54 protein-coding genes and 1 riboswitch (2 of these 55 running past the window's edge) are annotated in these 57,671 nt (G+C 53.7%); of the genes, 34 read left to right on the top strand and 20 right to left on the bottom strand.

The annotated features are described in order from the left end of the window. A protein-coding gene (locus N5923_RS14400; RefSeq protein WP_267142036.1) for a Na/Pi cotransporter family protein crosses the window boundary here: on the top strand, positions 1-444 show its final stretch. It extends 1,182 nt beyond the left edge of the window; the window shows 444 of its 1,626 coding nt (coding positions 1,183-1,626); its start codon lies off the left edge, out of view; it ends in the stop codon at positions 442-444. Positions 445-535: 91 nt separating this feature from the next. Here N5923_RS14400 and panS read toward each other — a convergent pair whose 3' ends face one another. Further along, a complete protein-coding gene (gene panS, locus N5923_RS14395; RefSeq protein WP_267142035.1) occupies positions 536-1,453 on the bottom strand; it encodes a ketopantoate/pantoate/pantothenate transporter PanS in 918 nt (305 codons plus the stop codon). Between the two features lie 76 nt (positions 1,454-1,529). Continuing rightward, positions 1,530-2,885, bottom strand: coding sequence for a lysine-sensitive aspartokinase 3 (gene lysC, locus N5923_RS14390; protein WP_267142034.1), 1,356 nt, complete (start codon positions 2,883-2,885; stop codon positions 1,530-1,532). Positions 2,886-2,977: 92 nt separating this feature from the next. Then, a riboswitch (Lysine riboswitch) is annotated at positions 2,978-3,172 on the bottom strand. 314 nt (positions 3,173-3,486) lie between these two features. Here lysC and pgi point away from each other — a divergent pair. The 6 genes from pgi to psiE all read left to right on the top strand — a co-directional run bounded on the left by pgi (position 3,487) and on the right by psiE (position 10,099). Next, a complete protein-coding gene (gene pgi / locus N5923_RS14385) occupies positions 3,487-5,133 on the top strand; it encodes a glucose-6-phosphate isomerase (protein WP_267142033.1) in 1,647 nt (548 codons plus the stop codon). A 540-nt stretch (positions 5,134-5,673) separates the two neighbouring features. After that, positions 5,674-5,922: an exopolysaccharide production protein YjbE gene (gene yjbE / locus N5923_RS14380; RefSeq protein ID WP_267142032.1), complete on the top strand. Its 249-nt coding sequence runs from the start codon at positions 5,674-5,676 to the stop codon at positions 5,920-5,922. Between the two features lie 77 nt (positions 5,923-5,999). Next, positions 6,000-6,647, top strand: a complete 648-nt coding sequence (locus N5923_RS14375) for a YjbF family lipoprotein (protein WP_267142031.1) — start codon at positions 6,000-6,002, stop codon at positions 6,645-6,647. Next, on the top strand, positions 6,644-7,387 hold the full coding sequence (locus N5923_RS14370) for a capsule biosynthesis GfcC D2 domain-containing protein (RefSeq protein ID WP_267142030.1): 744 nt from the start codon (positions 6,644-6,646) through the stop codon (positions 7,385-7,387). The genes N5923_RS14375 and N5923_RS14370 overlap by 4 nt, the downstream gene beginning before the upstream one ends. Further along, positions 7,387-9,477 carry a YjbH domain-containing protein gene (locus tag N5923_RS14365; RefSeq protein WP_267142029.1) on the top strand — a complete coding sequence of 697 codons (2,091 nt, stop codon included), beginning with the start codon at positions 7,387-7,389 and terminating at the stop codon, positions 9,475-9,477. Before N5923_RS14370 ends, N5923_RS14365 begins: the two co-directional genes overlap by 1 nt. Before the next feature lie 223 nt (positions 9,478-9,700). Next, the gene (gene psiE, locus N5923_RS14360; protein ID WP_267142028.1) at positions 9,701-10,099 is read left to right on the top strand and encodes a phosphate-starvation-inducible protein PsiE; all 399 of its coding nucleotides are present in this window, start codon (positions 9,701-9,703) and stop codon (positions 10,097-10,099) included. A gap of 68 nt (positions 10,100-10,167) precedes the next feature. Here the strand turns inward: psiE and malG are convergent, their stop codons facing one another. From malG to malE, 3 genes are all read right to left on the bottom strand, one after another. Then, positions 10,168-11,058, bottom strand: coding sequence for a maltose ABC transporter permease MalG (gene malG, locus N5923_RS14355; RefSeq protein WP_267142027.1), 891 nt, complete (start codon positions 11,056-11,058; stop codon positions 10,168-10,170). A 12-nt stretch (positions 11,059-11,070) separates the two neighbouring features. Continuing rightward, positions 11,071-12,609 (bottom strand): maltose ABC transporter permease MalF, encoded by a 1,539-nt coding sequence (gene malF / locus N5923_RS14350; RefSeq protein ID WP_267142026.1) that lies wholly within the window; start codon positions 12,607-12,609, stop codon positions 11,071-11,073. 144 nt (positions 12,610-12,753) lie between these two features. Continuing rightward, a complete protein-coding gene (gene malE, locus N5923_RS14345) occupies positions 12,754-13,950 on the bottom strand; it encodes a maltose/maltodextrin ABC transporter substrate-binding protein MalE (RefSeq protein ID WP_267142025.1) in 1,197 nt (398 codons plus the stop codon). Between the two features lie 341 nt (positions 13,951-14,291). Between malE and malK the strand changes: the two genes are divergently transcribed. The 5 genes from malK to ubiA all read left to right on the top strand — a co-directional run bounded on the left by malK (position 14,292) and on the right by ubiA (position 19,372). Beyond that, positions 14,292-15,416 (top strand): maltose/maltodextrin ABC transporter ATP-binding protein MalK, encoded by a 1,125-nt coding sequence (gene malK, locus N5923_RS14340; RefSeq protein WP_267142024.1) that lies wholly within the window; start codon positions 14,292-14,294, stop codon positions 15,414-15,416. Between the two features lie 22 nt (positions 15,417-15,438). Then, positions 15,439-16,752 (top strand): maltoporin, encoded by a 1,314-nt coding sequence (locus N5923_RS14335; protein ID WP_267142023.1) that lies wholly within the window; start codon positions 15,439-15,441, stop codon positions 16,750-16,752. Positions 16,753-16,878: 126 nt separating this feature from the next. Further along, positions 16,879-17,814: a maltose operon protein MalM gene (gene malM, locus N5923_RS14330; RefSeq protein WP_267142022.1), complete on the top strand. Its 936-nt coding sequence runs from the start codon at positions 16,879-16,881 to the stop codon at positions 17,812-17,814. A 166-nt stretch (positions 17,815-17,980) separates the two neighbouring features. Next, complete coding sequence (gene ubiC, locus N5923_RS14325) at positions 17,981-18,508, top strand: chorismate lyase (RefSeq protein ID WP_267142021.1); 528 nt, start codon at positions 17,981-17,983, stop codon at positions 18,506-18,508. Between the two features lie 18 nt (positions 18,509-18,526). Continuing rightward, positions 18,527-19,372, top strand: a complete 846-nt coding sequence (ubiA, locus tag N5923_RS14320) for a 4-hydroxybenzoate octaprenyltransferase (protein WP_407704464.1) — start codon at positions 18,527-18,529, stop codon at positions 19,370-19,372. 74 nt (positions 19,373-19,446) lie between these two features. Here the strand turns inward: ubiA and plsB are convergent, their stop codons facing one another. Continuing rightward, the gene (gene plsB, locus N5923_RS14315; protein ID WP_267142054.1) at positions 19,447-21,909 is read right to left on the bottom strand and encodes a glycerol-3-phosphate 1-O-acyltransferase PlsB; all 2,463 of its coding nucleotides are present in this window, start codon (positions 21,907-21,909) and stop codon (positions 19,447-19,449) included. A gap of 128 nt (positions 21,910-22,037) precedes the next feature. Here plsB and N5923_RS14310 point away from each other — a divergent pair, with 128 nt between their 5' ends. The 3 genes from N5923_RS14310 to N5923_RS14300 all read left to right on the top strand — a co-directional run bounded on the left by N5923_RS14310 (position 22,038) and on the right by N5923_RS14300 (position 23,703). After that, the gene (locus N5923_RS14310) at positions 22,038-22,406 is read left to right on the top strand and encodes a diacylglycerol kinase (RefSeq protein ID WP_267142019.1); all 369 of its coding nucleotides are present in this window, start codon (positions 22,038-22,040) and stop codon (positions 22,404-22,406) included. A 105-nt stretch (positions 22,407-22,511) separates the two neighbouring features. Further along, positions 22,512-23,120, top strand: a complete 609-nt coding sequence (gene lexA / locus N5923_RS14305) for a transcriptional repressor LexA (RefSeq protein ID WP_267142018.1) — start codon at positions 22,512-22,514, stop codon at positions 23,118-23,120. Positions 23,121-23,490: 370 nt separating this feature from the next. Further along, positions 23,491-23,703 carry a CsbD family protein gene (locus tag N5923_RS14300; RefSeq protein ID WP_267142017.1) on the top strand — a complete coding sequence of 71 codons (213 nt, stop codon included), beginning with the start codon at positions 23,491-23,493 and terminating at the stop codon, positions 23,701-23,703. Positions 23,704-23,781: 78 nt separating this feature from the next. Here N5923_RS14300 and zur read toward each other — a convergent pair whose 3' ends face one another. Beyond that, positions 23,782-24,300, bottom strand: a complete 519-nt coding sequence (zur, locus tag N5923_RS14295) for a zinc uptake transcriptional repressor Zur (RefSeq protein ID WP_267142016.1) — start codon at positions 24,298-24,300, stop codon at positions 23,782-23,784. Positions 24,301-24,763: 463 nt separating this feature from the next. On the opposite strand from zur, the gene traF reads away from it, so the two are divergent. From traF to pspG, 3 genes are all read left to right on the top strand, one after another. Then, positions 24,764-26,005, top strand: coding sequence for a conjugal transfer protein TraF (gene traF, locus N5923_RS14290; protein WP_267142015.1), 1,242 nt, complete (start codon positions 24,764-24,766; stop codon positions 26,003-26,005). Positions 26,006-26,106: 101 nt separating this feature from the next. Then, entirely contained in the window at positions 26,107-27,102 is a 996-nt protein-coding gene (gene dusA, locus N5923_RS14285; RefSeq protein WP_267142014.1) for a tRNA dihydrouridine(20/20a) synthase DusA, read from the top strand. 367 nt (positions 27,103-27,469) lie between these two features. Next, positions 27,470-27,700: an envelope stress response protein PspG gene (gene pspG / locus N5923_RS14280; RefSeq protein ID WP_267142013.1), complete on the top strand. Its 231-nt coding sequence runs from the start codon at positions 27,470-27,472 to the stop codon at positions 27,698-27,700. Positions 27,701-27,933: 233 nt separating this feature from the next. On the opposite strand, the gene N5923_RS14275 is transcribed toward pspG, so the two are convergent. After that, the gene (locus N5923_RS14275; protein WP_267142012.1) at positions 27,934-28,917 is read right to left on the bottom strand and encodes a quinone oxidoreductase; all 984 of its coding nucleotides are present in this window, start codon (positions 28,915-28,917) and stop codon (positions 27,934-27,936) included. A 226-nt stretch (positions 28,918-29,143) separates the two neighbouring features. Here N5923_RS14275 and dnaB point away from each other — a divergent pair, with 226 nt between their 5' ends. The 9 genes from dnaB (at position 29,144) to N5923_RS14230 (ending at position 36,818) form a co-directional block, all read left to right on the top strand. Then, entirely contained in the window at positions 29,144-30,565 is a 1,422-nt protein-coding gene (dnaB, locus tag N5923_RS14270; RefSeq protein ID WP_026111768.1) for a replicative DNA helicase, read from the top strand. A 157-nt stretch (positions 30,566-30,722) separates the two neighbouring features. Then, entirely contained in the window at positions 30,723-31,214 is a 492-nt protein-coding gene (locus N5923_RS14265) for an Lrp/AsnC family transcriptional regulator (protein ID WP_267142011.1), read from the top strand. A gap of 228 nt (positions 31,215-31,442) precedes the next feature. Further along, positions 31,443-32,072: a YitT family protein gene (locus N5923_RS14260; RefSeq protein WP_267142010.1), complete on the top strand. Its 630-nt coding sequence runs from the start codon at positions 31,443-31,445 to the stop codon at positions 32,070-32,072. A gap of 62 nt (positions 32,073-32,134) precedes the next feature. Beyond that, positions 32,135-33,328, top strand: a complete 1,194-nt coding sequence (locus N5923_RS14255; protein ID WP_267142009.1) for an amino acid aminotransferase — start codon at positions 32,135-32,137, stop codon at positions 33,326-33,328. Positions 33,329-33,645: 317 nt separating this feature from the next. Then, the gene (locus tag N5923_RS14250) at positions 33,646-35,004 is read left to right on the top strand and encodes an MFS transporter (RefSeq protein ID WP_267142008.1); all 1,359 of its coding nucleotides are present in this window, start codon (positions 33,646-33,648) and stop codon (positions 35,002-35,004) included. Between the two features lie 234 nt (positions 35,005-35,238). Then, positions 35,239-35,733, top strand: a complete 495-nt coding sequence (locus N5923_RS14245; protein WP_267142007.1) for a hypothetical protein — start codon at positions 35,239-35,241, stop codon at positions 35,731-35,733. Next, a complete protein-coding gene (locus N5923_RS14240) occupies positions 35,702-35,845 on the top strand; it encodes a hypothetical protein (protein ID WP_267142006.1) in 144 nt (47 codons plus the stop codon). Before N5923_RS14245 ends, N5923_RS14240 begins: the two co-directional genes overlap by 32 nt. Positions 35,846-36,048: 203 nt before the next feature. Beyond that, positions 36,049-36,465: a secondary thiamine-phosphate synthase enzyme YjbQ gene (locus N5923_RS14235; RefSeq protein WP_267142005.1), complete on the top strand. Its 417-nt coding sequence runs from the start codon at positions 36,049-36,051 to the stop codon at positions 36,463-36,465. Positions 36,466-36,467: 2 nt separating this feature from the next. Then, complete coding sequence (locus N5923_RS14230; RefSeq protein WP_267142004.1) at positions 36,468-36,818, top strand: MmcQ/YjbR family DNA-binding protein; 351 nt, start codon at positions 36,468-36,470, stop codon at positions 36,816-36,818. Position 36,819: 1 nt separating this feature from the next. Here the strand turns inward: N5923_RS14230 and N5923_RS14225 are convergent, their stop codons facing one another. The 6 genes from N5923_RS14225 to N5923_RS14200 form a co-directional block, all read right to left on the bottom strand. Then, the gene (locus tag N5923_RS14225; RefSeq protein ID WP_267142003.1) at positions 36,820-37,932 is read right to left on the bottom strand and encodes a M20 family metallopeptidase; all 1,113 of its coding nucleotides are present in this window, start codon (positions 37,930-37,932) and stop codon (positions 36,820-36,822) included. Next, entirely contained in the window at positions 37,929-38,687 is a 759-nt protein-coding gene (locus tag N5923_RS14220) for a glutamine amidotransferase (RefSeq protein ID WP_267142002.1), read from the bottom strand. Before N5923_RS14220 ends, N5923_RS14225 begins: the two co-directional genes overlap by 4 nt. Before the next feature lie 13 nt (positions 38,688-38,700). Next, positions 38,701-39,780, bottom strand: a complete 1,080-nt coding sequence (locus N5923_RS14215; protein WP_267142001.1) for a phosphotriesterase family protein — start codon at positions 39,778-39,780, stop codon at positions 38,701-38,703. A 3-nt stretch (positions 39,781-39,783) separates the two neighbouring features. Beyond that, on the bottom strand, positions 39,784-40,785 hold the full coding sequence (locus tag N5923_RS14210; protein ID WP_267142053.1) for an ABC transporter permease: 1,002 nt from the start codon (positions 40,783-40,785) through the stop codon (positions 39,784-39,786). A 19-nt stretch (positions 40,786-40,804) separates the two neighbouring features. After that, a complete protein-coding gene (locus N5923_RS14205; protein ID WP_267142052.1) occupies positions 40,805-41,551 on the bottom strand; it encodes an ATP-binding cassette domain-containing protein in 747 nt (248 codons plus the stop codon). A gap of 408 nt (positions 41,552-41,959) precedes the next feature. Further along, the gene (locus tag N5923_RS14200) at positions 41,960-42,973 is read right to left on the bottom strand and encodes a LacI family DNA-binding transcriptional regulator (RefSeq protein ID WP_267142000.1); all 1,014 of its coding nucleotides are present in this window, start codon (positions 42,971-42,973) and stop codon (positions 41,960-41,962) included. 346 nt (positions 42,974-43,319) lie between these two features. Between N5923_RS14200 and N5923_RS14195 the strand changes: the two genes are divergently transcribed. Further along, the gene (locus tag N5923_RS14195; protein WP_267141999.1) at positions 43,320-44,267 is read left to right on the top strand and encodes an ABC transporter substrate-binding protein; all 948 of its coding nucleotides are present in this window, start codon (positions 43,320-43,322) and stop codon (positions 44,265-44,267) included. Between the two features lies 1 nt (position 44,268). Here N5923_RS14195 and N5923_RS14190 read toward each other — a convergent pair whose 3' ends face one another. Then, entirely contained in the window at positions 44,269-45,156 is an 888-nt protein-coding gene (locus N5923_RS14190) for a PfkB family carbohydrate kinase (protein WP_267141998.1), read from the bottom strand. A gap of 28 nt (positions 45,157-45,184) precedes the next feature. Here N5923_RS14190 and N5923_RS14185 point away from each other — a divergent pair, with 28 nt between their 5' ends. Further along, positions 45,185-46,030 carry a BtpA/SgcQ family protein gene (locus N5923_RS14185; protein WP_267141997.1) on the top strand — a complete coding sequence of 282 codons (846 nt, stop codon included), beginning with the start codon at positions 45,185-45,187 and terminating at the stop codon, positions 46,028-46,030. Position 46,031: 1 nt separating this feature from the next. After that, on the top strand, positions 46,032-46,676 hold the full coding sequence (locus tag N5923_RS14180; RefSeq protein ID WP_267141996.1) for a TenA family protein: 645 nt from the start codon (positions 46,032-46,034) through the stop codon (positions 46,674-46,676). A 59-nt stretch (positions 46,677-46,735) separates the two neighbouring features. Here N5923_RS14180 and N5923_RS14175 read toward each other — a convergent pair whose 3' ends face one another. After that, positions 46,736-47,800: an NAD(P)-dependent alcohol dehydrogenase gene (locus N5923_RS14175; RefSeq protein ID WP_267141995.1), complete on the bottom strand. Its 1,065-nt coding sequence runs from the start codon at positions 47,798-47,800 to the stop codon at positions 46,736-46,738. A gap of 223 nt (positions 47,801-48,023) precedes the next feature. Next, positions 48,024-50,852: an excinuclease ABC subunit UvrA gene (uvrA, locus tag N5923_RS14170; RefSeq protein ID WP_267141994.1), complete on the bottom strand. Its 2,829-nt coding sequence runs from the start codon at positions 50,850-50,852 to the stop codon at positions 48,024-48,026. Between the two features lie 241 nt (positions 50,853-51,093). On the opposite strand from uvrA, the gene ssb1 reads away from it, so the two are divergent. Further along, complete coding sequence (ssb1, locus tag N5923_RS14165; RefSeq protein WP_267141993.1) at positions 51,094-51,651, top strand: single-stranded DNA-binding protein SSB1; 558 nt, start codon at positions 51,094-51,096, stop codon at positions 51,649-51,651. A gap of 158 nt (positions 51,652-51,809) precedes the next feature. Here ssb1 and N5923_RS14160 read toward each other — a convergent pair whose 3' ends face one another. Further along, positions 51,810-52,397, bottom strand: a complete 588-nt coding sequence (locus tag N5923_RS14160; RefSeq protein WP_267141992.1) for a CGNR zinc finger domain-containing protein — start codon at positions 52,395-52,397, stop codon at positions 51,810-51,812. 186 nt (positions 52,398-52,583) lie between these two features. On the opposite strand from N5923_RS14160, the gene N5923_RS14155 reads away from it, so the two are divergent. Beyond that, entirely contained in the window at positions 52,584-53,501 is a 918-nt protein-coding gene (locus N5923_RS14155; RefSeq protein ID WP_267142051.1) for an alpha/beta fold hydrolase, read from the top strand. A 43-nt stretch (positions 53,502-53,544) separates the two neighbouring features. On the opposite strand, the gene N5923_RS14150 is transcribed toward N5923_RS14155, so the two are convergent. Together N5923_RS14150 and N5923_RS14145 are read right to left on the bottom strand one after the other, a co-directional pair. Continuing rightward, a complete protein-coding gene (locus tag N5923_RS14150) occupies positions 53,545-54,369 on the bottom strand; it encodes an ABC transporter substrate-binding protein (protein WP_267141991.1) in 825 nt (274 codons plus the stop codon). A gap of 94 nt (positions 54,370-54,463) precedes the next feature. After that, positions 54,464-55,345, bottom strand: a complete 882-nt coding sequence (locus tag N5923_RS14145; protein ID WP_267141990.1) for a polysaccharide deacetylase family protein — start codon at positions 55,343-55,345, stop codon at positions 54,464-54,466. 774 nt (positions 55,346-56,119) lie between these two features. Here N5923_RS14145 and N5923_RS14140 point away from each other — a divergent pair. Further along, entirely contained in the window at positions 56,120-56,761 is a 642-nt protein-coding gene (locus tag N5923_RS14140; RefSeq protein ID WP_017801650.1) for a hydrolase, read from the top strand. 60 nt (positions 56,762-56,821) lie between these two features. Further along, positions 56,822-57,671, top strand: the 5' portion of a protein-coding gene (locus N5923_RS14135; RefSeq protein WP_267141989.1) for an MFS transporter. Its footprint extends 734 nt past the window's final position; only the first 850 of its 1,584 coding nucleotides appear in the window; it begins with the start codon at positions 56,822-56,824; the stop codon falls past the right edge of the window.

The following is a 57,671-nucleotide window of genomic DNA, read 5'->3' as shown; positions in this document are numbered from 1 at the left end:
GAAGAGGATTCGCGGCGCTGGGCGGAAATTATTGAGATGGCGCTCAACCTTGAGCAGGCGGGTGACATTATTGAGCGCATGAGTGGCGATGTGGCGGATAAATCGCTGGCGACAAAACGGCCCTTCTCGGCGGAGGGTTTACAGGAGCTGGAAACGTTGCAGGAACAGTTGCTGAATAATCTGCGGCTGGCGCTGTCGGTCTTTTTATCGCGCGATATCACCAGCGCCAGGCGGTTACGCCGTTCGAAGCATCGGTTCCGCATTACTAACCGGCGTTATTCCCATGCCCATGTTGATCGTCTGCATCAGCAGAATGTGCAGAGTATCGAAACCAGTTCGTTGCATTTAGGTTTACTGGGCGATATGAAGCGTCTGAATTCGCTGTTCTGCGCGGTGGCGTACGGTGTGCTGGAGCAGCCGGATGATGATCGGGATGAGGAGTAGCCGTAGCCATCATCGGCGCGGGCGGCGAGAACGCCGCCCCTGCGGATTTTGTAGGGGAGCCGTTATCGGCTCCCGTTGTATACCACTGATATTACTTCTTCTTTATCGGCTTACCGGACCAGTAACCTGCCAGCAGTGAACCAGAAAGGTTATGCCATACCGAGAACAGCGCGCCAGGCAGTGCCGCCAGCGGCGAGAAGTAGAGTTTGCCGAGCGTCGCGGCGAGGCCGGAGTTCTGCATACCCACTTCCAGCGCCAGCGTACGGCAGGTGGACTCATCAAAGCCAAACAGCTTGCCCCCCCAGTAACCGCCGAGCAGACCAATGGCGTTATGCAGCATCACCGCCGCAATCACCACCAGGCCCACCGAGCCGATAAAGCCCTGACTTCCGGCGACTACCGCACTGATAATCAGCAGAATACAGACCATCGAAAATGCTGGCAGATACGGCTCAACGCGCTTCACCAGACCATTCATTGAGTGATGAATAATCAGGCCGAGGGTAATCGGGATCAGCACGATTTTTACGATACTCAGCAGCATGCCAACCACATCCACCTCGATATGGGTGTCGACGTAGAAACGCGTCAGCAGCGGCGTGGCAACCACCCCCACCAGCGCTGATACCGAAGAGATGGTCACTGATAACGCCACATCGCCTTTCGCCAGGTAGATCATCACGTTAGATGCGGTGCCACTGGCTACGCTGCCCACCAGAATCATACCGGCAGAGAGGTCCGGCGGCATATGGAACAGTTTAGCCAGCGCCCATGCCGCCAGCGGCATCACCAGATAGTGCAGAAAAGTACCGGCAATCACCGGCGCCGGACGAGTCAGTACGCGCTTAAAGTCACCGATATTTAGCGTGACGCCCATACCGAACATAATCAGCATCAGTAGCCAGCTGACCCATGGGCCAATGGCGAGAAAAGTACCAGGGGAGTAGTAAGCAGCAACAGAGAGCAGGACTGCCCACAGCGGGAACAGACGAGTAATTTTGGCAAGCATAGCCAAAGATCCTTTTATTATAATGGCAGGGAATTGTACTGGCGCAGCAGTCAGGCCGCTGCACCAGAGGAAAAATTTATTCGAACAAATTCTGATGCAGCGTGCGCACCACCTGTTCCGCATCGTTGCCCGGCACCAGGAAGCAGAGGTTATAGCTGCTGGCGCCGTAACAGATCAGACGCAGGTTAAACGGCTCCAGCACGCCAAACACCTCTTTACCGACGCCACACGCCTGCGACAGCTTGTTGCCGATAATCGCCACCAGCGCCAGATTCTCTTCCACTTCCACCCGGCACAGCGAAGAGAGTTCGGTCAGCAGCGCCTGGGTGAGCAGCCCGTCACCGGAGGAGGTGGAGCCGGTGGTATCCAGCGTCAGCGCCACGCTCACTTCGGAGGTGGTGATCAAATCCACCGACATATTGTGACGCGCCAGGATATTAAACACTTCGGCGAGAAAACCGCGTGCGTGCAGCATATTCAGGCTGTGCAGCGTCAGCAGGGTCTGCTTACGACGCAGCGCCAGCGCGCGGAACAGCGGTGGGTTGCTGCTCTGGTTGCACACCATGGTGCCACCGGCCGAAGGATCTTTACTGGAGCCGACAAACACCGGAATATCGCTGCGCACCGCGGGCAACAGGGTTGCCGGATGCAGTACTTTCGCGCCGAAGGTGGCCATTTCCGCCGCTTCTTCAAAGGTGATCTCATCGATGCGTTTGGCCGCTGGCACCACGCGTGGATCGGTGGTGTAGATCCCCGGCACATCAGTCCAGATATCAATACGTCCGGCATGCAGAGCTTCACCCAGCAGGGCGGCGGTATAGTCGCTGCCGCCACGGCCGAGCGTGGTGGTGCGGCCCTGGCTTTCACTGCCGATAAAGCCCTGAGTGACAATCAGCGCCTTTTCAATGCGCGGTTGCAGCTGGCTGAGAGTCAGTTCTGACAGCAGGGTGACATTCGGCTCGGCGCGGCCAAAACGGTCGTTAGTGCGCATCACTTTGCGTACGTCAAACCACTCGGCAGCGACATTGCGCTCGCGCAGCACTTCAACAAACAGCAGGCTCGACATCAGCTCGCCATGGCTGACCAGTTCGTCGGTCAGGGCGGTTGAGGTCGCCAGCGCGGCGGCTTCCGACAGCATGGTGATATTCTCGATCATGCGATCGATCTCGTCACGGATCACGGCAGGTTGTTGCAGGTGGTCGATAATGGCGTACTGAATACGGCGAATTTCATCCAGCTGATGCGCGCGCTGTTGCGGTGGCAGACTTTCAGACAGTGAAACCAGCAGGTTAGTGACGCCAGCGGAGGCGGAGAGGACCACCAGACGCACCCTGGCGTCGGACAGCACTACATCGGCGCTGCGGTTCATGGCCGTAAAATCGGCAACGCTGGTGCCGCCAAATTTGGCCACGATAAGATCAGATTGGGACATTACATTCACTGCCTCGTGTCAGGATAAATTTTCAGCCTTGGCACAAGGGAAGAGCGGGAAACGGGGCAGACGTAGAAAAGATTGACTACGATACACCCAGAAGCGCCCCACCTTGCCGATCGTCCGAATGGCGGACAGATCCTGGTGACAACCCAGAGGATTCAGCCCCTGCGGTCGATATAGCGCACTCCGCATGCGTGATACCTCGGCGTCGCACCCCCTTATGTGTCTTCATCGGATACGGTTCCTCCGACACACTACCTGGGCGACGCGCCTCTTCTGGCTTGCGCACGGGTGCGCAAGTAGTGCGTGAAATATCCCGGTTTCTGGCTTCGCTGTCAACGTCTGACGGGTGATCAATTTTCATTTTGGCGCTTTGACGCAGCACAATGCGCATCCGCTTCTGCTGCGGCAAGATAGCGCCACAAATTTTTTTCCTTTCGACGACAAGAGTGTTCATACTGAAACGCTGTGTGCGGATCATCACCGCAAAGCGGGATGATAGCCGTGACCTGTTGCAGGAAAAGGGGAGCCAATCTCCATCAGCAGGTAAGATGGCGTCCGGTCTGAATTACGGTTCTTACATAAAAAGAGTGTTGCTATGAAAAATATCAATCCGACACAAACCGCTGCCTGGCAGGCACTGCAGCAGCATTTTGAACAGATGAAAGATGTTCAAATCGCCGATCTGTTTGCCAGTGATGGCGATCGTTTTGCGAAATTCTCTGCCACCTTTAATGATCAGATGCTGGTGGATTTCTCAAAAAACCGCATTACCAGTGAAACTCTCGACAAGCTGCAGGCATTAGCCACTGAGACCGATCTGCAGGGCGCGATTAAATCGATGTTTGCCGGTGAAAAGATCAACCGCACCGAAGAGCGCGCGGTACTGCATGTTGCGCTGCGCAACCGCAGCAACACCCCAATTCTGGTGGATGGCAAAGATGTGATGCCGGAAGTGAATGCGGTGCTGGCGAAGATGAAAGCCTTCTCTGCACGCATTATCAGCGGCGACTGGAAAGGTTATACCGGCAAACCGATTACGGATGTGGTGAATATCGGTATTGGTGGTTCCGACCTCGGGCCGTTTATGGTCACCGAAGCGTTGCGTCCGTATAAAAACCACCTGAATATGCACTTTGTCTCCAACGTTGACGGCACGCATATTGCTGAAACGCTGAAAAATGTCGATCCGGAAACCACCTTGTTCCTGGTGGCGTCAAAAACCTTTACCACGCAGGAAACCATGACCAACGCCCACAGCGCGCGCGACTGGTTCCTGGCGACTGCGGGCGACAGCGCACATGTGGCGAAGCACTTTGCCGCGCTCTCCACCAACGGTAAAGCCGTCGGTGAGTTCGGCATTGATACCGCCAATATGTTTGAATTCTGGGACTGGGTCGGCGGCCGTTACTCGCTGTGGTCAGCGATTGGTCTGTCGATTATCCTCTCTGTCGGCTATGACAACTTTGAGCAGCTGCTGAGCGGTGCGCATGCGATGGATAAACACTTCGCTGAGACGCCAGCGGAGAAAAACCTGCCGGTGTTGCTGGCATTAATCGGCATCTGGTACAACAACTTCTTCGGCGCCGAAACCGAAGCGATTCTGCCGTACGACCAGTATATGCATCGCTTTGCCGCCTATTTCCAGCAGGGAAATATGGAGTCCAACGGTAAGTATGTTGATCGCAACGGTGCGCCGGTCAGCTACCAGACCGGTCCGATTATCTGGGGCGAGCCGGGCACCAATGGTCAGCACGCGTTTTATCAGCTGATTCACCAGGGCACCAAGCTGATCCCGTGTGACTTTATCGCTCCGGCGAGTAGCCACAATCCACTTAGCGACCATCATGCCAAGTTGCTGTCGAACTTCTTTGCCCAGACTGAAGCGCTGGCGTTTGGTAAGTCGCGTGAAGTGGTGGAAAAAGAGTTTGCAGATGCCGGCAAAGATGCGCAGTCGGTTGAACATGTTGCGCCATTCAAAGTGTTTGAAGGCAACCGTCCGACTAACTCCATCCTGCTGCGTGATATCACCCCATTCAGCCTTGGGGCGTTAATTGCACTGTATGAGCACAAAATCTTTACCCAGGGGGCAATTCTCAACATCTTCACCTTTGATCAGTGGGGCGTTGAGCTGGGTAAACAGCTGGCAAACCGTATTTTGCCGGAGCTGGGTGGCGCTGAAGCGGTCAGCAGTCATGACAGTTCCACTAACGGTTTGATTAACCGCTATAAATCCTGGCGTTAAGCCAGTCTGAGGGCCAGTTTTTGCTGGCCCTTATCATTTTTCCCTGCGCATTTTCTGACGCTCATTTGCGATCCCCAGCACATTTTTTAGCTATTACATTGGCAAAAAAGCCAAATATGGACTGAGTTTATTCTGAAAAACTCTCTCTGCGTCCTAAATTATCGCAAGATTATTCTGAATCGCTCTATGCTTGCCTGGTACGCTTTTGCGATACATTACGTCGTAAACGATTGATTGTTAGCTACAATTATCACTCATCCTGCTTTTCTGCGCGTTTCTGGCATAAACCTCAGTTAAAAACGACAAATCAGATGATTATGCTGACATTTTGTTTGTTTTTGTAATTAACTGTCGTTAAATTCTAATGACTGGTGTCAAATTGTTAATAATTGCTGTTTTGCTGCCATATCAGCCCGCGCTAACCTGCTGTTTTGCCCCCACTCTCCCCCCTGATTTCTGGTAATTGGTTGCCCTATACTGGAGTGGCCCAGAATCCATCCGGGCAAGTTATCCATTCATCTAATGAAGGGAATGTTTGTTATGAAAAAAGTCTTATGTGCTACTGCAGCCATAATGTACTTCGCTGCTGCCTCCGCCGCTTTTGCTGCGCCAGGTGATGCAGGTGAAGCAGCCGGTGCTGAAGCGGGCGCTCTGTCCGCGGGTGCATCTACGGCTGTCGGTATTGGTGCGATTGGCGCGTTGGTGGGTGTCGCTTTAGCCGCCTCTGGCGGCGGTGACGGTTCAAATACCGGTACAACAACCACAACCACGACGGGCACAACTCGTTAAGTTGGTTAAATTAAGCATAACCACACAGCCGTGTGGTTATTTTTTGACTTTGTCGGAATTCGTTCAGGGACACACAGGTGCGCCATATTCCATTGCTGCTTCTCTGCCTGCTGCTTCAGGCTTGTACCCAAACCCAACGGGGCATTGGGGAGACCGTCAAAATTGCTGTAACCGGGCTTGATGACGTAACCGTAACCACTGACAGAGTACGTTCAGTTCCTTATGCCAGTATGTATCTGCGCATCGATAACGGTCAGCGTATTTTCGTGGTGCTGGGCTATGACGAAGAGGGCGAGCAGAAATGGATTACCCAGGATCAGGCGATGCTGGTTACCCGCAAAGGGCGAGTGGTGAAAACCCTCGGATTATCCGACAACCTCGTCGACATCAATAACCTGCAGCAGGATCCGCTGGCGAAGGGCTTAGCGCTTGCCGATGGTGACCGCTGGACGCGTACCCTAAGCTGGACCGAGAACCAACAACTGCGTTCGGGCACGGCAGTCTCCCACTTCAGCCGTGAAAAAGATCAGGTGCTGGAGCTGGCCGGACGTCAGGTTGCCTGCCGTGTTTACCGTGAAGAGGTCGAAATGACCCATAGCGGTAAGTCGTGGGAAAATATCTTCTGGATTGATGCCATTACTGGTCAGGTTCGCCAGACGCAACAGGCGTTAGGTGCTGACTACATTCCTGTTGAAACCACTATCTTGAAGCCCGCGAAATCATGAAAAAAATAACATTACTCCTCGCAGGGATTATCTCCTGCCTGCCGCTCTGTGCTGCTGCTGATAGCCAGGTGACAGTGCATTATCCGGGGCAGGCCGAGATGGCGATTGTCAGCCACGCCGCCAATTTATCGCAGCTGGTCGCCAGCCCGGCGCTGACCGGTAAAACCTGGTGGCCCGGTACGGTGATTGCCGAAAAGCTGGCGACTGCCGCAGCGGAACAGCAGTATCAGCAACTGATTGCACGCCTGAACGCTTATCGCGCCGAAAGTGATGGCGATAAAGCCGCGGCAATCGCTAACGTCATTCAGCAACTGGCGGCGGTGAAAGTCACCGGACGCCAGTTCGCTAATCTCGATCCGGATTGGGTACGACTAAGGCCGATAGAAAATCGCCGTCTGTCAGGGGAATACGATGTCTATACCCTGGCAAAACCCAATTCAGTGACGCTGTTCGGCACAGTCAGCGGCAGCGGCAAAGTCAGCTGGCAGCCAGGAGCGGCAACCCGCGATTACCTCGACGGGCATGACCGTCTGGCGGGTGGCGAGCGCAATTTTGCGGTGGTGATTGCGCCATCGGGTGAAGTGCGTGAAGTGCCGATTGCCTACTGGAATCACCGTCATATTGAAGTCGAACCCGGTTCGACGATTTATCTCGGTTTCTCTTCCTGGTCATTGCCTGGCGAATACGAAGATCTGAACCAGCAAATTATTTCTGTTTTGACGCACCGGATCCCTGACTGATGAAAAAACGTTATCTTCTCAGCTTCTTATCCCTGTCAGTCGCCTGCGCCTGTCAGGCACAGGCGGCAAGCTATCCTGAACCGGTTGGGCCATCACAGTCAGATATGGGTGGTGTGGGACTGATGCAGGTGCCGACGGCACGTATGGCGAAGGACGGTGAGTTCAGCCTGAACTATCGCGACAACGATCAGTACCGTTTCTACTCGGCATCGGTTCAGCTGTTCCCATGGCTGGAAACCACCATCCGCTACACCGATGTGCGTACCCGTCTTTACAGTACCGTGGAATCCTTCAGTGGCAACCAGAGCTATAAAGATAAAGCCTTCGATGTGAAACTGCGTTTGTGGGAGGAAAACTTCTGGTTGCCTGAAGTGTCGCTGGGCGCGCGCGACCTTGGCGGTTCCGGCCTGTTTGACAGTGAATTTCTCGTCGCCAGCAAAGCCTGGGGGCCGCTCGACTTCACCCTCGGTGTCGGCTGGGGCTATCTCGGCAACAGCGGCACGCTGAAAAACCCGTTCTGTGAAGCCAGTGATAAATACTGTACCCGCAGCAACAGCAATACCTCCGGTTCGATTAATGGCGGCCAGATGTTCCATGGTCCGTCAGCACTGTTTGGCGGTGTTGAGTACCAGACGCCGTGGCAGCCGCTGCGCCTGAAAATGGAGTATGAAGGTAACGACTATGTGGGTGATTTTGCTGGCCGGCTGAAGCAGGACAGCAAAATCAACCTCGGCGCGGTCTACCGTATTACCGACTGGGCGGATATCAACCTCAGCTACGAGCGCGGCAATACTTATATGTTCGGCTTTACGCTGCGCAATAACTTTAACGATATGCGCCAGTCACATATCGACAGTCCGAAGCCAGCGTATCGTCCGCAGCCGCAGTCAGAATTCCTGCAGGGCACCGTGGCCGGAAGCCAGCTTGGCGACCTGAAATACAATGCCGGTCTTGATGCGCCCAATATGCAGGTCAAAGGCAAAACGCTGTATGTTACCGGCGAGCAGTACAAGTATCGTGATACCCAGGAAGGGGTGGATCGCGCCAACGTTATTCTGATGAATAACCTGCCAGCCAATATCGATACGCTGGACGTGACGCAGACCCGTTACGGCATGCCACAGGTCACCACCGAAACCAAAGTCGACAGCCTGCGTCAGCAGCTGGAAGGTTACCCGCTGGGCCATGAAAAACCGCTCGATCAGCAGCGTATCAACCCGGTCGATCCGGGTAAAACCGAGCAGGGCTACTATATCGAGAAAGGCAGCCTGAACTTCAGCATGGCGCCGGTGCTTAACCAGTCACTGGGCGGTGCAGAAAACTTCTATATGTACCAGCTGGGGGTGACCGGTAATGTTGATTACTGGCTGACGAATCATCTGGTGCTGGATGGCGGCGTGTTTGTTAACGCGATCAATAACTACGACAAGTTTACCTACACCAACCCGCCGCTCGACTCCACGCTGCCGCGCGTACGTACCCGTATTCGTGAGTATGTGCAGAATGACGCCTATGTGAACAATCTGCAGGCCAACTACTTCCAGTATCTGGGTAATGGCTTCTATGGTCAGGTCTATGGCGGCTATCTGGAAACCATGTATGGCGGTGGCGGTGCTGAAGTGATCTACCGTCCGGTGGACTCCAACTGGGCAGTGGGTGTTGATGCCAACTACGTGAAGCAGCGTGACTGGGACAACATGATGAACTTCACTGACTACACCGCAAAAACCGGCCATCTGACCGGTTACTGGAAGCCGGGCTTTATGGATGGCGTACTGGTAAAAATGAGTATCGGTCAGTATCTGGCGCAGGATAAAGGCGGCACGGTTGATATCTCTAAACAGTTCGACAGCGGCGTGACCGTCGGCGCTTACGCGACGATGACCAACGTTTCAGCGGATGAGTACGGCGAAGGCAGCTTTACCAAAGGCTTCTATGTCTCGATTCCAATGGATCTGTTTAGCGTCAGGCCGGTACGTGGTCGTGCGCAGATTAACTGGACGCCGTTGACCCGTGATGGCGGTCAGATGCTGGGCCGCAAATATCAGCTGTATGATATGACCAGCGATCGCGATATTAACTTCCGTTAATAACCACCGGGCGGCGAGAACGCCGTCATTACAACCGGTGCAAATCATCAATATGGGCGGCGAGAACGCCGCCCCTGCATCAGACCGGCGTAGGGGCGGCGTTCTCGTCGCCCTTTTTCTTACCGGTCCATTATCAGCATATCTTGTGATCTTCGTCACACTAAAGCATATTGATGCCATCGGCCTGTGCCGACGGATAACAATAATTGTTGAGGGTGTGAGCATGATTACCGGAACGCGTATTGCGACCGCGCTACAGATGGTATTGAACATCGGCCTGCTGGTGTTGGCCGTAATCTTAATTATTTTTTTAGGTAAGGAAACCATTCACTTAGCCAACGTGCTGCTGAACACCGGCGAACAGGCATCATCCTATCTGCTGATTGAAGGCATTGTGATTTACTTCCTTTACTTCGAATTTATTGCGCTGATTGTGAAGTACTTTCAGTCGGGCTATCACTTTCCGCTGCGCTATTTTATCTATATCGGCATCACCGCGATTATCCGCCTGATAATTGTCGATCATAAAAACCCGTTCGATACCCTGGCCTATTCGGCGGCGATTCTGATCCTGGTCGCCACGCTGTGGCTGGCGAACAGCAACCGCCTGAAACGCGAATAAAAAATGGCGGCCCTGAGGGCCGCCAAAGACACAGGTACAACATTAGCAGTGGCAAATACCAAACGAATCTAACCTTTTACGCCGCCAGCGGTGAGCCCGCTGACCAGCCAGCGCTGTGCCAGCAGGAACACCACGGTAATCGGCATCGCTGAGAGCACCGCCGCGGCGGCAAAATCGCCCCACAGATAGTTTTGCGGATTGAGATATTGCTGCATGCCGACCGCCAGCGTATAGCTGTTTACGTCACGCAACAGCAGCGATGCCACCGGTACTTCGGTGACTGCCGCAATAAAAGACAGAATAAACACCACCGCCAGAATCGGCACCGAAAGCGGCAGCAGGATCAGGCGAAATGCCTGCCATGGAGTGGCGCCATCCAGCGCCGCCGCTTCTTCCAGCGAACCGTCGATGGTTTCGAAATAGCCTTTAATCGTCCACACATGCAGCGCGATGCCGCCCAGATAGGCAAACACCAGTCCGGCATGGGTATTCAGTCCGATAAACGGAATATATTGGCCCAGACGATCAAATAGCGCGTAAAGGGCAACCAGCGACAGCACCGCCGGGAACATCTGAAAAATCAACATCCCCTTCAATAAGCTGGCTTTGCCGCGAAAGCGCATGCGGGCAAAGGCATAGGCGCAGGTGGTGGACAGCGCCACAATGCCAGTCGCGGTTATCGCCGCCACTTTTACCGAGTTCCACAGCCATAACAGCACCGGGAAGGGCGGTGGCGTGACGCTGCCGTTTTCATGGGTAATGACAAATCCCAGCGCCAGTTTCCAGTGATCCCATGAGACCTGTTCCGGCAGCAGACTGCCAATCGAGTAGTTGCCGGGACGCAACGAAATCGCCAGTACCATCAGCAGCGGATACATAATCAGCGCGATAAAGCCCAGCAGCAGCAGATGAGTGGCTGCCAGCCGCAGCTTCTGCGATTTGTTTTGTACGATAGCCATAGAGATCGCTCCTTACTGAATCTTCATGCGCGTGGCTTTCAGGTTAAGGATGGCCAGGGCGCCAACCAGCAGGAATATCAGCGTGGCAATCGCTGCCGCCAGACCAAAGTCCTGACCCCCGCCGCCTTCGAAGGCAATACGCCAGGTGTAGCTGACCAGCAGGTCGGTATAACCGGCCGGGGTTGTGGTGCCGAGACGGTCCGGGCCACCGTTGGTTAACAGCTGAATCAGCACAAAGTTATTAAAATTAAAGGCGAAACTGGCGATCATCAGCGGCGTTAGCGGCTTAATCAGCAGCGGTAAGGTGATACGGAAGAAGTTCTGCATTGGCGTCGCGCCATCCATGGCCGAAGCCTCATACAGATCATCGGGAATCGCCTTCAGCAATCCCATACACAGGATCATCATATAGGGGTAGCCCAGCCAGGTGTTGACGATAATCAGCATGGCGCGCGCGGTGGTCGGGTCGCTAAACCAGGCCGGTTTAACCCCCAGCAGGCTATTGAGCATCAGGTTAATTTCACCAAAGCTCTGGTTAAATAATCCTTTGAAAATCAATATTGAGATAAATGCCGGTACTGCATACGGCAGGATCAATAACAGGCGATAGACCGCACGGCCGCGCAGCGATTCCCACTGCATCAGACAAGCCAGCACCATGCCCACCGCCACCGTCAGCAGCACGGTGACCGCCGAGAACAGCACCGTCCAGACAAAAATCGCCATAAAGGGTTTTTTAATCCCCTCATCGGTCATTACCCGCAGGAAGTTTTTCCAGCCCACCGTCACCGTGTAACCCGGGCTGAGTTTGTCGCCGCTCCACTGCTGAGCTGCGTCTTTACTCTGGTAATAGCCGGTACTGTCGTTCGGCCACCAGACCACGCCACTCTGCTTATCGGTCAGGGTGCCGTCTTCGCCGAGGGTATACAGCGGCTGGGTGCCGGAGAACTGGCGTAATGAACTCATCCGTAGCTGGCTGCCATCCGGCATTAGCGCTGTCAGCTGTGCAAGGGCCTGGCGATTCTGTGTCACCACCCGTAACATGGCGCGCTCGCCAGCAGGAGCAGCGTCAGTTTTGCTGAGGGTAAGCGTCTGCTGTTTTGTCGTATCAAAGCTAAACGGCGCAGAGACAAACTGTGCGTTGTCAGTGCCACTTAATAGCAGAATCCACTGGTCGCCCTGCGGCCAGAGTGCAAAGTTATAGCCGCTGCCGGGCTGAAACTGGCGATCCATCAGCACCTGTTGCGCCCGCTCAAAGGTGAGCTGATTGGTGCTGCTGTAGTTGGTAAACGCGATAGCGATGGTGCAGGCCAGCGGAAACAGGACAAACAGTCCCATACCGGCCAGACCAGGCCAGACATAGCGCCAGGCGGAGGCGCGCCGCTGGGCGAAAATCACCAGCCCGGTGCTCAGCAGTATCAGTGTCAGGATGGCGAACAGATATTCGCCCTGCACATACATCAGTACCACCAGATAACCGGAAATCAGCGTACAGAGGGCAAGAACCAGCCACTTCAGGGCGTTATGCCGCCACCATGCAGATTTTGCCATTAAATCTTCCTTTTATTCGGGGGAAGCGGGCGGCGAGAACGCTGCCCCTACAAGACCACAACAAAATGTAGGGGCGGCGTTCTCGCCGCCCGTGTCAAAGATTTCCATTACACTTAATGACGGCGTTCTCGCCGCCCGTGATGATTATTTAGTAATCCGTTTTTCCGCATCTTCCAGCGCCGCTTTTACCGGCTGGCGACCATTGATCGCATTCAGCACCGCGGTGCGTTCGGCGTACCAGAAGGCGCTCATTTGCGGAATATTTGGCATCACTTCGCCTTTCTGCGAGTTTTCCATGGTGGCGGCAATCTTCGGATCTTTGGCCAGTTTCTCCTGATAAGATTTCAGCGCCACGGCGCCCAGCGGTTTGTCCGCGTTGACTTTCGCCAGGCCGTCATCCGTCAGCAGATAGTTTTCGAGGAACTCTTTCGCCAGCTCTTTATTCGGACTGGCGGCATTGATACCGGCGCTTAACACCCCGACAAACGGTTTCGACGGCTTGCCTTTAAAGCCGGGCAGCAGCGTCACGCCGTAGTTCACTTTCGCGGTATCGATATTGCCCCATGCCCACGGGCCATTAATGGTCATCGCGGTTTCGCCCTTATTAAACGCGGCTTCAGCAATGGCGTAGTCGGTGTCGGCATTCAGATGTTTGTTTTTCACCAGATCGACAAGGAATTGCAGACCGGCCTGCGAGCCGGCATTGGCGACGCCGACGTCTTTCAGGCTATAGCTGCCATCAGCCTGTTTTTTAAAGGCGTAGCCGCCGTCGGCAGCAGTAATGGGCCAGGTAAAGTAGGGTTCCTGCAGGTTAAACATAATCGCGCTTTTGCCTTTCGCGCGCAGCTGCTTATCCAGCGCCGGGATCTCTTCCCAGGTTTTTGGCGGTTGCGGCAGCAGGTCTTTATTGTAAATCAGCGACAGCGACTCCACCGCCACCGGGTAACCAATCAGCTTGTTGTTAAAGCGCACCGCGTCCCAGGTGAAGGGGTAAATTTTATCCTGCAGCGCTTTGTCCGGGGTGACTTCCGCCAGCAGGCCCGACTGTGCATAGCCGCCGAAACGATCGTGGGCCCAGAAAATAATATCCGGTCCGTCACCGGTAGCGGCAACCTGCGGATACTTCTCTTCCAGTTTATCGGGATGCTCCACCGTCACTTTGATGCCGGTATCCTGTTCAAATTTCTTACCGACTTCAGCCAGACCGTTGTAGCCCTTATCACCATTGATCCAGATGACCAGCTTACCTTCTTCAATTTTCGCCAACGCGGCAGCGGGCAACAGGGCGCTGGTTAAGGCACACAACAACAGCATTTTTGTATTCAGTTTGAACTTTGACATTTCCCTTTCCTCTAATCATTAGCGGTGTCTTACCGCCAGCAGTCTGCGGATAACCGCACTGCTGCTCATCCTCCCCACCTCTACGCCCCACAGGGCGGAACTGTGATCGTCATGGCTTTTTGCTACCTTTCTGCGTGCCAGACCACAAAAAACAGCCACTTTTTTTGCCAGTTCGATCACGAAAATCTGTTTTATCTCCTGCATTTGCGTAGCCGAACGCGTAGCTCATCCTCCTGCCTCCTCCCCCATAAAAAAGCCGCAGGTGGAGGATTTCACCCCTGATGACATCCCACACACTCGCAGCCATTCGATAAGTGGTACGAACGGGACGGGAGAGGTTAATGGCGAGCGTGGTGCTAAAGGATGTCACCAAAGCCTGGGGCGAAACGGTGGTATCGAAAGATATCAATCTGACCATCGCTGAAGGTGAATTTGTGGTGTTTGTCGGGCCTTCGGGCTGCGGTAAATCCACGCTGCTGCGCATGATTGCCGGTTTAGAAGAGATCACCTCTGGCGAATTACTGATTGGCGACAAACGCATGAATGAGGTGCCGCCCGCCGGACGCGGCGTCGGCATGGTGTTTCAGTCTTATGCCCTCTATCCGCATCTGTCAGTGGCGGAAAATATGTCCTTCGGCCTGAAACTGGCGGGCCGGCCAAAAGCGGAAATTCAGCAGCGCGTTACCCAGGTGGCGGATGTGCTGCAACTGGGACACCTGCTGGATCGCCCACCGAAAGCGTTGTCCGGCGGTCAGCGTCAGCGCGTGGCGATTGGCCGCACGCTGGTGGCGGAACCGCAGGTCTTTCTGCTGGATGAACCGCTGTCGAACCTTGATGCGGCACTGCGTGTACAGATGCGTATTGAGATATCCCGCCTGCATAAACGGCTGCAGCGCACCATGGTTTATGTCACGCACGATCAGGTGGAAGCGATGACGCTGGCCGACAAAATCGTGGTGCTGGAGGGCGGACGAATTGCCCAGATCGGCAAACCGCTTGAGCTGTATCACTATCCCGCCAACCGCTTTGTCGCCGGTTTTATCGGCTCGCCAAGGATGAATTTTCTGCCGGTTAAAGTCACTAACAAGGCCATCGACCAGGTACAGGTCGAACTGCCCAACCGCCAGCAGATCTGGCTGCCGCTCGACAGCACCGACGTGCAGATCGGCGCCAATATGTCGCTCGGCATCCGGCCGGAACATCTGCTGCCCAGTGAGGTTGCTGACGTCACGCTCTCCGGCGTGGTGCAGGTGGTCGAGCAACTGGGCAATGAAACGCAAATCCATATCGAGATTCCTGCGCTGCGTCAGAACCTGGTTTACCGCCAGAACGACGTGGTGCTGGTAGAAGAAGGTGCCCAATACGCCATCGGCTTGCCGCCGCAACGTTGCCATTTATTTCGTGAAGATGGTCGCGCCTGTCGCCGGTTACATCAGGAGCCAGGTGTAGAAGCACGCCAGCAGTAATAATGAGAACAGGAGAGCAAGAATGAAGATGTTGCATAAATATCCTCTGGCCGTGGCAGTGGCTGCAGCGGTGATCTCCAGCCAGGCAGGAGCCGTAGATTTCAAGGGTTATCTACGTTCAGGCATTGGCTGGACCGGTAGCGGCGGGGAGCAGCAATGCTTCAAGGCAACAGGTGCAGACAGTAAATATCGTCTCGGTAACGAGTGCGAAACCTATGCCGAAATCCAGCTGGGCCAGGAAGTGTGGAAGGAGGGTGAAAAGAGCTTCTACGTCGATAGCATGATCGGTTATGCGGTTGATCAGCAAAACGATGCTGAAGAGACGTCACCTGCCGTACGTCAGATGAATGTGGTCGGTAAAAACCTGTTTGATTCATTGCCGGGTGCCAATATCTGGGCCGGTAAGCGTTACTATCAGCGTCATGACGTGCATATGATCGACTTCTACTACTGGGATATCTCTGGTCCTGGTGGTGGTCTCGAAAATGTTGATGTCGGCATTGGTAAGCTTTCGGTCGCGGCAACGCGTAACAGTGAAGCCGGCGGTTCGCAGACCTTTGTTAATGGCGTCACCCGCACCAAAAATCTCTCTAACGATATCTTCGATGTGCGTCTGGGACAGATGCAGGTTAACCCGGGCGGTTCACTGGAAGTCGGCTTTGACTACGGTAGCGCTAATGAAACCGATGGCTACGATCGTGTTTCCAGCGATAACTCGAAAGATGGCTGGATGGGCACCATTCAGCATACCCAGACCTTCGGCGCCAGCGACAGCCTGAACAAGTTTGTCGTGCAGTACGCCACCGATGCGATGACCCAGAACCGCAACGGCCGTCCGGGCACCGCGCAGAACAATGATGGTTCGATGATCCGCGTAATCGATCACGGTGCGATCGATTTCAATGACACCTGGAGCCTGATGTATGTCGGTATGTACCAGGATGTCGATCGCGATAACAACAACGGTACGACCTGGTACACCGTCGGTGCGCGTCCGATGTACAAGTGGACGCCGATTATGAGCACCTTGCTGGAAGTCGGCTACGACAACGTGAAGGCGCAGAATACTGGCGATCGTAACAGCCAGTACAAAGTGACCTTAGCGCAGCAGTGGCAGGCGGGCAGCAGTATCTGGTCGCGTCCGGCAATCCGTCTGTTCGCTACCTACGCCAAATGGGATGAGAAATGGGGTTACTCCTCTTCAACCGTTGGCGACGACAACTATGTTGCCGGTGTGGCGAATGGAACGGCGTTAAGCGATACCAGCGCCCGTCAGTTTAGCCGTGGCGATGATGATGAGATCTCCTTCGGTATTCAGGCGGAAGCCTGGTGGTAAATTTACCCGTCTGAGCGGGCGGCAAGAACGCCGCCCCTACACACGTTGGGTAAATTCGTTATCTGGTGTTAATCCCGTCTTCCTATTGCCTGAGGAAGGCGGGTGACCATGTTGAGGAAAACAACAATGAAAAAGCATTTGATCGCGCTCTGCCTGGTTCAGGCGCTGAGTGTTGCCGCGGTATCGGCGAGTTTTGCCGCCACCAATCTGAATCCGCAAAACGTCTCTACTGCGCCGGTTATTGCGCCAGAAAAACTGCAAAGTCTCTCGTGGCTGCCGGTCACGCCGCCATCCTCACAAGATATTGCACTGACGCCTTCATCAGTAACCCTGAATCAGGGCAATATCAGCGGTGCCGTCGCCGCCATTGCGCTGCCTGCCGATCAGGGTTCGCTGGAAATTACCCTCACCAGCCTTATCAAAGACCGGCGCGTGTATGTGCCGAACGTGCTGGTGCTGGACGAGCAGTTACAGCCCGCCGCGTATTTCCCCGGCAGCTATTTCCCGTATGCCAAACCGGGCATTGCCTCCGGTGACCGGTTGCAGGGCACCATGAAGCTGACGCCGGTGCTGGGCCAGAAGCAGATCTATCTGCTGGTTTACACCACCACTGACGATCTGGCGCGCACCTCGACGATGATCAATCCGGCCAAGCTGTATGCGGAAGGGGCGAATAACGCCATTCCTGATGTGCCGGATCCGGTGGTGCAGCACACCTCTACCGGCACCCTGTCGCTGAAAGTGAAAACCGAGCAGAACAGCGGCAATATTATGATTGGTAAGATCTTTGGCTCCGCCGATCCGAAACCGGTGGTGGTTGGCAGCAGCGCCGCGGCACCAGTTGCCGCGCCATCCGGCGCCCCGGCGCCAGCGCGCCCGGCCCCGGTCGCTAAAGCCGAGCCGATGCTTAACGATACTGAAAGTTACTTCAATAACGGGATCCTTCAGGCAGTGAAAGCCGGTGATATCGATAAAGCGCTGAAGCTGATGAACGAGGCGGAACGTCTTGGCTCGTCATCGGCACGCGCGACCTTTATCAGCAGTGTGAAAGGCAAGGGATGATGAGATCCCCACACCGCTGATGTTGCTGGACGATTGGTGCGTCTTTGACGCACCCTTTTTCAGCGCGGCGCGGCAGATAATTTTCACGAATTCCCCACCGGTGGCGTGTTCTCCACAAGGCTCTGCGTTACACTACGGCATCTGATTTTCTACCCGGAGATGCCGTATGTCGGATAACGCGCTTGCGTTACTGCGCGCGATCGAATGGCTTCCTGCTTCGTCCCCCTTACTTAATGCCTCCCTGCTGGACTGGCTGATGGAGGAAGACTCAATGACGAAGCGTTTTGAGCGTCACTGCAATAAGGTTACCGTTGAGCCACTGCGCGAAGGTTTTATCAGCGCGGCGCAAGTCGGTGACGAAGTGGCGTTATTGCCGCAGGAGCAGCGTTACTGGCTGCGTGAAATCCTGTTATTTGGCGACGGTGTCCCCTGGCTGGCCGGGCGCACTATTGTGCCGGAATCGACGCTGAATGGCCCGGAGGCGATGTTGCAGCAGTTAGGCACCCGCCCGCTTGGCCGCTATCTGTTCTCCTCATCGACACTCACTCGTGATTTTATTGAACCCGGCGCCATTCAGTCGCTGTGGGGACGCCGTTCGCGTTTGCGTCTGGCCAATAAACCGTTACTCCTTACCGAGCTCTTTTTACCTGCGGCGCCGATCTATCACCGCCAGCCCGCAGAAGGATCGCAATAAGTGGACACAACTGTGAAAATGTCGCGTTTTCAGGCTTACTGCCGCCTGATGCGCATTGATAAACCTATTGGCTCGCTGCTGCTGCTGTGGCCAACCTTGTGGGCGCTGTGGCTGGCGGGGAAGGCGTTACCGCCGGTTGATGTACTGCTGGTGTTTGTGCTCGGCGTGTTCTTTATGCGTGCGGCGGGTTGTGTGATCAATGACTACGCCGATCGTAAAATCGACGGCCATGTTAAACGCACCGAATCCCGCCCGTTGCCCAGCGGCGCGATAAGCGAGAAAGAGGCCAAACTGCTGTTTAGCGCGCTGGTGCTGGTGTCGTTTTGCCTGGTGCTGACGATGAACGCGATGACCATCTGGCTGTCGTTTGCCGGTCTGGCGCTGGCGTGGATTTACCCGTTTATGAAGCGCTATACCCATCTTCCGCAGGTGGTGCTGGGGGCGGCTTTTGGCTGGGCGATCCCGATGGGGTGGGCGGCGGTCAGCGAAAGCGTGCCGTTAACCTGCTGGCTGCTGTTCTTTGCCAATATCTGCTGGACGGTCGCCTACGATACGCAGTATGCAATGGTGGATCGCGATGACGATCTGAAGATTGGCGTGAAATCGACTGCCATTCTGTTTGGGCGTTTTGATAAGCTGATTATTGGCGTGCTGCAGCTGGTCAGCCTGCTGCTACTGGCGGCGATTGGTCTGCTGATGGCGCTGAACTGGGCATTCTGGGTGGCGATCGTGCTGGCGGCAGGACTGTTTATTTATCAGCAAAAACTGATTGCCGCGCGCGAACGCGATGCCTGCTTCAAGGCTTTCTTAAACAATAATTACGTTGGGCTGGTACTGTTTATTGGCGTGGCGTTAGCGGTGTAATAAGGGCGGCAATAACGCCGCCCCTGGAATCAATAGCCAGTAGGGGCGGCGTTATCGCCGCCCGTGTCGCGGATTTATACGATATTGAGGACGGCGTGCTCGCCGCCTGTACCGCTTTCCGGTGCCACCGCACTTTCAATGGTCTGGCGCACATCCTGAGTGATCAAATCCGCCAGCAGATGGTAAACCTTCTGGGTCTGTTCAATCAGCGCATCGCCGGTATCACTGATATAGCCTTCATCGCGCAAGGTCAGCACCAGCGTTGAGAATACCGCTTTATCGAAGAACTCCGGTGCGTTAATCCCGTGCAGCACTGACAGGCGTTGCGCCATGGTGCGGCTCTCTTTTTCCAGTGAACCACGGTTAATTGCCGGGTTCGCGCTGAGAATCGAGAACGTGATGGCATAGCGCTGCAAGGTTTCGCGCACGCCGGCAGCCAGCAGCTGCAACGTACGGAAGCGCGCCGGGCTGAGACGTAAGTGGTTGTCATCAGCGCTAATCAGCCCCTGACGCGCCAGCTCAGCAATCAGCGCATCCAGCACCTGTGGCAGCTGCTCTTTGTTCCAGCTCAGGAACAGCTCACTTTTCAGCATTGGATAGATCACGCTGACCTGACGTAACAGTTCCGCCCGCGACAGCTCGCGATGCTGCTGCACAATGGCGGCAATCAGCGCCGGTAACACCAGCATATGATGGATATTGTTACGGTAGTAGGTCATCAGCACCGCCTGCTCACGCGGCAGAATAATAATGTCACCGATATTGTCCTGCTCGGTTTCAAACTTATTCATGCCCAGTGCGCTCTCCAGCAGCGCGGTGGCGCTGAGATCCGGCACCGTGGCGTCTGGCGAGTAAGGCACATTACGCAGTAGCTGAATATAACACTCCAGCTGCTCGGTGAGCTGCTCACGCGTCAGCGAGCGCTGGCGTGAAGCCAGCAGCGCGGTGACGCACAGGTTCATGGCGTTAGCGGCGCCGGCGTTGTTAATCCGCACCATCACGCGCTGAGCGATATCATTCACCGCTGGCGTCAGCCAGGCAGGGCGCTGTGCTTCAATCGGGTCGATCGAATCACGCCATTCCGGCACATGCTTATTCAGGTAGTTAATCAGCGGCAACGGTTCACCAAAGTTAACGTAGCCCTGGCCGAGGTTACGCAGCTTGCGTAAGCCGCGCACCATCTGCATAAAGCCTTCTTTCTCTTTGGTGGCACCGCGCAACTCTTTGGCGTAAGTGCCCACTTCCATCACATGCTCATAACCGATATAGATCGGCACCAGCGTGATTGGGCGGTTGCCGCCGCGCAGCATTGCCTGAATGGTCATCGACAGGGTGCCGGTTTTCGGATCGAGCAGTCGCCCGGTACGCGAACGGCCGCCTTCGACGAAGTATTCCACCGAATAACCACGGGTAAACAGTTCACCGAGGTATTCACGGAACACCGTGGCGTAGAGTTTATTGCCCTTAAAGGTGCGACGAATAAAGAACGCGCCGAGACGACGGAAAATCGGACCTGCTGGCCAGAAATTCAGGTTAATCCCGGCGGCGATATGCGGCGGCACCAGCCCCTGATGATAGAGCACATAGGAGAGCAGCAGATAGTCCATATGACTGCGGTGGCAGGGCACATAGACGATCTCATGGCCATCCTGCGCCAGCTGACGGACGCGCTCGCCGCCATTGACGTTAATGCCCTGATACAGCTTGCTCCACGTCCAGCCCATAATGCGGTCGGTCAGGCGGATCGCTTCGTACGAGAAGTCAGCGGCAATCTCTTCCATCAGTTCAATGGCGTTTTGCTGCGCCTTCTCATGGGAGATTTTACGCGTGCGCGCTTCATCTTCTACCGCTTTGGCGATCGCTTTTGACTGCAGCAGGCGGCCAAACAGCTCCTGACGCACCGGCAGGCGTGGGCCTATTGCCGCCAGGCGCTGACGGGCAAAGTGCATCCGCGCCACGCGCGCCAGTTTCTGCGCGATGGTTTTATCGGTGCCGTGTTCGGTAGCCATCCGGCGCAGCGAGACGGTAGGCGAGAAGCGCACAAAACTGTCGCGTCCCAGCCAGATAACGGCAAAGAACTTCTGCACGCCATTCAGAACGCGCAGATGCGGCGTCTGTTCGCCCTGAACTTCGCGACCCGGCGCACGGCCAAACATCACTGAGATCGGCACCATCTGCACGTCCAGATCGGGATTGCTGCGATGCAGATCCAGATAGTCGTGGAACAGTTTTACCGAATCAGGGTCAGGCACGAAATAGGGGAATACGCGCGGGCCGTCATGGATAAACACATGACGTGGCAACACCGTGCCATCGATTTCCAGCGGCTCCAGCGGATCGGGCAAGTCGCGTTTGCGACATTGCGCACGCAGCGCCAGCAGATCCGCCTTTGAATCATAAGGCAATACATACATAATGGGCCGCGAAGTATCGAGCCCAAGTTCAGCTACCGGATCGGCCGGAATAGCTTTACTCTTCACCAAAAATGAGAGTGGTAAGTTTAGTAACTTGTAGTAGAAATTACGCCAACCTGACATAGACAACATGAAGCCTCTTGTTAGCAAAGCGCGGCAAGCATACCAGAAAGCGCTATTAAGATCTGTTGTGTTGCAATACGTGCGCCACCCACAAGTTGACGTTAAACATCTCAAAGGGTTCCATCATTATGGCAAATAATGTCACAGGCCTGACACGCATCATAAAAGCGGCAGGTTATTCGTGGAAAGGAATATGTGCGGCCTGGCGGCATGAAGCCGCGTTTCGCCAAGAATTGGTCGCTGCGGTGATTGCGATTATCGTCGCCTGCTGGCTGGATGTGGATGCCATCACGCGCGTGCTGCTGATTGGCTCGGTGCTGCTGGTGATTATTGTTGAGATTCTGAATAGTGCGCTTGAGGCGGTGGTGGACCGCATCGGTAGCGAGCACCATCCGCTCTCCGGGCGCGCCAAGGATATGGGATCGGCGGCAGTATTACTCTCTATTCTGCTGGCCCTGCTGGTGTGGATTATGCTGCTCTGGTCATATTGGGCGTAAGCCGACAGAAATCGCCAAACTGCTGTTTTTTACACAGCTTTAGCTTTTCAGCCGACAAATACCTGTATATACTCACAGCGACTGTATAAACAACCAGGGGGCGGTATGAAAGCATTAACGGCAAGGCAGCAGCAGGTCTATGATCTGATTCGTGATCACATTAGTCAGACTGGCATGCCGCCTACACGCGCCGAAATCGCCTCGCAATTGGGTTTTCGTTCTCCTAATGCTGCGGAAGAGCATCTGAAAGCGCTGGCGCGCAAAGGCGTAATCGAGATTGTTTCCGGCGCGTCGCGCGGTATTCGCCTGATGATGGAAGAAGAGACCGGCCTGCCACTGGTAGGACGCGTAGCGGCAGGAGAGCCTTTGCTGGCGGAACAGCATATTGAAGGTCACTTCCAGGTTGACGCCAGCCTGTTTAAACCTAATGCCGATTTTTTACTGCGTGTCAGCGGTATGTCGATGAAAGATATCGGCATTATGGATGGCGATCTGCTGGCCGTGCATAAAACCCAGGATGTGCGTAATGGCCAGGTGGTGGTGGCGCGTATTGATGATGAAGTCACAGTTAAACGCCTGAAAAAACAGGGTAACATGGTGCAACTGCTGCCAGAAAACAGCGAGTTTCAGCCGATTGTTATCGATCTGCGTCAGCAAACCCTGACCATCGAAGGTCTGGCGGTTGGCGTGATCCGCAACGGTAACTGGCTGTAAGATTTCCCGTTCCATCCTGCGCGCGCTGCTCTGTTTCTGAGGCGCGCGTAAGGTCAGACCTCATTATCTCACCCCCATTTCTGCGCCAGCTCTGCTGTGCCGCTTAAAGAGCCGCTCAGTTGCCCGGTGACCTCGCTGACATATTTAGTTACGGCTAGCCGCTAAAGATTAAACCTCTTAAAAAGACACTATTTTCAGAGAGTTAATATAACATCGGACGGTGATTGTAGCGTTAATTACTGGCTTGTCACGCGCAAATGGCTTTTGTTGACTATAATTATCTCTGTGTTAGCAAATGGATAGCGTTTTGTTCTGGTATCAGATAGATGACTGAAATGAAACACTAAACTTTATCACCTGGAGAAATCATATGAATAGCGACCAAGCCAGCGGTAACTGGAAACAGTTTAAAGGTAAAGTGAAGGAAAAATGGGGTGACCTGACTGATGATGACCTGACAGTGATCGAGGGTAAACGCGAGCAACTGGTAGGTAAAATTCAGGAGCGTTATGGTTACGCTAAGGAAGAGGCGGAAAAAGAAGTTAAGGACTGGGAAACCCAAAACAGCGATTATCGCTGGTAACCCTGGATTTAAAGTCTCATTAAGGACGATGCTCCTGCCGAAGGCACACGGAGTGTGCCGCTACACATCACTCTGCTTTTAACGCCCGCGCTTTTTATTACTTACCACCGTATGATCATGTTCGCAGTTGTCCTGATGTGTACAGGCTTCCACTTCGCGACAGCCGATACATAAGCCATGCGCTTCAATTACGCTATGGCGTAATACAAAGCCTGACTGACGCGCCAGCACCTGCAAAATATCTTCCACTCCCGCCGCATGCTTCTCATTGACCGAACCACAGCGATCGCAAATCAGCATCGCCGAACTGTGTTCCGCCTCTTCAAAATGATGGCACACCACATAGCTGTTATTGGATTCAACACGGTGGATAAAACCCTGCTCCAGCAGAAAATCGAGCGCACGATAGACCGTCGGCGGTTTAGCCTGCGGTTCCGATACCCGCAGCAGATCAAGCAGATCATAAGCGCTGATCGCGCCTTTCTGTTCAGTCATCAGACGTAAAACTTCCAGACGCTGCGGTGTCAGCCGCACGTTGCGCTGCTGACAGAGTTGTTCTGCCTGCGACAAAAGTTGTTCAGGAAGGATGGCGCTCATGATGAATCTCCGGACCGAAATGAGATGTTATTTTATCACGTGCAGCAAAAAACGCCGAATGCTCTGTTTTGGACTGCAACCCTCAGCAGGGCATTAACATTTTGAAACCGGGTAAGTTAAACAACATTTATCTGAAATAGTGGTAAATCAACAGGTGAGCTTATCGGTGTTTTTTGTAGCCAATCCCTGCGCTATTGCCTTTTCAGCGGTTTTTCTGATTTGCAGTGAGAAAAAAACCGGTCTACTGTTAAATAATGCTTATCTGGCTAACTGATTTTCCTCTGGTTTTTTTAGAGTTAATCGTTAGTTCATTAACAGATTACACAAACTCCAATCACCAGATAAGTCCACTTAAAGTAAGTGAGTTCACGGCAATAACTCTCCACCCGGATGCGCATTATTTGGGTAGGGGCATTCTGCGTGCATTTCGCGTGTAAATTTCAATTCGGGTGGTTTCAGGCAAATGGCAAATTTATCAAAGCGTATTTTCAGGATTTCTCATCCCATTGTGTTAAATGCACTGCTTATGGTGCCGTTTAGCGGGATTGCGGCCGGCAATTATTTTGATGCACGTAATGACGCGATGGGCGGCACCGGCGTCTCCTCCTCGACGTATGGCACCGCGCCATTAGCCAACCCGGCCCTATTAACCAAAGCGCAGCCGGACGATGATATCAGCGTGATTATTCCTTCCGTTGGCGTGCAGCTAACTGATAAAGATAAGCTGGTTGATAAAGTTGATGATATTTCGGATTCCGTGGATGGTTACCGCGGCCTGACCGATGATTTAAGCCTTGCCAACTATCCGCGATTACAGGCCGCCGCAGGCGATCTGGCGGGACAGTTGCGTGGTCTGCGCGGCAATACCGCCGATGGTTCTGCCGGTGCGGCAATTGTTGTGGCGGTGCCAAATGAAGTGCTGCCGTTTGCCTTTGTCACTAAAGCCTATGGCACCGCGCATCTGGCGACCGATGTTTCACAGAGCGATATTGATTATTTACAGGGTGTCGCAGATGGCACCGTCATTCCAGCCGAGGGTGATGAAGATCGTCTGACTTCAGCAGGTCTGGGACGCGGGGCGATTGTTACCGATTACGGTATTGCCGTGGCGCATGAGTTTAATGTTGCCGGTCATCCGGTATCCGTCGGCGTGACGCCAAAACTGCAGAAAACTTACCTGTATAACTACAGCGTGTCGGTTTATAACTACGACAAGTCAGACTTTACCGAAGGCCGCTATAAAAACAGTAACACCGGTTTTAACCTTGATGCCGGTCTGGCGACCGATATTGGCGACAACTGGACGCTGGGTTTAAGCGCGCAGAACCTGATTTCGCGTGATATCGATACCAAAGAGGTCAGTGGCTACACCGACACTTATCAGATCCGTCCGCTGGTGACTTCCGGCGCCTCCTGGCATACCGACAGGCTGACGACCAGCCTTGACGTCGATCTGACCCCGACTAAGCGCTTTAAAAGCCAGCAGGACAGCCAGTACGCCGGTGTGGGTGCTGAATACCGTTTGTTTAGCTGGTTGCAGCTGCGCGGCGGTTATCGTGCCGATATGAAATCGAACGATACGAATGTCGCTACCGCCGGTTTTGGTCTGTCGCCGTTTAATAATTCGGTACATCTTGATCTGGCCGGTTCTGTCGGTGACGACAATACCTGGGGCGCAATGGCGCAGCTTGGTTTTAACTTCTGATCACCACCTCGGGCGAGGTACCCCTCGCCCCTGCATGATTCTGTGATATCATTGCGCATATTATCGACATCGATTCACCCCCCACAGAGTTATCGTTTTTCATGACCCAGAATCTGCCTGCTCACCGTTTTTCCGTAGCGCCCATGCTTGACTGGACCGATCGCCACTGCCGCTATTTTCATCGTCAGCTGACGCGTCAGACGCTGCTGTACACCGAAATGGTGACCACCGGCGCGATTATCCATGGCAAAGGAGACTACCTCGCCTGGAGTGAAGAGGAGCAGCCTGTAGCGTTACAGCTGGGCGGCAGCGATCCGGCTGCGCTGGCGCAGTGCGCCAGACTGGCTGAAGCGCGCGGTTATAACGAGATCAATCTTAACGTCGGTTGCCCGTCCGATCGGGTGCAGAACGGACGTTTTGGCGCCTGCCTGATGGGCGAAGCGCAGCTGGTTGCCGACTGCATTAAAGCCATGCGTGATGTGGTGTCGATACCGGTGACGGTTAAAAACCGTATCGGTATTGATGAGCAGGATAGCTACGCATTCCTGTGTGATTTTATTGGCACCGTGGCGACGCAGGGTGGTTGTGAGATGTTTATTATTCATGCGCGCAAAGCGTGGCTTTCCGGCCTTAGCCCGAAAGAGAACCGCGAAATTCCGCCGCTGGATTACGATCGCGTGTATCAGCTGAAGCGAGATTTTCCGCAGCTGACGATGGCGCTGAATGGCGGCGTGAAAACGCTGGCCGAAGCGCAGCAACATCTGCAGCATCTTGATGGCGTAATGATGGGGCGTGAAGCCTATCAGAACCCGGGAATTCTGGCGCAGGTAGATCGCGAGCTGTTTGGCCTCAATGTGGCTGACCGCGACCCGGTTGCGGTGGTGCGCGCGATGTATCCCTATATTGAGCGTGAACTGTCGCAGGGGACTTATCTGGGTCATGTCACCCGCCATATGCTGGGGCTGTTCCAGGGTATTCCTGGCGCGCGCCAGTGGCGTCGTTATCTGAGCGAAAACGCCCATAAAGCCGGGGCCGATGTTGAGGTGCTGGAAAAGGCGCTGTCTCTGGTGGCAGATAAAATTCCGGCAGCCGTGTGATTTCGGGCGGCGAAAACGCCGCCCCTACGATTGCACGATTTGTAGGGGCGGCGTTCTCGCCGCCCGCGGACAACGCCGCCCGCGGACAACGCCGCCCCTACAGATTGCATGATTTTGTAGGGGCGGCGTTCTCGCCGCCCGTGGACAACGCCGCCCCTACAGATTGCATGATTTTGTAGGGGCGGCGTTCTCGCCGCCCGTGGACAACCATCCTCAGTTAAAATTTAACCATCTGTTGATTATTTTCACCAACCCTCTTCAGGGTTCATTCCATAAATATCCCTTTTTTCAATAACCTGTACTTTTCACCAACCTGGCATATTTCTTGTAATAGCTATGCAGTACCTAATCTTGTGGAGCATGCCTTATGGAAATCCTGTTTGTGGTTGGATTCTTTTTAATGTTGCTGCTGACCGGCGTTTCTATTCTGGGCGTACTGGCAGCATTAGTGGTCGCCACCCTGCTTATGATGGTGGGCGGGCTGTTTGCGATTGTTATAAAAATGTTGCCATGGCTGGTTCTTGCGGTGGTGGCGGTGTGGATTTATCGTGCCTGTCAGAAGCCAAAAATAAGACGACGCAACTGGACATCGCGCTGAACAATCAACAGGTTGCGTAATTTACAGACCGTAAGAATGCGGGCTGGATCACACCATGGGGTTTTGTTTAGCTGTTTTTTGCAATTAAACATATTTTTTACTTATGTTTTCTGCCAGGATGGATTCCGTTGAGTCGAACACGAATTCATCGCCGCTGACCCTACAAACAGCGCGAACTAAAAAAAAGAAAGAAAAAGGGGCTTCCTTCGGGAAGCCCCGTTTGCATCTGTCGATCAGGGAATCAACAGGCTTGAACCATAAGTGGCGCGACTTTCCAGCGTAATATGGGCTTTCTGCGCATCGGCCAGCGCAAACTTTTGCTGTTCCGGCACATCAACCTTGATCGCGCCGCTGGCAATCAGCGAGAACAGTTCGCTGCTGGCCAGTTCCAGTTCGGCACGATTGGTAACATAACCAAACAGTGTCGGACGGGTGACATACAGTGAGCCTTTCTGCGACAGAATACCGAGATTGACGCCAGTCACCGGGCCGGACGCATTGCCAAAGCTGACCATCAGGCCGCGTCTTTGCAGACAATCAAGCGACGCTTCCCAGGTGTCTTTACCCACCGAGTCATACACTACCCGCACTTTCTTACCGTCGGTCAGCTCGCTCAGGCGCTGGGCAATATTCTCTTCGCGATAGTTAATGGTGGCCCAGGCGCCGGCATTTTTCGCCAGCGTGGCTTTCTCCGCCGAACCGACGGTACCGATCAGATGGGCGCCCAGCGCTTTTGCCCACTGGCAGGCGATCAGACCAACGCCGCCCGCAGCGGCATGAAACAGAAAGGTTTCATCCGGCTGCACTTCGTAAGTCTGACGCAGCAGATAATGCACCGTCAGCCCTTTCAGGAAAGATGCTGCACCTTGCTCAAAAGAGATCGCGTCCGGCAGCAGCGCCACGCGCTCGGCATCGACATTATGCACTTCGCTGTAAGCTCCCAGCGCGGATTGCGCATACACCACGCGATCACCGGGCTTCAGTACACTTACGGCTGAACCCACTTTGGTCACTACGCCTGCCGCTTCAGTGCCTAAGCCCGAGGGCATACCCGGCGTTGGGTAGAGTCCGCTGCGGATATAGGTATCGATATAGTTGATACCTATCGCTTTATTCTCCACCTGCACTTCGTTTGCTGCCGGATCGGTGATAGCAAAATCCACCCATTGCAACACTTCCGGACCGCCATGCTGGCTGAACTGAATACGCTTTGCCATGTTCACTCCTGTCGATTTAGCGTGATTGATGTGAAGATCTAACCTGTGCAAACCGTTATCCCCTTCGTCCTTGAAGCCGCAGCCGCGTTAGCCGCACTCACTCACCCGAATCACTGACTTGAGTCAGCTCATCGGGATTCGTTCATTTGCTGCCTTGCTGCAACTTCAATGACTTTGGGTATATACTTGCGCGTCTTCTCAACTGATTTTCGGTATTGCATCCACTATGGCAGGAAATAAACCCACCAACAAATCAAGCGAACCTCGCGCGAGCGAAACCCGTGACCGTCAGATGGAAGGGCTGAAGTTGCCGCCGCATTCCCTCGAAGCGGAGCAGTCGGTGTTGGGCGGTTTGATGCTGGATAACGAACGCTGGGACAATGTTGCCGAACGCGTGGTAGCGCAGGACTTCTTCAGCCGTCCGCATCGTCTGATCTTCGGTGAAATGCAGCGCCTGCTGGAAATGGGCAAACCGATTGACCTGATCACCCTCTCCGAATCGCTGGAGCAGAAGGGCGAACTGGATATGGTTGGCGGCTTTGCTTATCTGGCCGAACTGTCAAAAAACACGCCGAGTGCGGCGAATATCGGCGCTTATGCGGATATTGTGCGCGAACGTGCTGTGGTGCGCGAAATGATCTCGGTGGCGAATGAGATCGCCGACGCCGGTTACGATCCACAGGGGCGCACCAGTGTCGATCTGCTGGATCTGGCGGAATCACGCGTATTCCAGATCGCGGAAAACCGCGCCAGTAAAGATGAAGGGCCGAAAAGCATCGATCAGATTCTGGAAGCCACCGTCTCGCGTATTGAATCGCTGTATCAGACGCCGCACGACGGGGTCACCGGCGTTGATACCGGCTATCAGGATCTCAATAAAAAGACCGCCGGTTTGCAGCGTTCGGATTTGATCATTGTCGCGGCGCGTCCGTCGATGGGTAAAACCACTTTTGCGATGAACCTGTGTGAAAACGCCGCGATGTTGCAGGATAAACCGGTGCTGATTTTCAGCCTCGAGATGCCCGGCGAACAGATTATGATGCGTATGCTGGCATCACTGTCGCGCGTTGACCAGACACGTATTCGTACCGGGCAGCTGGACGATGAGGACTGGGCGCGGATCTCCGCCACGATGGGGATTCTGCTGGAGAAGAAGAATATGTATATCGATGATTCTTCTGGCCTGACGCCGACCGAAGTACGCTCACGTGCGCGGCGTATTTTCCGTGAACACGACGGCTTAAGCCTGATTATGATCGACTACCTGCAGCTGATGCGCGTACCGTCGCTATCCGATAACCGTACGCTGGAGATTGCTGAGATCTCCCGCTCACTGAAGGCGCTGGCCAAAGAGCTGCAGGTGCCGGTGGTGGCGCTGTCGCAGCTGAACCGCTCACTGGAGCAGCGCGCTGATAAACGTCCGGTGAACTCGGATCTGCGTGAATCTGGTTCCATCGAGCAGGATGCCGACTTAATCATGTTTATCTATCGTGACGAGGTGTATCACGAAAACAGCGATATGAAAGGCATCGCGGAAATCATTCTTGGTAAACAGCGTAACGGACCGATCGGTACTGTGCGTCTGACCTTTAACGGTCAGTGGTCACGTTTCGATAACTATGCCGGACCGCAGTACGACGATGAGTAACCAGGCGAGGCGCGTCTGAAACTTCGTAAGGGAGCCGTTTTCGGCTCCCTTTGCATTAATGTCCCCCGCAGCCATCAGAAAATAGTGTTGGACAACCACGCGACGATTGCGGTTATCTGTAAGGGCACGACGCCCCTACAGATAACATGGATCGGTAATGACCAGCATCGACGATTACGACCTTAAAATACTGACTTTATTACAAACCAATGGTCGCCTGACCAATCAGGAGTTGAGTGATTTAGTGGGCCTGTCGGCATCGCAATGTTCGCGTCGCCGTATCAATCTTGAACAGGCTAATTTAATCCTTGGCTACCATGCGCGACTGTCGCCGGATGCGGTCGGTCTCGGCATGATCGGTTTAATCGAAGTGCGTCTGATAAACCACACCTCAGAATATGTTGAGAGCTTTCATCGTATGGTGGCGGAGCAGGCGTCGATTGTCGATGCGTATAAAACCACGGGTGATGCCGATTATCTGTTAAAAGTAGCGGTCGCCGATCTGGCCGGATTAAGTTCATTAATCAGTCAGTTAGTTGCCGGCCATCAGAGCGTGGCCCATGTTAAAACCTCGGTCGTACTGAATCGCCTGAAAGAGAATGGCCTGATGATGCTGCCGGAGAGTGCTTTGCGCCAAAATAGTGCGTAATGTGCATTTTTGGTGCATAAATATATTCAGATCTGCGTGATCTGTGCAGAATTTAATGATTATGTGCGTGATTTAACTGTTTTTAATTAAAATCATGCACAAAAAGAGCAATAAAGCGCCTTAGTTATCAATGGGTTAATTCGCTGGCACCGTCCGGCAGCCGTAAAGGTTGCCGGATTGGTGCGATTTTTGCAGTCTGATTGCGTCAATAACTTGAGAATCAGACTGATGGCTAACCTTGCGCAACCCCTTATAGCACCGGAAAAAATCCCCCATACCCATATTGAAGACCTTATCGCGATAGTGACGGGTACGCTGATGGTCTCTTTTGGCGTAGTGATGCTGAAACAGGCCGGCGCGCTTACCGGCAGCACCGCCGGCATAGCCTTTCTAATCAGTTATCTGACGCACTGCTCATTCGGGCTGGCATTCTTTTTAATCAATTTACCATTCTACTGGCTGGCGGTGCGCCGGATGGGCTGGGCGTTTACGCTGAAAACCTTCTCGGCAGTGGGGCTGGTGTCGATTTTTACCCAGTTGCATCCACTTTTCGTCCATTTTGATGCACTGAATCCGTTTTATGCGACACTGTTCGGTAACCTGATAATGGGAATTGGGTTTATAGTGTTATTTCGCCATAAAGCCAGTCTCGGCGGGATTAATATCCTGGCGCTGTGGTTGCAGGATCGCTCTGGTATCCGCGCCGGTAAGCTGCAGATGGCAGTGGATACCTGCGTGGTGCTGGCATCGCTGTTTGTGGTGTCACTGCCGATGCTGGCAGTGTCGATTGGTGGCGCAGTGATCCTCAATCTGCTGATTGCCATGAATCATCGTCCGGGACGCTACAGCGGCGTCTGAAGAATATTCCAGCCGTGCACGCCGCGCGGCTGACTTAAAACCAAGCTATGGAGATCTGCACCGTGTTTCAAAACGTTGATGCCTACGCCGGCGATCCAATTCTTTCGTTAATGGAGACCTTCAAACAGGACACGCGACCGCATAAGGTGAATTTAAGCATCGGTTTGTATTATAACGAACAGGGTGTTATTCCTCAGTTGCAGGCAGTGGCCGCAGCGGAAGAGCGTCTGAACGCACAGCCACACAGCGCCTCGCTCTATCTGCCAATGGAAGGTCTGCCAGCCTATCGCAACGCGATTGCGCCGCTGTTGTTTGGCGCTGATCATCCGGCGCTGAAAGCGGGCCGAATTGCCACCATTCAGACGCTGGGCGGTTCCGGCGCGCTGAAAGTGGGTGCTGATTTCCTGAAGCATTACTTCCCGAATTCTGGCGTCTGGGTCAGCGATCCAACCTGGGAAAACCATGTGGCCATTTTTGGCGGCGCGGGTATCGCAGTTGACACCTATCCGTGGTTTGATGCCGAAACCAATGGCGTGAAATTTGACGCCTTTATTGCCAAATTAAAAACGCTGCCGAAACAGAGCATCGTGCTGCTGCATCCGTGCTGCCACAACCCGACCGGCGCCGATCTGACCGACGCGCAGTGGGACATCACCACTGAAGTGCTGAAAGCCCAGCAACTGGTGCCATTCCTCGATATCGCCTATCAGGGCTTTGGTGCCGGCATGGAGCCGGATGCTTATGCTATCCGCGCTATCGCCGCCGCCGGTCTGCCTGCGCTGGTCAGCAACTCATTCTCGAAAATCTTCTCGCTATATGGCGAACGCGTTGGCGGCTTGTCAGTCGTCTGTGATAACGCCGATGAAGCGTCACGCGTGCTGGGGCAGTTAAAAGCCACCGTCCGTCGCAACTACTCCAGCCCGCCGAACTTCGGCGCGCAGGTGGTTTCCTGTGTGCTGAATGACGATGCACTGAAAGCCAGCTGGCTGGCGGAAGTGGAAGCGATGCGCCTGCGTATTCTCGAAATGCGTCAGTCACTGGTGTCGGTGCTGGCGGCGGCGGTGCCGGGCGTTAACTTCGACTACCTGCTGAAGCAGCGCGGCATGTTTAGCTATACCGGTCTTAGCCCGCAGCAGGTTGATCGTCTGCGTGAAGAGTTTGGTGTTTACCTGATTGCCAGTGGCCGTATGTGCGTGGCGGGTCTGAATGCCAACAATGTGCATCAGGTAGCGGAAGCCTTTGCTGCGGTGATGTAATAAACCGCGATCTCAGCAACAAAAAAGCAGCGGGCCAGGTTCGCTGCTTTTTTTTATTTATTTCCCGGTAACATAAAAGCGGGGAAATAGCAGCAAGCTAATAACAACTCACCCGCCTGACAATAACTAATCCCTTTGCGAAATTAATATTTGTGATCGACTTCAACTAATCTCCGCTTTAAATAACGCAATAAAAAACCGGGCGCGTTGTTATGCAAATGCACATTGTCTGACGCTATTTAACTGCCTATCTTCTCTCTATTGCACTATTAATCATTTTAGCAAAAAAGATTTTTATCAAATCAAGGTGGTTCACTATGAGTCAGGTCAATAATCTTGAGGGAGTCGCGTACGCCAAAAAAACCAATATCAGATGGCATATTGTGATCATGTTGTTTTTTGTTACGGCGGTAAACGTTGGCGATCGTACTACTCTCGCTATTGCCGGTAAGGATATGTCGGCGGCGCTGGGGATTAATCCCAGCCAGATGGGCTGGATTTTCTCTGCTTTCGCCTGGGCTTACTGTCTGGCGCAAATTCCTGGTGGCTGGCTGTTGGACCGCTTCGGATCGAAAAAAATCTACCTGTGCAGCTTGTGTCTGTGGTCGGTGTTTACCCTGTTACAGGGGTTTGTGCAGGTATTTGACGGTTACGGTGCGTTGATCGCGCTGGCCGTGCTGCTGTTTCTGGTCGGGCTGGCAGAAGCGCCGGCGATGCCGGGCAACAGTCGTTTTATCGCCGCCTGGTTCCCGTCAAAAGAGCGCGCTACTGCCGCCGCCGTGTTTAACTCGGCGCAATATTTCGCCACGGTGATCTTTGCGCCGATAATGGGCTGGCTGACATTGTCGATGGGCTGGGAATCGATTTTTATTTTTATGGGCATTCTGGGACTGCTGATTACCTTTGCGGCGGCTAAAGTGATCCACAATCCATTATCGCATCCGCGGGTTAATGCGGCGGAAATGGATTATATTCGTCAGGGCGGGGCGCTGGTGGATATGGATCAGAACAATGCTAAACAACAGCGGAAGTTTAAATTTTCACAGTTCAGACAGCTGCTGTCTAACCGTATGTTGCTTGGTATTTATCTCGGCCAGTATTGTATCACCGTTATCACCTTCTTCTTTATTACCTGGTTTCCGTTATATCTGGCGATGGATAAAGGTCTGGATATTAAAACCGTTGGTTTTATTGCTGCGATCCCGGCTATTTGTGGCTTCCTCGGCGGACTGTTGGGCGGGGTGATATCAGATCGCATTCTGAAAGCGACCAAATCGCTGTCTGTCGCCAGAAAGACACCGATTGTCTTTGGCATGCTGCTTTCAATGACGATGATCTTCTGCAATTACGTGGATTCTATCTACCTGATTGTATTCTTTATGGCGCTGGCATTCCTCGGCAAAGGTATCGGGGCGCTGGGCTGGGCGGTGATGTCAGATGCTGCGCCGAAGGAGATGGCCGGTATGGCGGGCGGCTTGTTCAATATGTGCGGCAATATCTCCGGTATTATTGCGCCGGTAGTTATCGGCTATATCGTCAAAGCGACCGGGCATTTTGAATGGGCGCTGGTGTTTGTCGCCGTCCACGCGCTACTGGCGATCTTCAGTTATCTGGTGATTGTCGGGCCGATTAAACGTCTTGAGCTAAAGGCAGAGAGCAGCGAATTTTTTGGTTGATCAAAGATGATGCCGCTGACAGTTAAAATAGTTCGAGGCGGCTTGCCTGTTGTATTTAAAACTGTTCCCCGATAACGCTAAAAACTCTCCGTAAAATACCCATATTACAAGGTGTTGTAATATGGGTATTTTACGTGAAAAAACTCATCGACATTTGTATTGCATTTTGTTTCAATATCGCCACCTTAAAAAAGGAAATGTACTTAACTAATTAAAGATATTAAAAACAATAATATGCCATTATATCTTTCAACTGAATTTCAGGAGTTTCCTCACGGGGGTTATATCGCTCACCGCTTTGACTTCTGCATAGGAAAGGATAAGTTTGTGGTGATATTTGCAGAGGTAGATACAGTAAGCTCTGAGTATCATTCATTCAGGAGTGAAGAGGTGGGGTTCTCAATACCTCCCCATTGTTATGATGTTAAATTCGATCGTCTTGAAAACTTTGAGCAGGGTTCTTTCTACGAATCCCCAACTAAAGGTCAGTGTTCTAAGCAGATTACATTTGCGGCTAAACTTGCAGAAGCTCTGGAAACGATAATTACGCTGCATCACAATATCTACTATGCACGGGCTTACTTTGCCATCGCAGAAACGGATAAGTTAAAACGCTTCTATGACCGCATTTTACAGCGACCTTTACATGATATAGTATATGAAGTATCCACCGGACTCGGTGAAGGAGGAATGGGTTATGCACTCAAAACGCGATATTTCAATCATTAAGCAAATGACGGCGGCTGAGCGTAAAGCAGAAGCAATGCGCCGGTTAAAAGCTTCTTTCGAACGTGCTGCTCGTGAAGGTACGCTGCGTACCCGTGAGGCAACCGTCGGCTGAGTATTTTACCTCTACCTCCTTAAAAGCCCGCTAACGCCTTTTTTCTATTGCTCAATTCCTCTTGCGTCAGACAGTTCACTCATTCTGTCTATTGCCCTCACGCCCACCTCCGCTGCTTTTTTTAACTATTTTCCCGCGCTGGGTTTACCTTTCGCCCACATGCTGCACACTTAACCACAGACATTCAGCAAAGGAATAATGAGATGTGGTATCAGCAGACCCTTACGCTTGGCGAGAAATCGCGAGGTTTTCATCTGGTTACTGATGAGATTGTCGATGAGTTGCGCCGTCTGAAGGATATTCAGGTTGGCCTGCTGCATCTGCTGCTGCAGCATACTTCGGCCTCACTGACGTTGAATGAAAATTGCGATCCCACGGTGCGCAGCGATATGGAACAGCATTTTTTGCGTCAGGTTCCGGAAAATGCACCCTGGAAGCACGACTATGAAGGAGCCGATGATATGCCTGCTCATATTAAGTCGTCGCTGTTAGGTACCTCGCTGGTGTTGCCGGTCAGTCGTGGGCGTCTGGTGTTGGGTACCTGGCAAGGCATCTGGCTTGGCGAGCATCGTATTCACGGCGGTTCACGTCAGATTGTCGCCACGCTACAAGGGGAATAACCATGAACACTTCGGATCTGCTTTCTTATTGTATGAATAAGCCAGGCGCGGAGCAGAGCGTCCATAGCGACTGGAAAGCGACCCAGATTAAAGTCGATGATGTGCTGTTTGCGATGGTGCACGATGTGCAGGGGCGTCCGGCAGTGTCGCTGAAAGCATCTCCGGCGCTGACCGAGCTGTTGCGTGATAAGCATCAGGATGTACTGCCCAGTGAGCATCTGAATAAGAGCCACTGGAGCACGGTATTTCTCGATGGATCGCTGAAAGATTCGCAGATTTACTATCTGGTGGACGCCTCACTGCAACAGGCGCTCAATACCCGATCTGCCGGAGCCAGTCACTTGCCGTCGTGATTTAAGCCATCCAGTCGACAATCAGCTGGCCATATAGCGCTTCAGCATCAGTCAGCTTTTGCAGTTCGCAATATTCATCGGTCTGATGCGCCATTGCCGGTTCGCCGGGGCCGAGAATAATGCAGGGCGGTGAGCCAAGTGCCGCCAGCAATAACGAAGCATCGGTAAAGTAGGGCACAATGCGCGCCGCCAGCGGTAACGGATGTAAAGGCTGACAGCGCTGATAAACCTGCTGGATCCACACATTATCTTCGGCGGTCAGTACCGCGGGCAGATCGACCAGCGGCGTAATTGTCACCGCTTCCCCTAAAGTTGCTGCCAGCCGTTGCTGAATGTCGCTATGTTGCAAGTCGGGCGCGGTGCGGATATCAACATCAAACTGCGCGCGGTCCGGCACCGAATTAATATTCATTCCGCCCTGAATGCGTCCGACATTCAGCGTTGGCTGCTTCATCAGCGGATGCGGTGGACCGGGCTGAAAATGCTGAATCCTACCCAGCGCATCGGCGGCCAGATAAATTGCGTTAATCCCCAGTTCCGGCATTGCGCCGTGGGCGGTTTTACCACGGGTTTCGCAGCGCAGCCACAGCGCGCCCTTATGGCCAATGACCGGGTAGTTGGCCGTCGGCTCACCGACAATCAACGCCCCCGGCTGCGGTAATGATCCCTGCTCAATCAGCGCGCGTGCGCCGTCGCAGCCGGTCTCTTCACCACCGGTAATCAACAGCACCACGCCTCGGCCCTGACGAATCAGCGACCGGTGTTTTACGCAGGCCAGCGCAAAAGCCGCGATCGCCGCTTTCATATCACTACTGCCACGACCATAGAGTTTGCCATCGACCAGATCGCCGCCAAACGGGTCATAGTGCCATGGCTGATTACCCAGTGGCACGGTATCCAGATGACCGGTAAAAGCCAGCGGCGATGCCGGGTTCTGACCCCCGATGCGTGCAATCAGACTGACCCGCTGCTCGCCAAACTGGCTCAGAGTGACGGAAAAACCCTGCTGCTCCAGCCAGTTAGCGAAAAACGCCATACAGGCGGCTTCATTACCTGGCGGGTTAATAGTGTCAAAACCCAGCAGCTGCCGGGTTAAAGCAAGGGTCTCGCTCATGCGGTTTTCCCGGTCAGCCAGTCAAGGCAGTTAATCCATAACTGGCGGTAGCCGGGCCATTGGGAAAAGGCCTCCGGCAACCAGTGCGCCGACATATCGCTGGTCCAGACCAGCGAACGTCCCTGCTGATAGTGACGGGTGGCGACCAGCGGATGGCTGGTGCCGGCAATGGTCGCCAGCAGTTCTCCTTCCGGGTGCATTTCTACTTCGTTATAACCCAGCAGCCATGGCCACTCTGCGGGCAGATTACTGAACAGCGCATGCTGTTGCTGAATTTCCGCAAAGCAGCCTTCCGGGGTTTCAATACGGTCATCCCACGCCAGGCAGCGCACCGGCAGCACTTTCTCCACCGCAGTATTGCGATAGCGCGCGCCGCCGTTAATCCCCTGAAAACTGTAGTAGCCGCCAATCATCATCAGGCTTCCGCCAGCCGCCACATAGTCATGCAGCAGCGTCAGGCGGTTCGCGGTACGCTGGCTTTTCAGCCAGGTATCCGGATGCAGCAGCAGCGTATTAGCGCCAATATCGGATAAAATAATTGCATCCCACTGTTGCAACGCCGCCAGCGTTAGCGGAAAACCGTTCTGCGCCTCATGGGCGGGCATATGGGTAATCGCGTATTCACTGTCGGCCAGCGCGGTAAGAAATTCGCTGGCGCCGTTATGAAAAGTGGCGGTGGCGAACTGATCGAAACCTTTAATATGGGTTGCGGTACTGGTCCAGGACTCCCCGACCAGCAGGACCTTCTTCTGCATCTGTATCCCCTTATTACCCGCCAAAAACGCGCTGCGGATTAGCAATCATTAATGTCTCAAGCTGCTCGCCGCTAACGCCATGGCGGCGCAGGCGCGGCACAAAATGTTTCAGGATGTAGCCATAACCGTGGCCGCCATAGCGGGTCAGCATGGTTTTCAGAAACACGTCCTGGGAGAGTAAAAGTTGATGGATATAGCCATCGTCGATCAATTCACAGATCGCGCGTGCATTCTCCTCATCAGATGGCGACTGGGCGGATTCATCGGCGTAGTAGTAGCTCATGCCAATCATGTCATATTCAAGAAATGCGCCACGACTGGCCAGCTCGCGCTGATACTGCTTATCGGCAAAGCTGGGGTTCATATGGCACAGCACGGTATGGCGCAGATCGGCGCCTTCCTGCTCAAGAATATCCAGCACCTTATGGCCGAGCCGTTCCCAGCCAGGCAGATGGACTTCGATAGCGACGCCGGTAGCGGCACTGGCGCGACCGGCGGCGCGCAGCGACTTCTCTTCATCGGCGGTAAAGCGGCTGGAGACGCCGATTTCACCTATCAGGCCGGCAATCACTTCCGGTTTCTCGCTCATGCCGCCGAGGTCATAAATCAGCTTGTCGCTTAACTGCCCGATGCTGGTGGTTTTCACCCACTCAGGATGCGAAGGCTCCAGATAGAGGCCGGTGCCCATAATGATATTCAGACCGGTCAGCCGTGAGATGCGCTGCAACGCTTTTGGATCGCGGCCAATGCCGATATTGGTCGGGTCAACCACCGTTTCACCGCCCAGCGCGCGGTATTTCATCAGCTCTTCAATCGCCACATCCACATCAAACAGCTGGCAGTTATCGCGGCTCATTAACGGGTTAAGCGACAGCTCACCAAGATTCTCGATACGTACCGGCATTTCAGCAATATGGCGATCGCTACAGCAGCAGGGCGGCACCCATTTACCGGACGCATCCAGCAAAATATGTTCATGCATCAGGGTGACACCCATTTGCGCCAGCGGCAGCGGACCCAGCACCGTCATTACATGGCCGCTGCTGACCCCCACTGGTAACGGGTCGGCATGGCGAAACAGAGAACCTTTCATACGCTATCCTTTGGCCGCGGATCGGGTCGGATTAAGAATGCGGGTATTGAGCCAGATGGCTAACAGGATGATGGCACCGGTGGCAATTTGGGTATAAAACGGCGAGATATGCGACAGGATCAACCCGTTCTGAATAATCGCAATCGACAGCGCACCAAGTAAGGTACCGATAATAGTGCCAAACCCGCCAAACAGGCTGGTGCTGCCTAATACCACCGCCGCAATCACCTGCAATTCAAAACCTTCCCCCTGATTCGAGGAGCCGCTGCCAAGGCGCGCGGTAATAATCATCCCCGCCAGCGCAGCCGCCATGCCGCTGATGATATACACCTTCATCGTCACCGCTTTGGTATTGATGCCGCTGCGGCGTGCGCCTTCGCTGTTAGCGCCGATGGCCGTGATATAACGGCCAAAGCGCATATTCTGCAACACGAAATGACCGACGATCAGCACCGCCACGCCAATCAGCGCGGGCATCGGTACGCCAAGCACCCAGGCGCGCCCCATAAAGGTAAACGGGCTGTCGGCCGGAATCGGGATCGAGTAACCCTGGGTCACCAGCAGGGCGATACCACGTACCACCGCGAGGGTGGCAAGGGTGACAATAAACGCCGGAATGCCTTCATAAGCGATAAAAAAGCCGTTGATTGCGCCGACCAGACCACCGAGCAGCAGGCCGCCAATCAACACCAGCGGCCAGGGCAGACCCCAGTTATTCAGCGCAATGGCTGACAGTGCGCCAACCAGCGCGAGGGTGGAGCCAACGGAGAGATCGATACCGCCCGTGGTAATCACCAGCGTCATGGCGGTGGCGACAATCAGCAGCGGCGCGCTTTGACGGATAATATTCAGCCAGTTGGCGCTGCTGAGAAAGTTATTGGTAATCAGCGAGAACACCACGCAGCAGAAGATAAAAAACAGCGCGATACTGACCACCCCGGAGTGGTTATGCAGCAAGCGCCGCGGCAGTGAATGCTGAATGGTGCGGGAGCCAGACAAATTAATCATACTCATTGATGTTCCCTTAGTGGGCGCGGGCTGAATGGGCGGTAAATTTCTCACCGACAATCAGGTTGACGATATCGCCGAGACTGGTCTGCGACACCAGGCGGTCGGCGACATTGCTGCCTTCGTACATCACCATAATGCGGTCGCAGACAAGGAACAGATCCTGCAAACGGTGGGTAATCAGAATAACGCTGACCCCGCGCGCGCTGACCCGCCGAATCAGCTCCAGCACCGCTTCCACTTCGGCAACCGCCAGTGCGGCGGTAGGTTCATCCATAATCAGCACTTTAGGGTCGAAAGCTGCCGCACGTGCAATCGCTATCGCCTGACGCTGTCCACCGGAGAGATTGCGCACCAGCAGATGCGTATCAGGAATGGAAATCCCTAACCCTTTCAGCATCTCGCGCGCATCCGCATGCATTTTGCTTTGATCGAGAAAGGGGATCCCCAGCCGGTGTCTGATCGGTTCGCGCCCCATAAACAGGTTGCCTGCCACATCGACGGTGTCGCACAGCGAAAGATCCTGATAGACCATCTCGATATGGCAACGCCGTGAATCGGCCGGGTTGGCAAAGTGCTGCTCTTCACCATCGATACGGATGGTGCCGCTGGTGGGCACTACTGCGCCGAAGAGAACTTTGGTCAGGGTGGATTTACCCGCGCCGTTATCGCCGACTAAACCCAGCACTTCGCCGGGCGCCAGTTGCAGATTGACGCCGCGTAGCGAGCGAATCGAACCGAAAGTCTTGGTGATATTGACCATCTCAACCCGCGAGGGGGCCGCTTGTTGCTGTTGCATCTCATCACTCCCAGTGCCGTATTTCAGGTCGGAGGATGTCCGCGATTCCCGCCTGTGCTGCGCTCATTTTCGGTTTACACGCCTTGTAAACCGGTTTACCTAAATGCGCGCAGTCAGGCCGGGTAATCGCAAACATAACAACATTACATAAAGATACTTGTTCGCCATGTTGGATAAAGCAGCAACCATGCCAGCTTAAAAAGTGGTCGATTTTATTGTGACTAACCTGCTGGAAAATAAGCACAAAAAAATCTCACATTCAGTAAACCGGTTTACCTGCTGCTTAATAAGTTTATGCATGTGATGAAAAAATGCACAACCGATGATGTGATTATGTGCGGAAATTGTGCGCCAGGCACCACTTTGGTGCGTTCAGAGCAGAGATTTAATCGAGTCGCGGGCGATCCATTCGACCGGCAGGCGCATTTCAGTGGCAGACTCACCCTTGCCATTTAGCAGTTGCAGCATCATATCCACCGCCAGGCGGCCCATCTGGCGCGCGGGCTGGCGGATCGTCGAAATTCGCGGTTGGGTAAATCCGGCATAACTGGCGTCATCAAAGCCCACCAGTGACAGCGCTTCCGGCGCCTGTAAGCCGCGCTGACGCAGCCCGTCCAGCAGCCCCAGCACCAGATAGTCGCTGGCGGCAAATACCGCCGTTGGACGCTCGGCGCCGCTAAACAGTTGCGTCAGCGCCTGCTGTCCGAATTCACGCTGATAGGCGCCAAACATTACCCATTCCGGTCGGCAGCTCAGCCCGGCTTGTTGCATGGCGAGGCAGTAACCCTGATAACGTTCGCGCACGCTCATCAGCGCATCCGGACCACCGACAAAGGCGATATGCCGGTGACCGGCGGCAATCAGCTGCTCGGTGGCGATTTTGCCCCCCTGCAGGTTATCGGCAAACACCTTAGGCACCTGGCTGCCCGGAATATCTTCATCCAGCAGGACAATGCGCTGCTGACGCATAATCTCTTTACGTAACAAGCCGTTATCCGGACGGTTAGTGGTAAACAGCAGACCATCCACCTGGCAGGTATCCAGCCAGCGAATAAACTGGCTCTCTTTATCCGGGTTGTTGCGAGTGATGCACAGCACCAGGCTGTAACCACGCTCGGAAGCGGCCTCTTCGGCGGCATCGGCCAGTTCGGCAAAAAAGGGGTTGGTGATATCGGGCAGCACTAAACCGAGGGTTTCACTACCGCCTTTGCTGAGACGGCGCGCCAGGCTGTTACCGCGGTAATCGAGTTGATTAATCGCTGACTCGATGCGCTCAATCGTTTCCGGCGGCAATACAATGCTGTTATTCAGATAGCGTGACACCGTGGCTTTTGATAACCCGGCAAGGTTAGCCACATCGGAAAGCAGCACGCGTTTTTTAATCATTGGCCTTACCAGCAAAGGGGGGAATGAATATCAGTAGCATAGTTGTAAGCGGCAGTTATAGCACTTTCTGCTGTGCCTTGCGCCGCCGGTATCGCCGGTGGTTAAAAATTAATCCTTGACAATTTTTGCGCAGAGGCGAATTTTAATAACCAGTTTACCTGCAACACCCATTCACGTTACTAAGACATTTCGCCCAGGCACCGACATGGACCGGCAGCCGAAATGGAACAGCAACGTTTGCCTTAACATACGGCTATTTTTGTCGTGTGCTCGTGATATTTGTCCCGCCAAAAAAATACCTCCGCACACCTTTGGTGCGGGCGACGCTATTCCGACGAGGGCATTTATGATGTTATTCAGCAGCGCAAAAAAAAGCATTATTACCTCCACGCTCCTGGCTTCTGTTTTTATGATCGGCAATGCATTGGCGGAAACCCCAACCTATGCGCTGGTGCAAATTAACCAGCAGGCGCTGTTCTTTAATTTAATGAATAAAGGCGCGCAAACGGCGGCGAAAGAGAGCGGGAAGAATTTAGTGATTTTTAACGCCAATGATAATCCGGTGGCGCAAAACGATGCCATTGAAAACTATATCCAGCAGGGTGTGAAAGGTATCCTGGTTGATGCGATTGATGTTAATGGCATTATGCCAGCGATCCAGCAAGCGGCAGCGAAAAACATCCCGGTGATTGCGATTGATGCGGTGTTGCCTGCCGGTCCACAGGCCGCGCAGGTCGGCGTCGATAATATCGAAGGCGGTAAGATTATTGGTAAGCATTTTGTCGACTATGTGCAGCATGAGATGGCTGGCAAAGCGCGGGTTGGCATCGTCGGTGCGCTGAATTCGGCGATCCAGAACGCCCGGCAGAAAGGTTTTACCGACACCATTCAGTCCAACCCACAGATTACCGTCGCGGATGTGGTTGATGGCCGCAATATTCAGGATGATGCGATGACCGCGGCGGAGAACCTGATTACCGGTAACCCGGATATGACCGCCATTTATGCCACCGGTGAACCGGCGCTGCTGGGCGCGATTGCCGCCGTCGAAAACCAGGGACGGCAGAAAGATATCAAAGTATTTGGCTGGGACCTGACGGCGCGCGCAATTAACGGTATCGACCAGGGTTATGTGGCGGCGGTGCTGCAACAGGATCCGGAAAAAATGGGTGCCGAAGCGCTGAAAGCGCTGAACGCCATTACATCCGGCAAAACCGTGGCGAAAAATATTCTGGTGCCAGCAGAAGTGGTCACCAAAGCAAACGTTGATCCTTACCGTCCGCTGTTTAAATAACTCAGTTTGCCGCCTGCTGGTCGCGGTTCAGAAGTACGGTAAGTTCGCTGTGGGTGGGGAAAGCGCTCAGGGTGCCACGGCGGCTAACGGTAATGGCGGCAGCGCTGGCTGCGTGAGTAAGCGCTAACTGATCAATATTAACGTTGCGGCGTAGCGCCGAGGCCAGCATTACAGCGAGAAAGGTATCGCCCGCGCCGGTGCTATCAATTGCCGTCGTCGGCGTGGCAGGAACAAAGTGGCGTTGCTGCTGTTGATATAGCCAGGCGCCGCTGGCGCCAGTGGTGATCACCAGCGTGCTGGCGGCGCGAGTTAATACCGGTTGCAGCTGTTGCGCCTCCAGCTGATTAAGTACGGCAATATCAATCAATGACCACAGCTGAGCGAAGCCGCTTTTTACTGGCGAGGGGTTGAATACGGTGATCATCTGTTTGTCGCGTGCCAGCTGGAAAATGGCCCGGGTTTTCTCCAGCGGAAAATTGCCCTGCTGCAGCAGGACATCACCCGGCACGGCACTCTCCAGCGCCTGCGCGACAGTGGCAAGATCTAACGCATCGGCGGCTTCGGTGGTGGTAATAATCGCATTATCACCGTCGGCGATATTAAATATAATTGAGGTATCAGTATGAACAGGTAATGACGAAGTGGGTAACAGACAAAGGTTTTCCTGGATAATCACATCTCTTATCCAGCGGCCATCATTATCATCGCCGGTTGCTGCGATTAAGCTGGTGTTTATTCCGCAGCGCGACAGGATAATTGCCTGGTTTGCCCCTTTGCCGCCAATATCCTGTGAATGTTTTTTTCCATGAATCGAGGATCCCTTTAAGGGTAACTCATCTATTTCCCAGGTTTCATCGACGGTAATATTACCGGTGACATAAACTCGCATAACGTTTCCTTGATGTAAGGTGCAGATAATGGTTTCTATATCAGCAGAAAAAACTGACGCAATACAAGCGATATTTTCACGTGAAAAAGTGGTAATTGGTGTTATTCACTGCGACCCTTTCCCAGGAACACCAAAATACAGCGGAAAATCAGTGGAGGATATTATTGAGCGCGCGCTACGCGATGCTGATAATTATATTTCCGGTGGCGTCCATGGTTTGATCGTAGAAAACCATGGCGATATCCCGTTTGCTAAACCTGAAGATATCGGCCCGGAAACCGCCGCGCTGATGGCGGTGATTACCGAAAAAATTCGCAGCCGTTTTGCTGTTCCGCTGGGGATTAATGTACTGGCTAATGCGGCGATTCCGGCGCTGGCGACGGCGCTGGCCGGGGGGGCAGATTTTATACGCGTCAACCAGTGGGCTAATGCCTACATCGCCAATGAAGGTTTTATCGAAGGGGCGGCGGCGAAGGCGCTGCGCTATCGCAGCCAGCTGCGCGCTGAGCATATTCGCGTATTTGCCGACAGCCACGTAAAACATGGCAGCCACGCGATTGTCGCTGACCGCTCAATTACCGAATTAACCCGCGACGTCGACTTTTTCCAGGCTGATGCGGTGATCGCCACCGGCCAGCGTACCGGTGATAGCGCCACCCTTGATGAGATTGATGAGATCCGTGGCGCCACCGCGCTGCCGCTGCTGGTGGGCTCCGGCGTGACGCCGGATAACGTCGGGCAGATCCTGTCACGCACCCAGGGGGTGATTGTCGCCAGCGCGTTAAAACAGGATGGCGTCTGGTGGAATGATGTCGAGCTGGTGCGGGTAAAACAGTTTATGGCGGCGGCACGCGCGGCGCTGGAGGGGGAATAAGATGGCGCTATTTAGCGACCGCCTGCTGCGCGAGCATCAGGGTGCCTGGCAGGCAATGCAACAGCATCGCTTTGTCTGCGATATTGAGCAGGATCGCCTGCCCGCTGCGGTATTTAACCGTTATCTGGTGTTTGAAGGCAACTTTGTCGCCACGGCGATTGCCATCTTTGCGCTGGGCGTCAGTAAAGCGCCGGATATTCGCCAGCAGCGCTGGCTGATTGGGGTGCTGAATGCGCTGGTGGACACGCAAATTGCCTGGTTTGAGCAGGTGCTGGCGCAGCGCCAGGTCGTCAGCGCTGATTACCCGGATGATCTGCCCGCAGTGCGTCGCTTTCGTGACGGCATGCTACAGGTCGCGCAACAGGGCAGTTATGCGGAAATTATCACCTTAATGTTTGGCGCTGAATGGATGTACTACCACTGGTGTGCGCGGGTGGCAAAACAGACGCAAAGTGACGCTGATTTACGTCGCTGGGTTGAGATGCATGCGGAACAGGAGTTTCACCAGCAGGCGCGCTGGTTAAAAGATGAGTTAGATCGTTGTGCGCAGACGCTGAGCGCAGAAGAGAAAATGGCGCTGTCGACGCTCTATGGCAAGGTGCTGAAGTGGGAAATTGATTTCCATACTGCCGCTTATGCGGATTAAAATTATCGAAATGGGTGTATAAAACATTGTAGGGGAGCCGTTTTCGGCTCCCAACAAATTTACACGCCAGCTTCGCTGCGCAAGCTGTCGAGATCGATCACAAAGCGGTACTTCACATCGCTTTTCAGCATACGTTCGTAGGCTTCGTTAATTTCACTGATTTTAATCAGTTCGATATCGGAAACCAGATTGTGCTTACCACAGAAATCCAGCATTTCCTGCGTTTCGGCGATACCGCCAATCAGTGAACCGGCGATGGTGCGGCGTTTAAAGATCAGATTCCCCACATGCGGTGATGGATGATCGTGTTCCGGTACACCGACCAGTGTCAGGGTGCCGTCACGACGCAGCAGTTCAAGAAATGGATTCAGATCGTGCTGGGCTGCCACCGTGTTAAGGATAAGGTCAAAACTGTTGGTATGTTGCGCCATCTGCTGAGGATCTTTCGAGATCACCACTTCATCAGCACCCAGCCGTTTACCGTCAGCGACTTTGGATTCTGAAGTGGTAAACAGCACCACATGTGCGCCCATCGCATGCGCGATTTTCACGCCCATATGACCGAGGCCACCGAGGCCAACAATACCGACTTTCTTGCCCGGGCCTGCGCCCCAGTGATGCAAAGGTGAGAAAGTGGTGATACCGGCACACAGCAGCGGCGCGGCACCGGCCGGATCGAGATTTTCCGGAATGCGCAGCACAAAATCTTCATGCGCCACCACCTGAGTGGAGTAACCACCGTAAGTGATCTTGCCGTCGTGACGATCCTCGCCGTTATAGGTAAGGACGAAGCCATTTTCGCAATACTGCTCCAGACCCTCTTCACAGCTGGAACAGGTGCGACAGGAGTCGACCAGACAGCCAACACCCACCAGGTCGCCAACCTTGTATTTCTCGGTGTGGCCACCGACAGCGGTCACGCGGCCAACAATTTCATGTCCTGGTACAACCGGAAAAACGGTGTTATGCCATTCATCACGGGCCTGATGAAGGTCGGAGTGGCAGACGCCGCAAAACAGCACTTCAATTTGTACATCATGTTCACGTAGTTCACGCGGCTGATATTCGAATGGCGCCAGACGGGATTTAGCATCCTGCGCGGCATAGGCGTGCGTAATATTCATGGTGTCTCCAGATCGGGTTAGTGTCGTATCGTGGGGAACTGCTAAAGATAAAAAACAGCAAAGAAGCGAACATTAAGCGTAGTCAGTGGCGGGGCAGAAGGGTATGCCTGAAAATGTCTAAATCTTGCCTGATTCTGCAAGAATATGGGCAATTAAGCAGAAGCGGTAAAAAGCGGGCGTAGAGGGAAATTGTGGGGCCAGCCAGCACCGGCCCCGCTAAAGATTAGATTTTTAACAATGGTTTCAGGAAGCGTGCAGTATGCGATTTTTCGCAAACGGCGACTGTCTCCGGCGTACCGGACACCAGAATTTCGCCGCCGCCGCTGCCGCCTTCCGGGCCGAGATCAACAATCCAGTCGGCGGTTTTGATCACATCAAGATTGTGCTCAATCACCACGATGGTATTGCCCTGGTCGCGCAGCTGATGCAGCACTTCCAGCAGTTGCTGAATATCGGCAAAGTGCAGACCGGTAGTCGGTTCATCGAGAATATACAGCGTCTGACCGGTACCGCGCTTCGACAGCTCACGCGCCAGCTTCACGCGTTGCGCTTCACCGCCTGACAGCGTAGTCGCCGACTGGCCGAGACGGATATAAGAGAGACCGACGTCGATCAGGGTTTGCAGCTTACGCGCCAGCGCAGGCACCGCATCAAAGAACTCACGCGCCTCTTCGATGGTCATCTCCAGCGTCTCGTGAATGCTCTTGCCCTTGTACTTAATCTCCAGCGTTTCGCGGTTATAGCGCTTACCTTTACACTGGTCGCAAGGGACATAGATATCCGGCAGGAAGTGCATCTCCACTTTGATCACGCCATCGCCCTGACAGGCTTCACAACGCCCGCCACGCACGTTAAAGCTAAAGCGGCCCGGATTGTAACCACGCGCACGCGATTCCGGCACCCCGGCAAACAGCTCACGCACTGGGGTAAAGATACCGGTATAGGTGGCAGGGTTGGAACGCGGTGTACGACCAATCGGACTTTGATCGATATCGATCACCTTGTCGAAATGTTCCATACCGGTGATATCACGATAGGGCGCCGCTTCCGCGATGGTCGCGCCATTCAGCTGACGCTGGGCAATCGGGAACAGCGTATCGTTAATCAGCGTCGACTTCCCGGAGCCGGAGACGCCGGTAATACAGGTGAACAGACCGACCGGCAGCGTTAAGGTGACATCCTTCAGGTTGTTACCGCGTGCGCCGCTCAGCTTCAGCACTCTGGCCGGATCGGCCGGTACGCGCTGCTGCGGAATGGCGATTTCACGTTTGCCGCTAAGGTACTGGCCGGTAAGCGAATTCTCGGTAGCCATAATATCGTCGACCGTGCCTTCCGCGACGATCTCGCCGCCATGCACCCCGGCGCCCGGGCCGATATCAATCACGTGGTCGGCGGCGCGGATCGCGTCCTCATCATGTTCCACCACAATCACGGTATTACCGAGGTTGCGCAGATGGATCAGGGTTTCCAGCAGGCGTTCATTATCGCGCTGATGCAGACCAATCGATGGCTCATCCAGCACATACATTACGCCAACCAGTCCGGCGCCAATCTGGCTCGCCAGACGGATACGCTGCGCTTCACCACCGGATAATGTCTCGGCTGAGCGCGACATCGACAGATAGTTCAGGCCAACGTTGACCAGGAACTTCAGGCGATCGCCAATCTCTTTCAGCACTTTTTCAGCGATTTTCGCCCGCTGGCCGCTGAGCTTCATATTCTGGAAAAAGTCCATGGCATGGCCAATGCTCATTTCCGAAATGGTCGGCAGGGTGGTGTTTTCAACAAACACATGCCGCGCTTCGCGACGCAGGCGCGTGCCTTCACAGCTGGCGCAGGCGCGGTTGTTAATAAATTTAGCCAAATCCTCGCGGACTGCGGCAGATTCGGTCTCTTTATAACGGCGCTCCATATTATGCAGCACGCCTTCAAACGGATGGCGACGCACGGAGGTGTCGCCACGATCGTTGATATATTTAAACTCGATACTCTCTTTGCCGGAACCGTACAGGATCACCTGGCGGGATTTCTCATCCAGCTCGCTAAACGGCGCTTCGATATCAAATTTCAGATGCTCTGCCAGCGAGCGCAGCATCTGGAAGTAGTAGAAATTACGTCGATCCCAGCCGCGAATCGCGCCGCCCGCCAGAGACAGATCGGGATTCTGCACCACGCGATCCGGATCAAAGTATTGCTGCACGCCCAGACCATCACAGGTCGGGCAGGCGCCAGCCGGGTTGTTAAATGAGAACAGGCGTGGTTCCAGCTCGCTCATGCTGTAGCCGCAAATCGGGCAGGCAAAGTTGGCGGAGAACAGCAGTTCTTCCGCGCTGGTATCATCCATATCGGCGACAATCGCCGTGCCGCCGGAGAGCTCCAGCGCAGTTTCAAAAGATTCGGCCAGACGCTGGGAAAGGTCTTCGCGCACCTTAAAGCGGTCAACCACCACCTCAATGGTGTGCTTCTTTTGCAGTTCCAGCTTGGGCGGATCGGAGAGATCACACACTTCGCCGTCGATACGGGCGCGGATATACCCCTGTGAAGCCAGGTTCTCCAGCGTCTTGGTGTGCTCGCCTTTACGATCCTGCACCACCGGCGCCAGCAGCATCAGACGCGTGCCTTCCGGCTGCGCCAGCACATTATCCACCATCTGGCTGACGGTTTGCGCCGCCAGCGGCACATCATGGTCCGGACAGCGCGGCTCGCCAACGCGGGCAAACAGCAGGCGCAGGTAGTCGTGAATTTCAGTGATGGTGCCCACGGTAGAACGCGGGTTATGCGAGGTTGACTTCTGCTCGATCGAGATCGCTGGCGACAAGCCTTCGATATGATCGACATCCGGCTTCTCCATCAGGGAGAGAAACTGACGCGCATAAGCAGAAAGCGATTCCACGTAGCGTCGTTGCCCCTCAGCGTACAGCGTATCAAACGCCAGCGAGGACTTACCGGAACCTGACAGGCCGGTGACAACAATCAGTTTGTCGCGAGGAATGGTCAGGTTGATGTTTTTCAAATTGTGGGTGCGGGCACCCCGGACTTCAATCTTATCCATGCACGTTTCCCGGATTAACACAGACCTCACTGTGCCCCTACCCGTTATAGCCAGGCCCGGCACAGCCAGAACTAAACGTGTCATTATGGCACAAAAAAACCTGAATGGATATCCAGTGTTTGTCTGCAACGTTGCAACAAGGCTCGGCTTTTTACGTGGGTGATCTGAAAGTAGGAACTGGCCGGATGCCATGTTAGAATTTAGGGTTTAGACTTAATGAATATTCAGCGGAGAGACCAACATGGCCAGCAGAGGCGTTAACAAAGTGATTCTTGTCGGAAATCTGGGTCAGGATCCGGAAGTCCGTTACATGCCGAATGGTGGGGCGGTTGCCAACATTACTCTGGCCACGTCCGAAAGCTGGCGTGACAAGGCGACCGGCGAAACCAAAGAGAAGACCGAATGGCACCGTGTCGTGCTGTTTGGCAAGCTGGCTGAAGTGGCAGGTGAATACCTGCGTAAAGGCTCTCAGGTTTATATTGAAGGCGCACTCCAGACCCGTAAATGGACGGATCAGGCTGGCGTTGAGAAATATACCACTGAAGTCGTGGTCAACGTTGGCGGCACCATGCAGATGCTGGGTGGCCGTGGACAGGGCGGCGGCGCATCAGCAGGCGGCCAGAGCGGCGGTCAGGGCAACAACAATGGCTGGGGTCAGCCACAGCAGCCACAGGCAGCGCAGGGCGGTAATAACAACCAGTTCAGCGGCGGCGCGCAGTCTCGTCCGCAGCAGCAGCAGAACAACGCGCCGGCGAACAATGAACCACCAATGGATTTTGACGACGATATTCCGTTCTGATCCTGACGTTTTTCATGTCAGAACAAGGGTTATGTAAGTTTTAGCATAGCCATTATTACTGAAGCGCCAAATTTTATCCTCTGGCGCTTCAGTAATTAAAGGCGCTGTTAATTAGCGCCCCCGCTAACGGCAGGAGCGAATACAGCGGCAATAATCGGTTATTTTTTCTGTTGCCGGAAACGCGCCACTTTTGCCCGATTGCCACAAACCGCCATGCTACACCAACGGCGGCGGTGCGCCTTAGTGCGATCAAAAAACCACAGGCTGCAATCCGGGTGCTCACATTCCCGCACCAGCACAAAGTTCTCATCGGCCATTAACAGGGCTGCCTGCTCTGCCACTGGCGCCAGCTTTTGTACCGGCGTCTGGCTGGTATAAATACGTTTTAACTGCAATCCACCCTCTTCAGAACTAACCAGCTGCTGATAAACAGTGGCCGCTGCCAGATATCGGTTAATCCCTTCTGGCTTAACAACATTACCCGCCTTTTTGTCTGCGACCATTTCTCTGATGACGTCACGCAACCGACGCGCTTCCTGTAGCAAAGCGCCAGCATCTGCTGTCACGTCCTCATTAGCAATTGCCAGCTCTGCCTGCTGTAGCCAGCAGTCTACGTCATTATCAGCTTGAAAGACGTCCTGTGGATGCCCATCAACCTGCATCACCGTATTGATAAAATCCAGCGCAGGATGGTCTGCCACAAACAAAGGTCTGTTAGCGGAATGGGTGTGAGTTTCAGACGCCATAAAAACCTCCATAAGCAAAACGATGCTTAATGTAACCCATAAAACAAAGGGTGAACAGTTACTGTGAGAGGAAAAAACCACAAAGTAACCTCTAAAAATGCACTTGACAGGTTACAAATATTGCACATAATCACTCAACAAGTAACCGCTAAAATTAAATTCAATAGTTACAAATGGAGCGATATGATGAACCGACAATCCGCATTTCCGGTGCACTACAAATACCAACAAGCAGATGGTGTAAACGTTTTTTATCGCGAGGCCGGTGATCCATTAAACCCGACACTGCTGTTACTGCACGGTTTTCCTGCTTCCTCGCACCAGTTCCGTGAGCTGATTCCGCTGCTGGCTGACCGATTCCATATTATTGCGCCGGACCTGCCTGGTTTTGGCTTTACTGACGTACCGGCGGATCGCCATTACAGCTGGCGCTTTGATTCGCTGGGTCAGACGTTGATTGCGTTTGTCGATGCACTTGGTCTCAAAAGTTACGCCATGTATGTGTTTGACTATGGCGCGCCGGCCGGGCTGCGTCTGGCACTGGCTTATCCTGAGCGCGTCACCGGGCTGATTTCTCAGAACGGCAATGCCTATCTTGAAGGGCTGGGCGATGCCTGGGAGCCGGTGCGTGCTTATTGGGCTGATGCTTCAGAAGAGAATGGTCAGGTTATTCGCGATGCGATTCTGAACGCAGAAGGGGTGAAGTGGCAGTATCTGCATGGCGTAAGCGACCCGCACAGCGTGGCGCCGGAAAGCTGGATGCTGGATACCCTGCTGATGGAGCGTCCCGGTAATAAAGATATTCAGCTGGCGCTGTTCCTCGACTATGCCAGCAATCTCGAACGCTATCCGCAGTTTCAGGCCTTTTTCCGTCAGCAGCAGGTGCCAACGCTGGTCATCTGGGGCAAAAACGATCCGTTCTTTATTCCGCCGGGAGCTGAAGCTTACCGACGTGATAATGCCAGCGCCGTCGTGGAGCTGCTGGATACCGGTCACTTTGCCCTTGAAACCCATAGCGTATATATCGCACAGCGGATCGGTGAAGTGATTGGCGATAAGCAAGGCAGTGAACGCCAGGCTAAGGGGAAAGATTCTGTTCTTTAGTGGCTGTGATTCGTTATCGCGTGCAGAGAATCACAGCCGTTAATCAGAGCGCTGTCGCCGGTTTACTGTTGATTAATGCGGCAGGCACTGCACTGACCTCTGGCAAATTCCACTTCTTAAGCAGCGCGGCATAGCGACCATCATCGATCATTTTTTGCAGCGCCTGCTGTAAGTTTTTCTGCAATGGCACATTATCGCTTGATACGCCCATCCCCATGTAGCTGAAATTGATCGGCTGATCCACAGTGGTGAACACGCCTTTTTCGATTTGCTGGATATAAGGAATGGTTAAGCTATCCTGGGCCATGGCATCGACACGGTTCTGTTTAAGTTGCATTCTGGCGTCGATATTATTCTCGGCGCCAACAACGTTCATCTTAGTTAATCCCGCTTGAGTACAGTGTTTATCACTCCATTCATTAAGTTGTGCAATAATATTGGTTGCGCGACTTGCCGCAATTTTTTTGCCACAATAATCTTTTAGCGTATTCCCCTGAACGGCTGCAGAGCTCAATACCATTAACTGAGTGCCTGACCGCAGATAATCAACAAAAGTAAGATGTTTTTGTCTTTCAGCGGTATCATTCATGGCGCTCAGAAAGAAATCAAGGCGACCGGTTTGCAATGAAGGAATTAACTGAGCGAATGCTGTTTCGGAGAAAGTGATTTTTACGCCCATTTCCTGCGCCAGCTCTGCGGCAAAATCTATATCAAATCCGACGGATTTACCCGTGGCGGGATCGCGCATTTCCACTGGCGGATAGCTCGGGTAACCACCCACAATAAGATCTTTAGCACAGGAGAATCCCGAAAACATTGCCATTAACCATCCACACAATATCGCCAGCTGTTTTGGTAAATAACGCATAAACGCACTCCTTAAAATGATAATAATGTTGATATCAGATAAGTAAAACGGCCTGAAAAGTAAGCCAGTATGCTGTTTTGTAACTGCTATTTCGCTATTTCGCTATTTCGCTGGCTAAGAAGTGTTGGTATATATTCTCGCCTGTGGTGATCCAGACATCATTTTTTTCAATAGCATATTCGAGGAACTCGCGTAATAAACGCAGACGCATCGGGCGACCGCTGACCTGTGGATGAATAACGGTGGTCACCATGGCCCCCCAGGCACGTACTTCATCCAGCTCGTCCTGCCACATTGATAAAACCTGCTCGCGCGGCAAAATCGTTCTTGGGCTGAAGCGTGCGCAAAGTCCATGCATCCAGTCGTCATAACTGGCGGTAACAGGAAGTTCAACAATACCCTCGCGCTGGTCGGGGAAAATATGCCGATAGGGCATGACATCATCACGCCATGAGCTGGAGTATTTTATTCCGGCTTGTTGCAGCACCTGCAATAACTCATAGCAGTTCTCGCCAAAGGGAGCGCGATAGCCAGTGGGGGTAATGCCCAATTTTGCCAGGCTCTCAAATCCTTTGCTTATTTCCGCGGAGAAGTAGTCTGCACCCGGATCTGGCAGTAAATGGTGATAGCCATGATGTCCAATCTCATGGCCAGCGGTAGCAATTTTCTCTACCATCGCCGGATAGACATCCGCTACCCATCCCGGGATAAAAAAGGTGGCGGTTAATTGTAAACTTTCCAGCATCTCCAGCAGCTTATTGACGCCTACTCTGTTTTCGTAACCACCGTAAGACATGGTAACCAGTCTGTCGGCATGGGCCGGATCTTTACTGGTCCATGCGGTTTCCGCATCGACATCAAATGATAAAAACATCGCGGCATTATAATGTGCTGGCCAGCCTGTCACCGGAGAGGGGGCCGCAAGGTTAGCGGGGCGCATTGGAATTTGTGCCAGTGATTGTTCATTGAATAACATAAAGCATGCTCCTTAATGACAGTTAAAAGAGGTTTCGCTACCGACTTTTGCATAACGTCCACAGGTAATGCTTACAATAAGCTTTAATTAAGCTCATCTTTTTCAGCGGGATGATCTGTATGGCGAGAATGAGTGTTGCGTTGTAAATGTCAGATGGCAATATTTAATATGGAAAGTGAAGTTTCCCGTTCGGGAAACAATCAACTTAAGATACCCATTTTTTTCGGATATAAGTGACGTTTTATTTTTCAGGGTATTACCGCTTGCACTGTATTAATGTGCTCATCTATAAGGATGAACTTATATTTACTTTAGCTATTCATGTTATTTAGCGGGAAATCGGATTGTGTTAATAAGATTTCGTTATTTTGGTACCGCGAAACCCTATTTTTTTAGAAGTGAGCATAGCCGGTGCGTCTGCGGTAAAAGATAAAGTGCCCCCTGATGCTGGTCACTGCACAGAAATTCTCTTGAAAGCGGTTGATTACCGGCGGCGAGTACGCCGCCCGTACCGAACACTCATAGACTTATGCAGGGGCGGCGTTCTCGCCGCCCGTGCTGATGTGGTGTGCTTAATTTTATTTTGACGAGTTGTTAAAGGTTTTTTGACAAGCTATCTGTATGACTTTAATGGATATTACGCGCGCGCGGCCTGTCAAAAAATTCTGAACAAGTTAACAAATTCTTTCCGCTATCTGTGAAACCATTCCTCTCGTATTGTGATTTCCAGCAGCACAACACTAACCGAAAACAACATCCTGAGAGGAAATAATCATGTCTAAATTCGACCTGCTTGACCCACAGAACTCCACGCTGATTTTTATCGACCATCAGCCGCAAATGTCTTTCGGCGTTGCCAATATCGATCGCCAGCAGCTTAAAAATAATACTGTCGCCCTGGCGAAAGCGGGCAAAGTTTTTAACGTGCCGGTGATTTACACCTCGGTGGAAACCGAAAGCTTCAGCGGCTATATCTGGCCGGAACTGCTGGCGGTGCACCCGGATGTGCAGCCGATTGAGCGCACCTCGATGAACTCATGGGAAGACGCCGCCTTTGTCAAAGCAGTGGAAGCCACCGGGCGTAAAAAACTGATTATCTCTGCGCTATGGACCGAAGTTTGTCTGACCTTCCCGGCGCTGATGGCGCTGAAAGAGGGCTATGAAGTATATGTGGTGACCGATACCTCCGGCGGCACCAGCGTTGATGCGCATGAGCGCTCAATTGACCGTATGGTGCAGGCTGGCGCGGTGCCGGTAACCTGGCAGCAGGTGCTGCTGGAGTATCAGCGTGACTGGGCGCGCAAAGAGACCTATGACGCGGTGATGGATCTGGTACGTGAGCACAGCGGCGCCTACGGTATGGGTGTCGATTACGCCTACACCCTGGTGCATAAAGCCCCGGCGCGTAAAGCATAAGCTGGCTGACTGCAAACTAACGCCGGAGTCCTGATTGCAGGGCTCCGGCAGGAGAGAATAATGCGTAACCCGACTCAGACTACGGCAGCATCCGGCGCGTTTGCGCCACTAACCCAGGGGCTGTTCGCCGTTATCTGGGCGGCCACCGTGATGGGCAATACCGGCAGTTTTATGCGCGATGTCGCCAGCTCATGGCTGGTGACCGGATTATCATCTAATCCGGCGGCAGTGGCGCTGATGCAGACCGCCGCCACATTGCCGATTTTTTTGCTGGCGATACCCGCTGGGGTATTGTCCGATATTCTCGATCGCCGTCGGCTGCTGATCTCTGTTCAGCTGTTGCTGGCCAGCGTCAGCGGCACATTGCTGCTGCTGTCACATTATAATTTGCTGACGGTGGACTATCTGATTGCGCTGACATTTATCGGCGGCATCGGCGCGGCATTAATGGGGCCAGCCTGGCAGGCGATTGTGCCGGAACTGGTGGCGCGACCGCAGCTGAGAAATGCGGTGGCGCTAAATTCTCTGGGTATTAATATTGCGCGCGCTATCGGCCCGGCAGCCGGCGGCTTACTGCTGGCCGGACTGGGTGCCTGGGCGGCCTATGGCGCCGATGTGCTGAGCTATGTATTTGTTATCGCAGCGTTGCTGTGGTGGAAACGACCGCATAAAGCGCAGGATGCCCTGCAGGAGCACTTTTTTGGCGCTTTCCGTGCCGGGTTGCGTTACGTCAGAGCCAGCCGCGAATTGCACCGGGTACTGCTGCGTGCGGCCATCTACTTTGCCTTTGCCAGTGGTATCTGGGCATTGCTGCCGCTGGTGGCGCGTAATTTGTTACAGGGCGACGCCGGTTTCTACGGCATGATGCTCGGCGCGGTGGGTGTTGGCGCGATTGCCGGCGCCTTATTGC

The sequence above is a fragment of the Winslowiella arboricola genome (genome assembly GCF_025527015.1).
Lineage (GTDB): Bacteria > Pseudomonadota > Gammaproteobacteria > Enterobacterales > Enterobacteriaceae > Erwinia > Erwinia arboricola.
This window is presented reverse-complemented; position numbering and strand designations above follow the sequence as displayed.

Bases quoted from the DNA above. Each gene is read 5' to 3' on its own strand.
- panS (WP_267142035.1), bottom strand. From the start codon at position 1,453: ATGCTTGCCAAAATTACTCGTCTGTTCCCGCTGTGGGCAGTCCTGCTC.
- lysC (WP_267142034.1), bottom strand. From the start codon at position 2,885: ATGTCCCAATCTGATCTTATCGTGGCCAAATTTGGCGGCACCAGCGTT.
- pgi (WP_267142033.1), top strand. From the start codon at position 3,487: ATGAAAAATATCAATCCGACACAAACCGCTGCCTGGCAGGCACTGCAG.
- yjbE (WP_267142032.1), top strand. From the start codon at position 5,674: ATGAAAAAAGTCTTATGTGCTACTGCAGCCATAATGTACTTCGCTGCT.
- N5923_RS14370 (WP_267142030.1), top strand. From the start codon at position 6,644: ATGAAAAAAATAACATTACTCCTCGCAGGGATTATCTCCTGCCTGCCG.
- N5923_RS14365 (WP_267142029.1), top strand. From the start codon at position 7,387: ATGAAAAAACGTTATCTTCTCAGCTTCTTATCCCTGTCAGTCGCCTGC.
- psiE (WP_267142028.1), top strand. From the start codon at position 9,701: ATGATTACCGGAACGCGTATTGCGACCGCGCTACAGATGGTATTGAAC.
- malG (WP_267142027.1), bottom strand. From the start codon at position 11,058: ATGGCTATCGTACAAAACAAATCGCAGAAGCTGCGGCTGGCAGCCACT.
- malF (WP_267142026.1), bottom strand. From the start codon at position 12,609: ATGGCAAAATCTGCATGGTGGCGGCATAACGCCCTGAAGTGGCTGGTT.
- malE (WP_267142025.1), bottom strand. From the start codon at position 13,950: ATGTCAAAGTTCAAACTGAATACAAAAATGCTGTTGTTGTGTGCCTTA.
- malK (WP_267142024.1), top strand. From the start codon at position 14,292: ATGGCGAGCGTGGTGCTAAAGGATGTCACCAAAGCCTGGGGCGAAACG.
- N5923_RS14335 (WP_267142023.1), top strand. From the start codon at position 15,439: ATGAAGATGTTGCATAAATATCCTCTGGCCGTGGCAGTGGCTGCAGCG.
- malM (WP_267142022.1), top strand. From the start codon at position 16,879: ATGAAAAAGCATTTGATCGCGCTCTGCCTGGTTCAGGCGCTGAGTGTT.
- ubiC (WP_267142021.1), top strand. From the start codon at position 17,981: ATGTCGGATAACGCGCTTGCGTTACTGCGCGCGATCGAATGGCTTCCT.
- ubiA (WP_407704464.1), top strand. From the start codon at position 18,527: ATGTCGCGTTTTCAGGCTTACTGCCGCCTGATGCGCATTGATAAACCT.
- plsB (WP_267142054.1), bottom strand. From the start codon at position 21,909: ATGTCAGGTTGGCGTAATTTCTACTACAAGTTACTAAACTTACCACTC.
- N5923_RS14310 (WP_267142019.1), top strand. From the start codon at position 22,038: ATGGCAAATAATGTCACAGGCCTGACACGCATCATAAAAGCGGCAGGT.
- lexA (WP_267142018.1), top strand. From the start codon at position 22,512: ATGAAAGCATTAACGGCAAGGCAGCAGCAGGTCTATGATCTGATTCGT.
- N5923_RS14300 (WP_267142017.1), top strand. From the start codon at position 23,491: ATGAATAGCGACCAAGCCAGCGGTAACTGGAAACAGTTTAAAGGTAAA.
- zur (WP_267142016.1), bottom strand. From the start codon at position 24,300: ATGAGCGCCATCCTTCCTGAACAACTTTTGTCGCAGGCAGAACAACTC.
- traF (WP_267142015.1), top strand. From the start codon at position 24,764: ATGGCAAATTTATCAAAGCGTATTTTCAGGATTTCTCATCCCATTGTG.
- dusA (WP_267142014.1), top strand. From the start codon at position 26,107: ATGACCCAGAATCTGCCTGCTCACCGTTTTTCCGTAGCGCCCATGCTT.
- pspG (WP_267142013.1), top strand. From the start codon at position 27,470: ATGGAAATCCTGTTTGTGGTTGGATTCTTTTTAATGTTGCTGCTGACC.
- N5923_RS14275 (WP_267142012.1), bottom strand. From the start codon at position 28,917: ATGGCAAAGCGTATTCAGTTCAGCCAGCATGGCGGTCCGGAAGTGTTG.
- dnaB (WP_026111768.1), top strand. From the start codon at position 29,144: ATGGCAGGAAATAAACCCACCAACAAATCAAGCGAACCTCGCGCGAGC.
- N5923_RS14265 (WP_267142011.1), top strand. From the start codon at position 30,723: ATGACCAGCATCGACGATTACGACCTTAAAATACTGACTTTATTACAA.
- N5923_RS14260 (WP_267142010.1), top strand. From the start codon at position 31,443: ATGGCTAACCTTGCGCAACCCCTTATAGCACCGGAAAAAATCCCCCAT.
- N5923_RS14250 (WP_267142008.1), top strand. From the start codon at position 33,646: ATGAGTCAGGTCAATAATCTTGAGGGAGTCGCGTACGCCAAAAAAACC.
- N5923_RS14245 (WP_267142007.1), top strand. From the start codon at position 35,239: ATGCCATTATATCTTTCAACTGAATTTCAGGAGTTTCCTCACGGGGGT.
- N5923_RS14240 (WP_267142006.1), top strand. From the start codon at position 35,702: ATGCACTCAAAACGCGATATTTCAATCATTAAGCAAATGACGGCGGCT.
- N5923_RS14235 (WP_267142005.1), top strand. From the start codon at position 36,049: ATGTGGTATCAGCAGACCCTTACGCTTGGCGAGAAATCGCGAGGTTTT.
- N5923_RS14230 (WP_267142004.1), top strand. From the start codon at position 36,468: ATGAACACTTCGGATCTGCTTTCTTATTGTATGAATAAGCCAGGCGCG.
- N5923_RS14225 (WP_267142003.1), bottom strand. From the start codon at position 37,932: ATGAGCGAGACCCTTGCTTTAACCCGGCAGCTGCTGGGTTTTGACACT.
- N5923_RS14220 (WP_267142002.1), bottom strand. From the start codon at position 38,687: ATGCAGAAGAAGGTCCTGCTGGTCGGGGAGTCCTGGACCAGTACCGCA.
- N5923_RS14215 (WP_267142001.1), bottom strand. From the start codon at position 39,780: ATGAAAGGTTCTCTGTTTCGCCATGCCGACCCGTTACCAGTGGGGGTC.
- N5923_RS14205 (WP_267142052.1), bottom strand. From the start codon at position 41,551: ATGGTCAATATCACCAAGACTTTCGGTTCGATTCGCTCGCTACGCGGC.
- N5923_RS14200 (WP_267142000.1), bottom strand. From the start codon at position 42,973: ATGATTAAAAAACGCGTGCTGCTTTCCGATGTGGCTAACCTTGCCGGG.
- N5923_RS14195 (WP_267141999.1), top strand. From the start codon at position 43,320: ATGATGTTATTCAGCAGCGCAAAAAAAAGCATTATTACCTCCACGCTC.
- N5923_RS14190 (WP_267141998.1), bottom strand. From the start codon at position 45,156: ATGCGAGTTTATGTCACCGGTAATATTACCGTCGATGAAACCTGGGAA.
- N5923_RS14185 (WP_267141997.1), top strand. From the start codon at position 45,185: ATGGTTTCTATATCAGCAGAAAAAACTGACGCAATACAAGCGATATTT.
- N5923_RS14180 (WP_267141996.1), top strand. From the start codon at position 46,032: ATGGCGCTATTTAGCGACCGCCTGCTGCGCGAGCATCAGGGTGCCTGG.
- N5923_RS14175 (WP_267141995.1), bottom strand. From the start codon at position 47,800: ATGAATATTACGCACGCCTATGCCGCGCAGGATGCTAAATCCCGTCTG.
- uvrA (WP_267141994.1), bottom strand. From the start codon at position 50,852: ATGGATAAGATTGAAGTCCGGGGTGCCCGCACCCACAATTTGAAAAAC.
- ssb1 (WP_267141993.1), top strand. From the start codon at position 51,094: ATGGCCAGCAGAGGCGTTAACAAAGTGATTCTTGTCGGAAATCTGGGT.
- N5923_RS14160 (WP_267141992.1), bottom strand. From the start codon at position 52,397: ATGGCGTCTGAAACTCACACCCATTCCGCTAACAGACCTTTGTTTGTG.
- N5923_RS14155 (WP_267142051.1), top strand. From the start codon at position 52,584: ATGAACCGACAATCCGCATTTCCGGTGCACTACAAATACCAACAAGCA.
- N5923_RS14150 (WP_267141991.1), bottom strand. From the start codon at position 54,369: ATGCGTTATTTACCAAAACAGCTGGCGATATTGTGTGGATGGTTAATG.
- N5923_RS14145 (WP_267141990.1), bottom strand. From the start codon at position 55,345: ATGTTATTCAATGAACAATCACTGGCACAAATTCCAATGCGCCCCGCT.
- N5923_RS14140 (WP_017801650.1), top strand. From the start codon at position 56,120: ATGTCTAAATTCGACCTGCTTGACCCACAGAACTCCACGCTGATTTTT.